The organism is Ruegeria sp. AF8, from assembly GCF_056541825.1.
This window is the reverse complement of record NZ_JBQFYW010000001.1, coordinates 115,344-172,667: the sequence shown is the minus strand read 5'-3', so window position 1 is coordinate 172,667 and position 57,324 is coordinate 115,344. Positions and strand designations below refer to the sequence as shown.

Here is a 57,324-nt window from a genome sequence, read left to right as displayed (position 1 = left end):
TGCGCCTGCTGGGCCTCGACGAGGCCAAATGCCGGGAACTCGGGATCGACATCTACAAGGTCGGCATGGTCTGGCCGCTGGCCCGCCGCAACGCGCTGCGCTTTGTAAAGGGCAAGGCCGAGGTGCTGGTGGTCGAGGAAAAGCGCGGCATCATCGAGAGCCAGTTCAAGGAGTATTTCTACGACTGGCCCGGCGACAAGCCTCACAAGATGGTCGGCAAATACGACAGCCACGGCGAACCACTGATCCCCTGGACCGGCGAACTCAGCCCGCTGATGCTCGCTCCCATCGTCGCCGCGCGGCTGCACACCTTCTTCCCCGAGGAAGGTTTGCCTGCCAAGGCCAAGGCCCTCACCGACAAGCCCCCGCAACTGATCAACGTGACCGGTGCCACCCGCACGCCCTACTTCTGCTCGGGCTGTCCGCATAACAGCTCGACCAAGGTTCCCGAAGGGTCGACGGCGGCCAGCGGCATCGGCTGCCACGTGATGGCGTCGTGGATGGACCGGCAAACGGTGGGCTATGCGCAGATGGGCGGCGAAGGGGTGCCGCATGTGATCGCGTCCAAGTTCAACGGCGGCAAGCACATCTTCCAGAACCTCGGCGAGGGCACATGGTATCATTCCGGCAGCCTCGCGATCCGGCAGGCGGTCGCCGCCGGCACCAACATCACCTACAAGATCCTCTACAACGACGCCGTCGCCATGACCGGCGGCCAGCCGGTGGATGGCCCTGTCAGCGTGCACGGCATCGCCCAGACCTGCCGCGCCGAAGGGGTCGAGCGGATCGCCGTGGTCTCGGACGACATCTCGAAATTCCACCACGCCGACTTCCCGTCGCAGACCACCTTCCACGACCGCGCCGAAATAGACCTGCTCCAGCGCGAGCTGCGCGACATTCCCGGCGTCACCGTCCTGATCTATGAACAGACCTGCGCCACCGAAAAGCGCCGCCGCCGCAAACGCGGCACGATGGAAGACCCCAAGCGGTTCGCGTATATCAACGATCTGGTCTGCGAGGGCTGCGGCGACTGCTCGGTCGAGTCGAACTGCCTGAGCGTCGAGCCCCGCGAAACCCCGTTCGGACGCAAGCGCAAGATCAACCTTAGCACCTGCAACAAGGATTTCTCGTGCCTGAACGGTTTCTGCCCCAGCTTCGTTACCGTCACCGGTGCGACACGGCGCAAACGCACGGTCAAACTGGACCTCGCGGCGCTGGAAACCGGCCTGCCATCGCCCGATGTGCCCTCGCTTGCCCGGCCCTTCGATCTGCTGGTCACCGGCGTCGGCGGAACCGGCGTCGTCACCGTCGGCGCCCTGATCACCATGGCCGCGCATCTCGAAGGCAGGGGGGCTTCGGTGCTCGACTTCACCGGTTTCGCACAGAAATTCGGCACGGTGCTGAGCTACATCCGCCTTGGCTCTGCGCCGGAGACGCTCAATCAAGTGCGCATCGACCAGAGCGCCGCGGATGCGGTGATCGGTTGCGATATCGTTGTCAGTTCCGCACCCAAGGCGTCCGCGCATTTCCGACCCGGCACGCAGGTGGTGCTGAACCGCGCCGAGATGCCGACAGGCGATCTGGTCCTGCGCCGCGATGCCCAATTGAAGGTGGACCAGCGAGAAGAGGCCATCCGCGCCGTGGTGGGTTCGGATCACGTCGCCGGATTTGACGCCAATGCCACCGCCGAAGCTCTGCTGGGGGATGCCGTCTTTGCGAATGTGATGATGCTGGGTTTTGCCTGGCAAAAAGGGCTGGTGCCGGTTTCGGAGGCAGCTTTGGGGCAGGCCATCCTGCTGAACGGTGTTGCGGTCGAGAAAAACCGGCTGGCCTTGGCCATCGGCCGCTGCATGGCCGCCGATCCGGCGCGGCTGGACGGCTACACCGACCCCCGACCCAAAACCGAATCTCTGGACCAGATGATCGCCCGACGCGCCGAATTCCTGACCGGCTACCAAAACGCAGCCTACGCCAAACGCTTCACCGACCGCATCGCCGCCCTGCGCGCCGCCCAGGCTGACGCGCCCGAGGCCCTGATCCGCGCCGCCGCGCGCAACCTGTTCCGGTTCATGGCCTACAAGGACGAATTCGAAGTGGCGCGTCTGATGGCCGGCAGGGCATTTGCCCGGGAACTTGCCGAACAGTTCGATGGGGATTTCAAACTCCACTATCACATGGCCCCACCGATCCTGAATCGGCGCACCGACGGGCGTGGACGGCCCCTGAAACGCAGTTTCGGGCCATGGCTGAAACCGGTTCTGGGCGTGCTAAGCCGCCTGAAGATCCTGCGCCCCACCCCCCTCAACCCCTTCCGCCGTCATACCGAGGCCCGAATGCACCGGGTCACGCTCGACTGGTATCTTGACCTGCTTGACCGTGTGCAGTCCGATTTCACGTCCGACCGGGCCGAGGACTGGATCGCCGTTCTGGCCTGCGCCGACGAGATCCGGGGCTATGGCCCGGTGCGCGAGGCGGCCACGCAAAGCACGCGCGCCGAAACTGACAGGCTGTTGGCCACCCTCTGAGCACAGGCGCGGTTTCCGGCCCCGGCGGACCCCGCCTGGTGCTCATTCAACTTTCCGGCGGCGCGCCACCTTCGGCGGTCCGGCGCGCGATGAATTCCTCAAGCGCTGCAATCCGGTCCGGGTCATGGCCGGGCGCCTGGAATTTATCGACGATATTTTGCCAGACCCCGGTCGCGCGATGATTGGCGTCCACGGCGCCCCGCTCGGTCCAGGTGCCGAAATTCGACCAGTCACCGACCAGAGGCTCATAGAACTGGGTCTGATAGCGCTCCATCGTGTGCGCCGCGCCAAAGAAATGACCCGAGGGCTGAACCTCGCGCAACGCATCCAGCGCAATGTCGGCATCGGTCGCGGGCGTTCCGGCGCACAGCTCGGCCACCATCTGCAGCACCTCAAGATCGGTGATGATCTTTTCGAACGAGACCGTCAGCCCCCCTTCGAGCCAGCCCGCCGAATGTATCACCACCGTCGCCCCGGCCATGAGGCAGCCCCACAACCCGAACTGACTTTCATTCGCCGCCTGTGCATCGTTTATATTGGCGGCGCTGCCGCCCGCACAACGCCACGGCAGGCCCAGTTTTCGCGCCAGTTGCCCGGCCACCAGTGAGGCGGTGAAATGTTCCGGTGTGCCAAATGCAGGCGCGCCCGATTTCATGTCCACATTGCTGGTGAACGTCCCATAGCAGACCGGCGCGCCGGGTTTGGCAAGCTGCGTCAGCGTGATCGCCGCCAGTGACTCGGCATGGCTCAGCGTCATCGCGCCTGCGACGGTGACAGGCGCCATCGCCCCCATCAACGTAAAGGGCGTGACGATCGACATCTGACCGGCCCGGGCAAAGTCGATAAGCCCCTGCGCCATCGGCATGTCGATTACACGCGGCGAGTTCGTGTTGATGATCGTATAACACCAGGGCTGCGCCGCGAACGCGTCCTCTGACAGCCCCCTGAACAAACGGATCATTTCGAACCCGTCCATGACCTGCGGCGTGCCACGCGAATAGATGAACGGCACCTTGTCGCTCAGCGTCAGCTCGGACTGCGTCATCGCGTAGTGGCGCAGATGCATCGGAACGTCCTGTGCCTCAACCAGCGGCGGCATCATGTGCAGCACATCGAAATGTTGCGTGATCTGCACCATTTCGCGAAAATCACTCAGCGTTCCGGGCCTGCGCCCGCGCACCAGATCGGTGGCATGTGGCGCACCCGCGCCCGGCTGAAAGATCAGTCGCCCCAGTTCCATCGTCAGATCGCGCTCGGGCACCGCGCCCTTAACGGTAAAGGACCGGGGCGCGGTGGCCAGCGCCGCCTCCACCATCTCGCGCCCGACAAAGACCATCTCGTCCTCGACGCGCGCGCCGCCCCGCCGGAACAACTCGCGCGCCTGCGCCAGCAGGACCTTGATCCCGATCTCTTCCAGCACTGTCAGCGCGGCCTGATGCAGCGCCTCGATCCGGTCCTCGGAAAAGGCGTTCATCGGCGGGAACGGGTTGCGCAGATTACGATAATCCACCTGCCGCAGCGGCGAACCCGCAGCGGCGTCGCGCGCACGCCTCCCGCGCCGTGTCATGCCCGCATCGCCTTGCCCTGTGGATCATAGGGCGAGGGCGCAATCACCCGCGCGGGGCGTTCGACACCAACCACATGCACCGACAGTTCGGTCCCCGGTTCCGCTTTGGCCGGATCGATCAACGCCATTGCCAGCGACTTGCCAAGATGGTGGCCGTACCCGCCCGAGGTGACAAAGCCCACTTTCTCACCGCCTGACCAGACCGGTTCATACCCGCTGGCATCCGCATCCAGCGCATCAATCTCCAGCGTCACCTGCACCTGCGCGGGGCCATTGCCGTTGCGCTCGGTCAGCGCTGCCGCGCAGCCGATGAAATCGCCTTTGTCCCAGTCGATCCAGCGATCCATCGCTGTCATCGCCGGGGTGCGGTCCTGCGTGAATTCCGCCGACCAGATACCAAAACTTTTCTCCAGCCGCGTCGACAGCATTGCGTTGAAGCCGCATTCGCGAATGCCCTCGTCAGCCCCGGCTTCCAGCAATATGCGGCGCAGTTTGATATGATCGCCATAGCGACAGTTGATCTCGTACCCCTTTTCGCCAGTTACCGACATGCGGGCGACATGGGCGCGGACAAGGCCGATATCGAATTGACCGCAACCCATGAATTTCAACGCGCCGATATCCTGTTCCGCCAGTTTTCCGACCACCGACTGCGATTTCGGGCCAACCACGGCAAAGCCACAGATTTCCTCGCCCAGATCGCGGAGGGCAACGCCCTCGATCATATGATCATCGAACCATCTCTTATGCCAGGCGCGCAGATAATAGCTGCCCATGATCCACCAGGAGCCGTCACCCCAGTTCAACAACGTCAAATCACCCTTCAACCTGCCGGTCTCGCTCAGCATCACCGCCAGCCGGGCGCGTCCCGGTCCGGGCAAAGTGGTCGCAAAAAGGTTGTCCAGCCAGGCCCTTGCATTCGGGCCCGACACTTCGAACCGCGAGAATCCGGAAATGTCCAGCAGCCCGGCACCCTCACGGATCGCCCGGCATTCCTGTGCAACGATCGGATGGGCGTTGGACCGGCGCAAGGTCGGCGTTTCCTCGAACCCCTGCGGCGCGAAATAGAGCGGCACCTCAAGGTCCCAGCTGACGCCCCACTTACACCCGGCCGCAGTCATCGCGTCATGGGCAGGGGCCATTTTCAGCGGGCGGCCCGCCGGAAGCTGTTCGTTCGGATAGGTCATCACGAAACGGCGGGAGTAGAACTGCCCGGTGGTCTCGCGGATATAGCGCTTGTTCTCGGCATATTTGCCGTACCGCGCCACGTCCATAGACCAGGCATCGGCCTCGGGCTCGCCATGGATCATCCATTCGGCCAGCGTCTTGCCAACGCCGCCGCCCTGCAAAAAGCCCGCCATCACCGCGCAGGCCGTCCAGTAGCCGCGCTTGCCCGGCACCGGTCCGACCAGAGGGTTGCCATCCGGCGAGAAGGTAAACGCGCCATTGACCCAAGTCTTGATCCCTACATCTTGGATCGAGGGATAGCGCTCAAAGCCCAGCGTCAGTTCATTCTCGATCCGGTCGAGCTGTTCCTGAAACAGCTCCTCGCCATAGTTCCACGGCGCGCCATCCATGGCCCAGTGCTCGTGATCGACCTCGTAGATACCGACCAGAACACCCTTTTGGTCCTGCCGCATATAAGTGAACCCTTCGAGATCCACGGTCATCGGCATCTCGAAATCCGCCGCCGCGACCTCGGGCACGCTATCGGTGATCAGGTAATGGTGCTTGAGCGGCGAGACCGGCAGCTCGACACCGGCCATGCGCCCCACCTGCTTGGCCCAGAGGCCAGCGGCGTTGACCACATGTTCGCAGGTGATCGTGCCCTTGTCGGTCACAACCTGCCAGCCATCATCGGTCTGGATCAGTTCTTCGACTTTGGTTTCCTCGTAATATTCCGCGCCGCGTTTCTTTGCCGCCGTCGCATAGGCCTGCACCGTGCCGGTGGTGTCGATATAGCCCTCCCGGTCGGCCCACATCGCGCCCAGTACGCCCTCGGTCGACATGATCGGGCAGCGTTTCTGCGCCTCTTGAGGGCTCAGCAACTCGCAATCGTCGATGCCGATGGACTGGAATATGCGGTAGTTGGACTGCAACCACTCCCAGCGCTCCGGCGTGCCCGCCAGCGTCAGACCGCCGGTCATGTGCAGGCCGATATTCTGACCCGATTCCTTTTCGATCTCCGCCAGCAGGTCGATGGTGTAAGCCTGCAGCGCCGCCATGTTCGGATCGGCGTTCAGGGCGTGAATGCCCCCGGCCGCGTGCCACGAAGAACCCGACGCCAGCCGCCGCCGTTCCAGCATGACCACATCAGACCAGCCGAACCTGGCCAGATGGTACAGAACCGAGGCGCCGACCACGCCGCCCCCGATGACAACGACACGATATTGGGATTTCATCGCCCTCTCCCTTGAACGACATCCCCGGCACGCTAGCGGCACCTGTTTCACCCGTCCAGATCAATATGCCCGGCTCCCGGACAAGCGCTGCCGTGGTCAAGCCCCAATGCGTCAAGTCAACAGTTGGCGCTGGGCCGGACCTTGATATTCTCGAACCACGTCAGGGTGGCAAGGTTTCCCTGTGGAATCCGAAGTTTAATGACCCGTGCGAAATCCACGAAAACAAAAGTGGAGATATCGGCCAGGGTGAAGTGGTTGCAGGCGATGAACGGGCTTTCCTGCAAACGCTCTTCGAGAATGTCGAAAAACCGGTTCGCGCGGTCCAGACCGCGTTCCGCCAGCTCTGGTATCTGCGGATAATTCCTGGGTCCGGGCACCGCACGATCCCTGAACGCCGGATGCGTGTTCCGCAGCGCTTCGGCGATCGGCAGCCCCCCCTGCTGCTCGACCAGCGCGTTCCACATCAGAACCAATCCCTTTTCCTCGGGCGTACGGCCCATCAGGGGCGGTTCGGGATACTGGGCCTCCAGATAGGCGGCGATCCCCAGGTTCTCGGTCAGAACCGTACCTTCGTCCGTCACCAGTACCGGTATAGTCGCCCGGGGGTTCACTGCCTTGAACGTGTCGCTCAGTTGCTCGCCATTCGCGATGGAAATGTCGCGCGTTTCGATCTCCAGCCCCTTTTCGGCAATGAACATCCGAGCCCGGCGCGGATTGGGAGCAGTTGAGCAATCGTAAAACAGCATGAATCCCCTCTTTCCTGTTTGCCCCCAGACTAGTCGCTGAACCCGGTCGACCGCCAGCAGCTATGCAATCGTTCAACCCATCGCCCCGACAACGGCGCGCGCGATGACACGTTCCTCGTCGGTCGGAATCACCAGAACAGTGGTTTCGCCGCACGAAATCACGGTGGAATTGCTGTCATTCGCCTCGGCATTTACCTTCAGGCCCAGATATTCCAGACCCTCCAGAACACGCTCGCGGATCGGCGCGGCGTTTTCGCCAATACCGCCGCAAAAGACGACGGTGTCGATGCCACCCATCACCGCTGTCATTGCCCCCAGTTCACGTTTGATGCGGAACACGTAGTAGTCGATCGCCTCACGCGCCCGAGGATCGTCATGCATCAAAAGCGTGCGCATGTCGTGGCTGATTTCGCTGAGCCCCAGCAGACCGCTTTTCTTGTAAAGGATATGGGTGATTGCCTCGACCCCGTGGCCCTGCGCCATCAGATACAAAAGCACGCCCGGATCAAGCTGTCCGCACCGGGTCCCCATCGGCAAACCATCGAGTGCGGAAAAGCCCATGGTCGAACCGATGCTCTTGCCGTCCCGGACTGCGCACATCGACGCGCCGTTGCCCAGATGGCAAATCACCACCCTGCCATCGGACAGATGCGGAAAATCCTGCCGCAGCTTGCCGGTGATATAGTCATAGGACAGCCCGTGGAACCCATAGCGGCGCACGCCCTTTTCATAGAACCGGCGCGGAATGGCGAAAGCATCGTTCACAAATGGATGGCCAAAATGGAACGACGTATCGAAACACCCAACCTGAATGGCCTTTGGATAGGCCGCTTTCGCCGCGTGAATGGCTGCCAAATTGTGTGGCTGGTGCAGCGGCGCGAGGGGTTCTAGCGCCTGCAACTGCGCGATGACCGTATCCGTCAGAATCGCGGGGCCGTCAAAAGTCCGCCCGCCGTGCACCACACGGTGCCCGATTCCGGTGATTGCGACATCCCCCAGCAGACGGTCAACCTCGGCCAGAATGATGCGCACCGCCGCGGCGTGATCGGCCGGCCCGATCTGTGTCACTTTAGGCTTTTCGTCCTCCAGCACGAATTGCGCCACAGGCCCCAGATTCTCGACCTGCCCCCGGTGTACGAGTGTCGGTTCTTCGGCAGTCAGATAGACCCCGAACTTGATCGACGAACTGCCCGCGTTCAGTGTCAGGATTGCACTCATTCCGCCCCTCCCCTTGTCCTTCGGGACTGTAGGTGGCGTCAAAGCGATACGGCAACCGATGAAATGCCGCAGGCCGCGCAGGTCCGCGGCAAGCGTCATGTTGGCAGGCCGCATGGCTAAATCGCCACGTCAAACACGGAAAATCCCGCCGTTTCAAGAATTCGTGAAGTCATTCGGAAAGAATTTCCCTCCCGTCAACCCGAATATCGCCAAGAACGTATTTGACTAGTCAGGGTTCAGCGGGTGAAACTGCAGAGAAAAATCAGGGAGCTCACGAAATTGATGTCGATCCTCGGCCAGACGGGTGGAAACCCCCGATGACCCCGCTGTTGTCCGTCAGGGATCTGAGCATTGGTTTTGGCACTGACGAACCTGTCGTGCGGGATGTCAGTTTCGACGTGCTGCCCGGCCAGACCGTGGCGCTGGTCGGTGAATCGGGTTCTGGCAAAACGATCACTTGCCGCGCCGTTTTGCGCATCCTGCCCAAGGTTGCGCAACTCAGAAGCGGCAAGATATCCCTTGAAAGCCCTCAAGGCACCCAAATCCTCTCGGACCTAACCGAGCGGCAGATGCGGGATATCCGGGGCGATCAGGTCTCGATGATTTTTCAGGAGCCGATGCGGTCCCTGTCGCCGCTGCACACGATCGGCAATCAGGTCAGCGAAGTTTTGTGGCTGCATCGCGGCGCCTCAGAACGCGAGGCCAAGCGCACCGTGCTGGAACAGTTCGACCGCGTCGGATTTCCCGATCCGGAACGGGCCTACAATTCCTATCCGTTCGAGTTGTCGGGCGGAATGCGCCAGCGGGCGATGATCGCCATGGCGATGGTGTCGAAACCGGAATTGCTGATCGCCGACGAACCGACGACCGCGCTTGACGTGACCACGCAGGCGCAGGTTCTGGGTCTGATCAAGGAGTTGCAACAGGAAACCGGGATGGCGCTGATCCTTGTCACCCATGATCTGGGTGTGGTGGCCAACATGGCCGAACAGGTGGTGGTCATGCACAAGGGTCGCGTCATGGAGTCGGGACCTGCCGAACTGATCCTGCGCGAGCCGGCCCATCCCTATACAAGACAGCTGTTCGACGCCGCTCCGGAAATCCCCGATCAGGAGGCCGTCGGCATTCCGATGCCGGGCGAAGATCTGGTCCTCGAAATGAAGGGGATCTCGAAAACCTACACCATGCGATCCGGCAAGGGATGGAAGGCCGAGGCGCGTATTCACGCCTGCCGCGGCGTCGACCTGAAACTGGCGCGCGGCAAGACCCTCGCGATCGTCGGCGAAAGCGGGTCCGGAAAAACCACCGCGGCGCGGATCGCGCTGGGGGCCGAACCGCCCGATCCGGGCGGCGAGGTTCTGTTCCGCGCGCAGCCGGGGGGCAAACCGATCACGGTTCACAAAATGACCCGCGCCCAGCGCACCGCGTTTCAGCGCCAGGCGCAAATGGTCTTTCAGGATCCCTACAGCTCGCTCAGCCCACGCATGCGGGTGCAGGACGCCATGACCGAACCGCTGGAGATCCACCGCATCGGAACCAAGGCGGAACAGCGCGACAAGGCTGCCTCGATGCTCAGGCGCGTGGGCCTGAACGAGGATATGCTGAAACGTTATCCGCACGCCTTTTCCGGCGGCCAGCGCCAGCGGCTGTCAGTGGCGCGCGCGCTGATGCTGGACCCTTCGTTCATCGTCTGCGACGAACCGACCTCGGCGCTGGACGTGTCGGTGCAGGAACAGATCCTGACCCTGCTCGAAGAGCTTCAGGACAGCCTCGATCTTTCGTATCTCTTCATTTCGCACGATCTCGCCGTCGTGGCCCGCATCGCCGATGAGGTTGCGGTCATGCGGCAAGGTCTGGTGATCGAACAGGCCCCGCCGGAAACCCTGTTCTACAACCCCCGACACCCTTACACGAAGGCGCTGATCGCCGCCCAGCCCGAACCCGATATCAATCGCCCCATCGACCTGAAACTGGTAGCATTGGGCGCAGGATCGCCGGACAGCTGGGAGGAAGCCTTTCGTTTCACGAACTCCGTGGTACCCTCGTTGATAGAGCTGGAGCCCGGTCATAAGGTACGTTGTCATGTTTGAAAGCACCCGCAGGTCAATATTCTTTGCCGCCGCACTGGCGCTTGCAGGCGCGGCTCCAGCCGGATCGGGCCCGCTCCCACCCCTGCAAGAAAGCGGGTTCTGGCAACAGGAAGTCGAGATGGGCAACCTGCCCCCGGTGGCCGAGCGTATTCCCGAAGACCCCATCGTGGTCGACCTGGAAGCCAAGGGGCGGCAATACGGCCATCAGGGTGGCACGCTTCGCACCATGATCACCCGTTCCAAGGACATCCGGCAGATGGTGGTCTATGGGTATGCCAGGCTTGTCGCCTATAACGAGAAATACGAACTGGTCCCGGACCTGCTGGCCGGTTTCGAAAACGAAGGGAACCGCAAATTCACCCTGCGTCTCCGCAAAGGGCATAAATGGTCGGACGGCGCGCCCTTCACTTCCGCCGATTTCGAATACTGGTGGAAGGACGTCGCCAACAACGAATTGCTCAGCCCGTCGGGGCCACCCGATTTCCTGAGGGTGAACGGCAAACCGCCAACAGTCACCTTCCCCGACGAAACGACAGTCGTGTTCGAATGGGAAGACCCCAATCCCAATTTCCTGCAAAACCTTGCACAGGCGCGCCCGCCGTTCATCTACCGACCGGCGCATTTCCTGAAAAAATACCACGAAATGTACGCCGATCCCCAAGCGCTTACCGCCGAGGTCAATGACGCGCGCGTCAAAAGCTGGGCTGCGCTGCACAACAAGCTCGACAACATGTACAAATACGACAACCACGAATTGCCCACGCTGCAACCGTGGCTGAATGCGAGCTCTGGCAAGAAGATCCGGCACAACTTCGTGCGCAACCCCTACTATCACCGCATCGACGCCAGGGGTGTGCAACTGCCCTATATCGACATCATCGAAATGGAAATCGTGGCGCCGGGGCTGGTGGCCGCCAAGACTAACGCGGGTGAAACCGACCTTCAGGGTCGGGGGCTGGATTTCCGCGATGCCTCGATCCTCAAGAAGGGAGAGGCCGGTGGCAACTACAAGACCTATCTGTGGGACACCGGCGTCGCCTCGCAGATCGCGATCTATCCCAACCTCAACTATGCCGACGACGGCTGGCGCAAGGTTCTGCGCGACGTGCGCGTGCGGCGTGCGCTGTCTCTGGGGATCGACCGGCAGACAATCAATCAGGCGCTCTATTTCAAGCTCGGCAAACCGGGCGCGATGACGGTTTTGCCCTATTCTCCGTTCTTCGACGAAAATAACGCGCAGGCCTGGGCGGCCTATGATCCCGATCAGGCCAACAGGCTGCTGGACGAGGCCGGGCTGGACAAACGCGACGGCAATGGCATTCGCCTGCTGCCTGACGGGCGCCCGATGGAGCTGATCATCGAGACAGCGGGTGAACGGCAGGAAGTTGAAAACGCGCTGCAGATCGTGACCGACAACTGGCGCGACATCGGCGTCAAGCTGATCATGCGCCCGCTCGACCGCGATATCCTGCGCAACCGGGTCTTTGCGGGAAACACGATGGCGTCGGTCTGGTTCGGCTGGGACAACGGCATCCCCCAGACCTATACATCGCCCGCCTATCTCGCGCCCACCGATCAGACGTTTCTGGCGTGGCCCAAATGGGGGCAGTTCTATCAGACCGGCGGGGACGCGGGCGAAACGCCGGACATGCCCGAAGCGCAGCGGCTGATGGAGCTGTCCAAGATCTGGGATACCGCGACCACAGATGAACAGCGGACAGCCGCCTGGAAGGAAATGCTCAAAATCCATGCCGATCAGGTCTATGGCATCGGCATTCTGGCCGGGACGCCGCAACCGGTCGTCGTTTCGAACCGCCTGCACAATGTGCCGGTCAAGGCCATGTGGGCCTGGGACCCGGGCGCGCATTTCGGCGTGCACCGGATGGACGAGTTTTTTCTGGACCAATAAACGGGAGCAGCTGAATGCTATTGCTGCGCTACGCAGTCTATCGCTTCTTCACCATGCTGCTCACGCTGCTGGTGGTTTCGGCGTTGGTCTTCATCATCATCAACCTGCCTCCGGGCGACTATCTGAGCAACCAGATCGCCGAATTGCAGGCGTCGGGCCAATCCGCCGGCGTGGCCAAGGCAGAATTCCTGCGCAAGGAATATGCGCTCGACCGTCCCTTGTGGGAACAATACATGATCTGGATGGGCTTCATGCCCGGCCCGCACGGGTTTTCCGGCCTGATCCAGGGCAACTATGGCTGGTCGTTCGAGTTTGACCGCCCCGTATCCGAAATCGTGGGCGACAGCCTTTGGCTGACGGTCGTCGTCAACCTCGCAGCCGTCCTGTTCGTCTATGCGGTCGCCTTGCCGCTGGGTGTCCTTGCCGCCGCCCGGTCGCGGACCTGGATCGACTATACCTCGGCATTTGTCGGCTATCTGGGCCTTGCCACCCCGAACTTTCTGCTGGCGCTGATCCTGTTCTACTACGGCCACCGCTATTTCAACCTGCCCATCGGCGGGTTGATGGACCCCGCGTATGAAGGCCTGCCGATGAGCTGGGACAAGATGAAATCGATCCTGCTTCACCTGATCGTTCCGACCTTCGTCATCGGCACGTCCGGTGCCTCGGCGATGATGCAGCGGTTGCGTGCCAACATGCTGGACGAACTGGGTAAACCCTATGTTGAAACCGCCATCGCCAAGGGCATGGCGCCGTCGCGGATGCTGACGAAATACCCCCTGCGCGTTGCCTTCAACCCGTTCGTCGCCGATATCGGCAACCTGCTGCCCTCGATGGTGTCCGGCTCGGTTCTGGTGTCGGTCGTGCTGGGGCTGCAAACCATCGGCCCGACCCTGCTGACCGCGCTGAAGACACAGGATCAGTTCCTGTCCGGCTTCGTTCTGATGTTCGTGGCTCTGCTGACGCTGTTCGGCACGATGATCTCGGATGTTCTGTTGGTCATGCTCGACCCGCGCATCCGCTACGAGGGGCGTGAATCATGACCCAGCTTCCCGACGGCCGCTATGTGGATGACGCGCCATACGACCCGCAGGCGTCGATCCAGCAACTCGAGCGCCGCGATCTGGATGCTCCCAACTGGGTGCTGGTCTGGCGCAAATTCAAGACCCACAAGCTTGGGCTGATCTCCGGCATATTCCTGCTGCTCAGCTACCTGATGCTGCCATTCGCAGGTTTCATCGCGCCCTACACACCGAACGAGCGCAACGGCGAGCACCTCTATGCCCCGCCGCAATCGATCAACTGGTTCCATGAGGGCGAGTTCATCGGGCCTTACGTTTATCCCATCGTGGCCGAGGCGGATCTGGAAACCTTCCAGTGGAAATTCGTTCCCGATACCGAGAATCCGGCGCCGATCCGGTTCTTCTGCAAAGGCGGCGAATACTGGTTGGCGGGGCTGGTCCGGTCAGACACGCACCTGTTCTGCGCGTCCGACGGGGCAACAGTTTTCCTTTGGGGATCGGACAGGCTGGGGCGCGACGTGTTCAGCCGCATCCTCTATGGCGCGCAACTGTCGCTGACCGTCGGCCTGATCGGCATTTCTGTATCGTTCTTCCTCGGCATCCTGTTCGGCTCCATGGCCGGATATTTCGGCGGCAAAACCGACTGGCTGATCAACCGCATGATCGAGATCCTGCGCTCGCTGCCGGAACTGCCGCTGTGGCTGGCCCTGTCCGCCGCCGTGCCCTCGAACTGGAGCCCGGTTGCGGTGTTCTTCGTTATCTCGGTGATCCTCGGCATTCTGGACTGGCCCGGTCTGGCGCGGTCAGTGCGCGCCAAGTTCCTGTCGCTGCGCGAAGAGGAATACGTGCGCGCGGCAGAGATGATGGGCGCCTCTTCGGGCCGCGTGATCCGCAAGCACCTGCTGCCGAATTTCGCCTCGCATCTGATCGCGTCCGCGACGCTGTCCATCCCGGCGATGATCCTTGGCGAAACCGCGCTCAGTTTTCTCGGCCTCGGATTGCGGGCCCCGGCGGTCAGTTGGGGTGTGATGCTGAACGACGCACAGAATCTCGCCTCGATCGAGATCTACCCGTGGACGGCCATTCCGATGCTGCCGATCATTATCGTGGTTCTGGCCTTCAACTTTCTGGGTGACGGGTTGCGCGACAGCCTGGACCCCTACCAGCAATGACCCTGCTCTCCGCCCTGCCCGCGCCCGATACCTATCAGGTCACCGGTGACGGCGCGCGGCCAAGCGCCTTTGCAGTGTCGGAACTGGCCACTGCCTCCTTTGCCGCAGTCGGGCAGGAGCTGGCGCGGCTCATGACCGCGCTGAACCTGACGCCAAGCCGGCCCGAAACAAAGGTCGATCACCGTCTCGCCTCGCTGTGGTTTGGCTGGTCCTTCCGCCCGGATGGCTGGGACATGCCGGGCGCCTGGGATCCGATCGCCGGAGACTATCGGACCGCCGATGGCTGGATAAGACTGCACACCAATCTTGCAACGCATCGCGCGGCGGCCCTGCGAGCGCTGGGAACACCACCCGACCGCGACACCGTCGCCACGGCGGTATCGAGCTGGACCTCCGACGAGTTGGAAGCCGCCGTCGTCGCCGAGGGCGGAGTCGCCGCCGCGATGCGCAGCCGACAGGACTGGCTGGGCCACCCGCAGGGCCGCGCGGTCTCCTCCGAGCCGCTGGTGGGATGGAGCGGCCCAAGACGCGTGAACCTGCGACATCGCCTCCGGGCAACGCCCGAGCGGCCTTTGGCCGGTCTTCGCGTGCTTGACCTCACCCGCGTGCTGGCCGGACCGGTCTCGACCCGCACCCTGGCCGGTTTCGGGGCCGAGGTTTTGCGGATTGACCCGCCCGGCTGGGACGAGCCGGGGGTCATCCCCGACATCTCGCTCGGCAAACGCTGCGCCTATCTGGACCTGAAAGCGCCCAATGGGTTGGCCCGGTTGCAGGATCTGCTGGAACAGGCCGACGTGTTGATACACGGCTACCGGCCGGGCGCGCTGGACCGGCTGGGGCTGGATCTGGCGGCGCGCAACCGCATCGCTCCGAACCGGATCGAAGTGACGCTCGATGCCTATGGCTGGCAGGGCCCCTGGGCGAGGCGGCGCGGCTTCGACAGCCTGGTGCAGATGAGCGCAGGCATCGCCCATGCGGGACAGCAATGGGCCAGGGCAGGTAAACCGACCCCTCTGCCTGTGCAGGCGCTGGATCACGCCACCGGATACCTGATGGCCGCCGCCGTATTGTCCGCGCTGACCGAGGCGGCGGAAGGCAAGGCAATTTCCGACGCGCGCCTGTCCCTGGCCCGAACGGCGGAATTGCTGGCCAGCCTCAAGAAAACCGCAACCGGCGCGGATATCACCGATGCGAAACGAACCGATTTTGCCCCCACCCCGGAACAGTCCGGCTGGGGCAGCGGTTTCCGCCTGTCCCCTGCCCTCCGGGTTGGCGCCGCGCAGATGACCTGGACGCGGCCGGCGGCGAAGCTCGGCTCCTGCGCTGCGGGCTGGGACTGACCTGACGATCACCACAGCCGCCGCGCGGCACGCGCGGCCCGGCCCAACGCCCTTGGCCGCTGTCCCGTCAGGGACAGGGACCAAAGGGGGCGGGAGCGCCCCGGTTCAGCGGTCGTCGCCGCTGTCGGGGCCGATATCGTCCAGATAATCCTCGTCGATGGCCGCCTGCACCGCACCGGTTACCGCCTCGCGCTGCTTCGGCGTCAGATCCTCGGAGTTCTTGTCATCAGCCAGCCGCACCGTCACCTCGCGATGCGCGAACCTGATTCCCTCGCGCGCGAACAGCTCGCGGATTTCCTGATAGACCTTCTTGCGCACCAGCCACTGATCGCCTGGCTTGGTCATGAACTTGACCCGGATGATCATCGCTGAATCCTGCATTTCGATCACGCCCTGCGACTTCAGCGGCTGGATGAAGTTCTCGCCGATCACCGGATCGTCCAGCAACTCAATCCCCAGCTTCTTGATCAGCTTGCGCACCTTTTCAACATCGGTGTCATAGGTCACCCGCAGCGGCAGTTTCATGATCACCCAGTCGCGCGAATAGTTGGTCAGCACCTTGATCTCGCCAAAAGGAATGGTGTTGAGCGCGCCCAAATGGTGACGCAACTGAAACGAGCGGACCGAGATCTTCTCGACCGTTCCCTTCACGTCGCCGATATCAATGTATTCGCCTTTGCGGAACGCATCGTCGATCAGGAAGAACGCACCCGAGAAAATGTCGCGAACCAGCGTCTGCGCGCCAAAGCCCACCGCCAGACCGACCACACCGGCACCGGCAAACAGCGGGCTGACATTGATGCCCATCTCCATCAGCGCAATAAGCGCGATGGTGACCACCACGACTGCCAGGATCGCGCCCCGAAACAGGGGCAGCAATGTGGCCAGACGGCTTTGCCCGCCTTCTCCGCCCTCGTCGCCCGGCTCGATCTCCTGCGCGCCGTCTTCGACTTCTTCAGCGATTTTGCTATCGATCCAGATCCGGAAGAAGTGAAACAGGACATAACCGATGAACAGGATCACCATCACATCCAGCGCCCGCCCGACCGGCAGGTCATCCGCCCATTGGCCCTCGGGATACCAGATCGACGCCAGCGCATAGATGCCGACGACGAATGCAAGGATACCGGAGACCCGGCGCGCCAGATCTTCATAGGTTGCGATGGTGTGCCTGTCCGGCTCCACGAAATCCTGCGGCTCGGCCTCTTCGCTCTCCTCTCTTTCCGCGGCATCGGCCTTCATCCCCTCAATCTGGCGTGACCGGTCGAAATATCGCTCCAGCAGAAAGTTCATGGCCCCGTACGCGATCACCACCGACATGACGACAGCGTAAGTTCCGGCCACCAGTGGGATCGACACCGGTTGCTCAAGCACAAGATCGACAGCCAGTTCGAACCAGCTGAAGATGATATAAATCACCAGCACCGGCGCCCAGCCAAAGGACACGAACCGCAATAGCCACGACACCTGATCCGGGCCGCGCCCGCCCCGGATCGCGTTCGAAATGGCGCGTGCGTTAAATAGAACCATCAGGATATTGCCCAGCGCGCCAACCGCCGTCAGGCTGCCGTTGACCATGGCATAGACGTTATAGTTGAGCCCGAAATCCGCCACCCAGGTGGAAAACAGGACCACCGTAATGTCATAGGTCGCAAGCGTCGACGCCCAGATATACAAACGCTTCGCGTCCCGGTCGGAAAACGGCGGCAGCCGGTACTGGCTGAGAAACGGCGACAGAACCATGCGCCACAGGTCCGAAACCGTCCGGGCCAGAAAAAATGCCGTAAAGATCGCGGTTACGGTGAATTGCACGGAAATGTCCTCGGCCCGTCCAAACACCAGATAGCCCACGATCAGGGCCATCAGCATGGCAAAAACAGTACCTCCGACCCCCATGACAAATCGGAACACCAGAAACGGCATCTTTTCCTTGTATCCCACCGGATTGTCCTTGACCCGGGCGACAACAAAGCGGCGCGCGATGCGCTTGCCGTAGATCTCGATCGACAACCAACGGCCGATCAGCAGGAACAGCAACATCCAGCCAAGAACCTCGACATAGGTCATGATGCGCCCATCCGGGCTGGTCTGCCGCAGGATGTATTGCACCTCGAACACCGAATACGGAAGCGCTTCGAGCCGGGACTCCAGCGACGAACGGAACTGCGAAAACCGCTCCTGCGCCTTCATCAGCTGCGATCCGCTTCCCGTCGGGTCGCTGGCTGCTGTTTCTGCCGTTTCCTTGCCCGCCGTCGAGACCACCTTGCCGGTACTGTCGATGACGATCACGCTCGCCCCGGCTTCCGACGCCTCCCGGATGGCCGCGGCGATATCACCTTCGGTTTCGGACTTACCGGTTTCCTCCTCTGCGCCGCCGTATCCCGGCAGCAGCGCCGTCTGCGCGGATGCGTTGCCGACAACGGCAGCCACAATGATCCAGAGTGTCAGGATCAGATTGAGAAGAAACGGTGGTCTCATTGGGATTTACGTCCAGGTTCTTATGTTCGCGACACGCTACAGGACACGGCACCGGTGTTCAAATGGCCTGTCTTCGTTTTCGGGCAATCGTGTCGCTGCGTGCTTTTGAAATCATGCTTTTGACAATCGTGTTTTCAACGCTGCGGATTTTGAATATGACCCCTGTACACGCATCGCCCGGTATTGGCGGCAAGGCAAACCCGCATGCGCAGAGGGATCGTGGGCCCGGGTCGACCAACAGGATATGAACGTTTGAACAGAATGCTCGAAATCGCAGGTATCAGGGCGAGTGATCGGATTCGCCCGGAAAGGGTGCATTTGATGGACGCATCGCCCCTGCGAGGTCCGATTTCTGTTGCCTTTTCGCAATGGTCGCTCAAAACGGGCGTTTCTCTGCAAGCCTGCCACGGGAACTTCGAAAAAATCTGCGCTATGACAAACAGGCGCGCAGACCCCGCAACGGAACCCGAAATTCGTTAAATGGTATGAACGGAAAAAGTATCACATACCCAACCGGCCGCGCCCCGCGCATCATGTTCTACAGCCACGACACGTTCGGTCTGGGACACTTGCGCCGCTCGCGCGCGCTTGCATCCGCCATCACCGCGTCCGACAGTCAGGCTTCGGCCCTGATCCTGACCGGCTCACCGGTGGCCGGACGGTTCACCTTTCCGCGCCGAGTCGATCATGTCCGCCTGCCCGGTGTCACAAAACGCCCCGACGGGTCCTATGCGTCCCAGACCATCGGCATGGGAATCGACCACGTTACCGAGTTGCGATCCAGCCTGATCCGTACAACCGTCGAGCAATACACCCCCGACGTTCTGATCGTCGACAAGGAGCCCTGCGGATTTCGCGGCGAACTGCTGCCCACTCTGGACATGCTTCGGCATCAGGGCCGTACGAAAATGGTCCTGGGCCTGCGCGACGTTCTGGACGAACCCGCCACCCTTGCCGCCGAATGGGAGCGCAAGGAGGCCGTCGAGGCCACTGAGAAATTCTATGACGAAATCTGGGTCTACGGGCTTCGGTCGATCTATGATCCCACCGCAGGCCTGCCGCTGAGTTCGCGCGTGCAATCGCGCATGCACTGGACGGGCTATCTGCGCCGCGATCTCGGGCCGGTCGGGTCACCCCCGCCGCAACCCTATATCCTGATCACGCCGGGCGGCGGCGGCGACGGCCGGGCGATGGTCGATCTTGTCCTGTCCGCCTATGAACGGGAACCAACGCTCGAACCCCGTGCGGTGCTGGTCTATGGGCCGTTCCTGTCGGGCGATCTGCGGGCCGAATTCGAAGCCCGCGTCGAGCGGCTGAACGGTCGCGTCACCGCCGTCGGCTTCGAATCCCAGATCGAAACGCTGTTCGCCGGGGCGGCCGGGGTCGTTTGCATGGGCGGCTACAACACCTTTTGCGAAGTTCTGTCCTTTGACAAACGCGCTGTCATCGTGCCGCGCACCGTTCCCAGGCTGGAACAATGGATTCGCGCCTCGCGGGCCGAGGAACTCGGTCTCGTTCGGATGCTGGATGAAGACCGCGACGGCCTGACCGCCGACTCCATGGTCCGGGCCATCCGGAATTTGCCGACCCTGCCGTTGCCCTCCGAAGCTATCATCGACGGCCTGCTCGACGGACTCGACTATGTGACCCACCGCGTCAACGTGATGCTGGGTAAAACCAGGGAACGAGCCACGGGATGACCCGACCACAGCCCAAACTGGCGGTGCTGGTCAAAGGCTGGCCGCGCCTGTCGGAAACCTTCATCGCTCAGGAACTGGTGGCGTTGGAAGAGGCCGGGCATGCGTTCGCCATCTGGTCGCTGCGCCATCCCACCGACATCAAACGCCATCCCCTGCACGACAGGTTGAAGGCGGAGGTCCGTTATCTGCCCGAATACCTTTACGAGGAACCGGGCCGCGTTTGGAACGCCCGCGCTATCGCCCAGCGCCTGCCCGACTACGCGAAAGCCTATGAGATCTGGCGCAACGATCTGCGCCGGGACCCAACCCACAACCGTATCCGCCGCTTCGGACAGGCCTGCGTTCTGGCCGCCGAATTGCCGCCCGAAACCGAAGCGCTTTATGCGCATTTCCTGCACACGCCATCCTCCGTGGCGCGCTATGCCGCGATCATGCGCAATATCCCGTGGAGCTTTTCCGCGCATGCCAAGGATATCTGGACGTCGCCGGATTGGGAAAAACGCGAAAAGCTTTGCGCCGACAGCTTCGGGGCGACGTTTGGCGCCACCTGCACGGAATTCGGCGCACAGCACCTGCGCGAGCTGGCCGACGATCCGGCGCGGGTGGATCTGATCTATCACGGGCTGGATCTGTCGCGCTTTCCCGCCCCCCCGGCGCGCGCGCCCCGCGCGCCTGATGATCCGTTCACGATGCTTTCGGTTGGCCGTCTGGTCGAAAAGAAGGGTTTTGACCGGCTGATTTCCGCCCTCGCCCTGCTTCCCGACACGCTCGACTGGCGCTGGGTTCACATCGGCGGCGGCGGATCGGGCGAGAAATTCCGATGCCGCGCCGAAGCTCTGGGCGTGGCGCAGCGCATCGAATGGCGCGGTGCCTGCAACCAGCCCGAGGTCATCGACGCCATGCGAAAGGCGGACCTGTTCGTGCTGCCCAGCCGGATCGCCTCGGATGGCGACCGGGACGGGTTGCCCAATGTGCTGATGGAGGCGGCGTCGCAACTGTTACCCATTCTCGCCACCCGCGTTTCCGCAATTCCCGAATTCATCGAAACCGGCACCCACGGCACCCTGTCAGACTGCGCGCCCGAGGCGCTGGCCGCAGCGATTGCAGCACTTGCGGCAAACCCGGAAGGGGCTGCCCGAATGGCGCAGGCCGCGCGCGCGCGGCTTGTGGCCGAATTCGGAATGGAACCTGGCATCGCGCGGCTGTCGCAACGTCTTCACGCTCTCTGCGGGACCGCATCGGCATGACCCGCGTCGTCTTCTATGCACCAATGAAGTCGCCCAATAGCCCGGTGCCCTCAGGTGACCGCGCAATGGCCCGCAACCTGATGGCGGCCATCGGCGCAAACGGCGCGCCGGTCGAACTGGCGTCCGAGTTGAAGATCTATGACAAGCACGGCGACGAAGCCGTCCAGCGCGAGCTGCACGGCGCCGCAAATCTCGAAGCCCTGCGCCTGGTGCAAACCCTGCCCGCCGATACCGCCCTCTGGGTGAGCTATCACAATTATTACAAATCCCCCGACCTCATCGGACCCAAGGTCTGCCGGGCGCGCAACATTCCCTATGTCCAGCTGGAAAGCACCCGCGCCCAAAAGCGGCTGACCGGACCCTGGTCGGATTTCGCGCGGGCGGCGCATGACGCCTGCGACGCGGCCCGGATCATATTCTATCATACCGAATACGACCATTTCGCGCTGAGCCGGGACCGCTTCGGAAGTCAGGATCTGGTGTCGCTGCCGCCCTTTCTGCCATATGCCGGATTGCCCGGGAAATCGGACTGCTCCGGGCCGATGCTTGCCGCCGGAATGATGCGGCACGGCGACAAGCAGCGCTCCTACAGGCTCATTGCCGACACTCTGGCCCTTTTGCCCGGCGACTGGCGGCTGAACATCGCCGGCGATGGCCCGGCCCGCACCGAGGTCGAGGCGATGATGGCACCCTTCGGGGAACGGGTGCGGTTTCTGGGACAGCTGGACCGGACCGCCATGCAGGCCGCCTATGCCGACGCCGCGCTGATGTTTTGGCCTGGCGTGAACGAAGCCTATGGCATGGTCTATCTCGAAGCACAGGCCGCGGGGCTGCCCGTGGTCGCGCAGGACCGACCCGGCGTGCGCGACGTGCTGCTTCCCGGTTCCTACCCATCGGTCGAGGGCGGCGCGATTGCGCTCGCACGCATGCTTGACACCCTGCTAGCCGACACAGAACAGCGGCGCGGCACCGGTATCAGGGCCCGCGCCCATGTCGCCGACCGCCATCTGATGCCCGCCGCCACGCAAACCTTCTGGACTGCCGTCCTACCCTTGCTGGAGCGGCGGGAATGACGCGCCTCGCCCTCCTTCGCCATGGTCACACCGACTGGAACCGCGCGGGCCGCATTCAGGGCCGCAGCGATATCCCGCTGGACGCGCAGGCACGGCGCGAACTTGCCGGCTACCGCCTGCCCGGCGACTGGGACCGGGCCGACCTGTGGTCCAGCCCCCTGGCGCGCGCCCGCGAAACGGCCCAACTCGTTTCCGGGCGGGAACCCCGGCTTGCCCCCGAACTCATCGAAATGAACTGGGGCGCGTTCGAAGGCAAACGCGGAACCGACCTGATCGCCGACCCGCAAAGCGGCTATCGCCATATCGAGGACTGGAGCTGGGATTTCCGCCCGCCTTCCGGTGAAAGCCCGGCAGAGGTCAGCGAACGCCTGCACCCCTGGCTCGGGCGACTGACCGGCGACGCGATCGCAGTCTGTCACATCGGCATCATGCGGGTAATCCTGGCCCGCGCCTGGGGCTGGAACTTTCATGGCCCGGCCCCGTTCAAAATCAAGCGCAACCGGCTCTACATCGTGCATCTGGACGACCTGCGCCCGGAGCCGGAACCGGTTCGCCTGCTCCGTGCCGGGGACGCGGCATGAGGGTGATGATCGTTGTCACCCACCTGCTGGGCACCGGGCATCTGAGCCGGGCGCTCACGCTGGGCCGTGCCTTTCGCGCGGCGGGGCACCGCGTTTTTGTCGTCTCCGGCGGGATGCCCGCCCCGCAACTGGACAGCACCGGGCTGGACCTGTTCGGCCTGCCGCCCGTGCGCTCGGATGGGACGGATTTCAGCCGGCTGCTGACCGAAAGCGGCACCCCGGCGGACGGGCGTTATCTCGCGGCCCGCATCCAGGCGCTTGAAGCCGCAGTCAAACGCTTTGCCCCCGAAGTGCTGTTGACCGAGCTCTATCCATTTGGACGCCGGTCACTGGCGCCGGAGTTCGAAGCCCTGCTTTGGGCCGCAATCCAGCTTGACCCCCGCCCCATCATCCTCGCCTCGATCCGGGACATTCTGGCGCCACCCTCGAAACCGTCAAAGGCCGAACGCGCAGAGGCGGTGATCGAACAGTTCTACGACGGCGTTCTGGTTCATTCCGATCCGCGATCCATCCGGCTGGAAACCAGCTGGCCGGTATCAGAGGCATTGTCCGGTAAATTGCATTATACCGGATATGTGGCCCCGGCTCCGGCGGAACCTCACCCCGAGGCAACAGGGGCCGGTGAAATCCTTGTCAGTGCGGGCGGCGGCCCGGTCGGGCAGCCGATCTTTCAGGCGGCCATCGAGGCCGCCCGAAAGATGACCAACAGGCGCTGGCGCCTGTTGGTTGGCGGTCGCGATGCGGCTTCCCGAATCGCGGAGCTGAACGCGTTGGCGGGAGACACCCCGATCCGGATCGAACCGGCCCGCCCCGATTTCCGCCGGATTCTACGCCACGCCGCGGCATCGGTCAGCATGTGCGGATACAACACCGCCCTCGACGTGCTGCAATGCGGGGTTCCGGCGGTCTTTGTCCCCTTCGGCGACGGCAAGGAGGTGGAACAACGCCTGCGCGCCGAAAGCCTCGCTCACTTGCCCGCGATCAAGGTGATCGAAAGCGCCGCCCTGTCCGGCGACCGGCTTTGCGACGCGATCGACAAGGTCATCGCCTCCGGTCCCCGCGCCGATATCGGCTTGTCCTTCGACGGCGCTGCACGCAGCGTCGCCATCGCCGAAGACATGGCGAAGGTGAAGCAATGACCCCGGACTGGACCCCGCTGGAACGCGAACTCGCCCGCTGGGAAGGCGACGGTCTGACCCTGCCGCTTTGGTGGCGGGACGACGACGCCATCCAACCCACCCTGCAACTGGACCGGCTGACAGACCTGTCCGACGAATGCCGCCTGCCTGTGCATCTGGCTGTCATCCCGCAAGCGGCACAGGACGATCTGGCCGGGTATCTTGCCGACAACCCGAACCTGATCCCCGTCGTGCATGGCTGGGCCCATCGCAACCACGCCCCCGAGGGCGAAAAGAAAGCCGAATTTCGCCTGCACCGCCCGACCTCCGAAATGGCTGCGGATGCCGGGCGCGGGTTGAAACATCTGCGCGCACTCATCGGTCCGGACCTGCGGCCCATGTTCGTTCCCCCCTGGAACCGCATCGCGCCCGGGGTCGTCGAACTGCTGCCCGCTTTGGGATATCGAACCCTGTCCACCTCCACCCCGCGCAAAACCAGAAACCCGATACCGGGACTGGAGCAGGTCAATACCCATCTCGACCCGATCGACTGGCGCGGCTCACGGGGGCTGGCCGACCCGGACACCCTGATCGCGCAATTGGTGGCCCTGCTCACCGCGCGCAGGTCCGGCGCTGCGGACAATACCGAACCTTTCGGCCTGTTGACCCACCATCTGGTTCATGATCAGGACATCTGGACCTTTACCCGAGACCTGATCGGCCGCCTCATGCGGGGGCCGGTCCGTGTCTGGACCGCGCCACGCGGCTGAAACGCCAAGGAGATTTTCATGAGCCGACTGGATTCCATGCTGCGACGCCTGACCGCCCAACGGGACGGTCTGAACTGGGCCGCCGGACAGATCAGCGACCTGAGCGGCGATGTTCTGGACATGGGGCTGGGCAACGGGCGCACCTATGATCACCTGCGTGAAATTCTGCCCGACCGCCGGATCTGGGTGATGGACCGGGTGCTGCAATGCCATCCCTCCTGCGTTCCGCCGGAACGCGATTTCCTGCAGGGCGAGGCCGAACCGATGCTGAAGCGGCTGGTCTCGGAGGGGCACCGGATCGCCATGGCGCATTACGATTTCGGCATGGGCATCAAAGATGACGACGTGGCCGAGGCCGCCCGCCTCAGCCCGCTGATCGCCCGTGTCATGGTTCCCGGCGGCTTGCTGATCTCCGGCCAGCCATTGACCGGGTTCGAGCAGATCGAAGGCCCCGGGACCATCGCGCCCGACAGGTACATGTTCTATCGCACCTGAAAAGCGGGCAGGACGGCATGACCTTCAATCGCTACGCACTCTATTACCTGCCACCCGTGAACGAAGATTGGGCCGGCTTCGCCACCGCCTGGCTGGGACGGGACATCACCACCGGAAAACGGGTCGCGCAGCCGGTGGTGGAAGGCATTGGCGTCGCGGCCATTACCGAAACGCCGCGCCGGTACGGGCTTCATGCGACGCTGAAACCGCCGTTCCGATTGGCGGCGCATCACGGCATCGCTGATTTGACAACGGCTTGCGCGCGGCTGGCCGCGTCTCACCGTCCGGTCACCGTTGAGGGGCTTGAGATCACCCGGCTGGGCCGCTTTCTGGCGCTGTGCCCGGTTGGCGACGCGTCCGGGCTGAGAACTCTGGCGGCGGCATGCGTGCGTGAACTGGACGATTTTCGCGCGCCCCTGACCGCAGCGGAACGCGCGCAAAAGCGTGGTGCAGGTCTGAAACCCGCATTGGCCTCCAACCTTGAAACCTGGGGCTATCCGTATGTGTTGGACGCGTTCCGGTTTCACATAACCCTCACGGCAAAACTGCCCAAGGCAATGTTTGCTCCGGTGCAGGGCGAGTTGCAAAACCGGCTCGGCCCGTTGCTGCCATCGCCTTTCCGGGTCCGGGATATCGCCCTTGTGGGCGAAGGCGAGGACGGAGAATTCCGGCTGATCGAACGCTTTTCCTTGTCTGGCTGACCGCACAAGGCCCAGCCTCCTGCGTTCCGCTTTCCACCTGCCTCATGTCCGGCTGATGCGCAAAAGGATCGCACCGGCCAGAGTCAGCGCGGTCGAAAGCACTTTCTTCAGATCAAGCTTTTCGTTCAGGAATGTCACACCGAGAACCAGCGCAAAAACAATCGAGGTCTCGCGCAGCGCCGTCACCAGCGCAATCGGCGCCTGCGTGAAGGCCCAGACCACCAGCACATAGGCAGTGAATGACGCCGCGCCTCCGAACGCCGCCAGCCGCCACGCCTTGCAGGCCCGCCACAGCAAGCCCGGCCGGACCAGGCGCGCAACTGCAGCAAATCCGACCGCGTTCGCCACCGTCAGAGTCCCGAAAAAGCCCAGCGCGGTTCCTGCAATCCGCGCCCCCTGCCCGTCAACAATGGAATAGGAGGCGATGAAAAGCCCTGTCACCAGCGCCAGCCCGGCGGCCTGCATGTTGAAATTGCCGTCCTGCCGCCGCACCAGCGCGATCGAGGCGATCCCGACTGAAATCATCGCCATCGCGGCAAGTTCTGCCCGGCTGAAAACCGCTCCGAAAAACAGCGCCGTTCCAAGCGCCACCAGCAGGGGAGAGACCCCGCGCGCAATCGGATAGACCTGTGTCAGATCCCCGATCCTGTAGGCCAGGATCAGAAACAGCTGATAGCCCAGGTGCAAAGCCACACCGGCCAGCAGATACGGCCAGCAACTCCAGTCTACAGGCGCAGAAAAGGGCAGCAGGCTCAAGCCGAATGCACCCTGCCCCATGACCACCGCCGCCATGTTGGCGGACTTGTCCGCCCCGCCCTTGACCAATGCGTTCCAGGTGGCGTGCAACAGAGCAGCCAGCAAAACGACCATGAAAACGAACCCGGTCATGCTCCGGCCTCTCTCCCCTTGGCATACCGTTGCAGCCGCTCCTGCAACGTGCCGGCGTGCAACTCGAACAGATGATTGTCCGGCCCGTGAAAATACAGCGACCGCCCCTCGCCCTCGACCCGGGGGCGCGGCGGGCGCAGGTCCAGCCCCAGCGCCTCGATCCGGTGGCGGCGCTCCTCGAACTGGTCTTCGGCAATGGCAAAGGCCACGTGGTTATAGCTGCGCTCGGGCAGCGGGTCGCCCTTCATGATCGCCACCCAGACGTCCCCGATCAGAAAGAACCGCTCTTCTGCCAGCGAAAACTGCGCCTCGCCGCTGTCATAGACACAGCGCGCCTCGAACACCGTTTCCAGAATTTCCTGCATCCGGTCGAGGTCGGACACGATGAAGGTCACATGCGACAGCTCGCTGCTCATTCAGGGTATTCCATCTGACCCACTCCTCCTGCCGGCCTCGCAAAACCATGGGGATGATCCATCCTTACTCTTGCTGCAGGCTCCACGCAATCGCGGCCCGGACGGTGATTTCGGACAAGGCCTATCCCTCGCGACGGATCGCTTGTATATGCGCAGCGACTCTTACCACTCACGAGGTCTCCGATGAGCTTTGACCGTACGATCAAGATCGCCCCGTCGATCCTGTCCGCCGATTTTGCCAATTTCGGTCAGGAAATTCAGGCTATCGAAGCACAGGGGGCCGATTGGGTCCATGTGGACGTGATGGACGGTCATTTCGTGCCGAACCTGACCTTCGGCCCACCTGCGGTCAAGGCGTTCCGCCCGCATGTGAAAACGGTGATGGACGTGCACCTGATGATCTCGCCGGTCGATCCCTATATCGAGGCTTATGCCGACGCCGGCGCGGACGTGCTGACCGCTCATATCGAGGCCGGGCCGCATACCCACCGTACATTGCAGGCGATCCGCGGGGCGGGCATGAAGGCCGGTGTGGCGCTCAATCCCGGCACCCCGGCCGAGTCAGTCGAGCATTTGCTGGACCTGACCGACCTGATCTGCGTGATGACCGTGAACCCGGGCTTCGGCGGGCAGAAATTCATCGACATGACATCCAAGATCCGCCGCCTGCGCGAGATGATCGGCGACCGCCCGGTGCATATCGAGATCGACGGCGGCGTCGATCCGACAACCGCGCCTCTGGTGGCTCGGGCGGGTGCCGACGTGCTGGTCGCCGGATCGGCGGTGTTCAAGGGCGGTTCGGTGTCGAACCCGGAAGTCTACGGAGACAACATCGGCGCAATCCGCTCCGCCGCCCAAGGCGCATAGGTCCGCGACTGCCATACGGAAGCGCTCCCGCCGGTCGTCGATGTCTCTGTCGAGACGCGGAATCACTTGCGGCGCTGCGGCGCAGCTTCCCCGAATCGGTCGATGAAGCAGGACAATCGGGTTGGAAGCCACAACTATTCCTATCCGTGCGATTTCACTGTCCGCGTGCTCGTGCAGGAGTTGGCGGTTAAGTTCAAATTTCGGATGTCAGAATTCGGGCCAATTCTTCAGGCCTATCAATCATCACGTAGTGCCCGCATGGCACCGATATCGCCGTCCACCCCGGCTGATGACGATACCGCTCGAAAAACGGTTGGCCCAGCCCCGGGCTCCAGCCAGTGGCATAGAAGTAGGTCCGCTTTAACTGCTCTGCGCGGCCGCTCACCAGTTGCATCGGTTGCGTAAATGTCTTGAGCGGTTGAGCGACATTTCGGCGGTCCACCCATGCACAGTCTGCTCCGTTCACCGAAAAAGCCTCCGCCGGGCCTGGCGCGACTTTGCCATTGACGGCACTGGCACGAAGCCCTGCCGCGATCTCCGCAGGCAAAACGTCCAAGGCGGCCTGCCCATCGCCCGGCACGAGCGCATCGAGGTACACAAGTGAGCGAATGAGGTCGGGCGCTCTGCCCGCGACACCGGTGACGACCATGCCGCCATAGCTATGACCGCACAAAACAATGTCGGAGAGTTCTTCGCACGCGATTACCGCCAGGACATCCTCGATATGCATGGCCAGATCGGTTTCGTCACTCACGAGGTGAGCACGTTCACCCAAACCTGTCAGTGTCGGGGTGAAAACGTCATGGCCCGCCCTGCGTAAAAGCGCGGCTACGCGCGCCCAGCACCATCCCCCTTGCCACGCTCCATGGACCAATACAAATGTCGCCATAGCCCGCCCCCACTCCGTCGATACTGAAACGACAGTAAATTCAACAGGGCCACCCCGTCCACAGCATCGTTTGGGTGTTCGGCGTCGATCCCCTGCCACATAGTCGCTACCACTCTGGACACGCCGCACTATGCCTCTGACGGCTCCGGTCCATTACTTTGCCGCATGCGCGAGCATCTGCAAAAGAACACTTCCGAAATGGGCTCAGTCCAATCGATCCGCAAAGACGTCCAGTAGTTTGTACTTGAGGATCTTGCCGGTCGGGGCTGCCGGCAGGGCATCGGCCACGACGATCTGTGACGGCCGCTTGTATCCGGCAAGACGGCTTGCCGCGAAGGCCAACAGCTCCTCCGGCGTCGGCGCATCCTCCGGCGCGGCCTGCACAAAGGCCACCACCTTTTCGTCGCCCTCCACAACTCGTCCCACCACGGCGGACTGGATGACCTGCGGGTGATCGTTCAACACCGCCTCGACCTCGGGCGGATAGATGTTGAAACCGCCATGGATGATCAGTTCCTTGCACCGACCGACAATATGCAGATGCCCCCGATCATCGAACAGCCCCAGATCACCCGTTTGCAACCATCCGTCCCGCAACGCCGCCTTTGTCGCCCCGGGGTTGCGATAGTACCCCTTCATCACGTTCGGCCCACGCACCAGTACCTCGCCCACCCCGTCTCCGCCGCCCGCGACCGTTTCGTCCAGCCGCACCTCGATCCCCGCCAGCGGCGGGCCGACCGAAATATCCGGATCGCCGATTTCGTTGCCCGAGGCGCACACCGCCGCCGTGCTTTCGGTCAACCCGTACCCATTCTGGATCGCGACCCGGTAAAACGCCTCGGCCTTGCGCTTCCATGCCGGGTCCAGCGGCGCCGCACCGGACGAGACATATCGCAGCGTGTTGCGGGGCAGATGGTCGAAACCCTGTTCCCTGGCATATTGCATCAACAGCGCGTGCATCTGCGGCACGGCGGAAAACTGCGTGATCCCCGAATTCAGGACTTCATAGGTCAGGGCCGCCGTGAACCGTGCCTCCAGCCGGACCAATGCCCCGACCAGCGCCGCCGCCGTGACCACCGAAGCCAGGCCGAAGACATGGGTAAGGGGCAATACGCCGTAAACGACATCCCCCTCAGTCATGCCCCGAAACCGGGCTGCGGTTCGGCCCGCAAACAGCAGGTTGTCATGGGTCAGCATCACCCCCTTTGGAACCCCTGTGGTACCGGTGGTGAACAGCATGGCGGCCACATCTTCGAGTTCCGGGTCGGGCTGGCTCGGAAACCGGCTCACCGCGTGCATGGTTCCGAACACCCCGGCCACGGCGTGCGCCCCCAGCTGCTCCGCATGCGTCAGCGCGTCGTCCGAGGCCGCCGAGGTCAGGAGTGTGAGGGCGGGCCGCGCGTGATCCGCAACCCGCCGCAATTCCGACCCTGTCTGCCGCGCATTGACCGGCACGGCGCAGGCTCCGACCCGCGAACAGGCAAACAGCGCCGCCACCGCCGCACAGCAATTCTCGGCCACGATCATGACCCGATCATTGGGCCTGACCCCTGCGTCCCTCAGCACCTCCGCCACGCCGGCGATGGCGTCATCCAATTGCCGATAGGTCCAGAACGTGCCGCCATTGTCCTGGAATGCGGGGGCGTCCGGCCGCTGGGCCGCCTGTGCGCCGGGAAAGTCGTGCCATTTTTCTATCGCCACCTGCCGCCCTCCTGCGCATGCCGTCACCTTGTCAGTGAATGACGTTTGAACGCACCCTGCGCGGTGGCGATCAAACGCCCGTCCTCATGGCGCAGCTCGCCGTTCACATGAACCAGCTTCCGACCGCCCCCGGCAGGCCGCCCGGTTGCCGTCACCCGCCCCGTGTTCACGGCAGTTACGTAACTGGTGTTCAGCGAAACCGTCAGCACCATCGGATGCTCGGACCGGTCGAACCAGGCAGAGGCCGCATTGCCGCAAGCCACGTCCAGCAGCATGGCGATGATCCCGCCATGCAGAACCTCCTGACTGTTCAGGTGATCGGGCCGGACATCCAGATGACAGCGCGCGTGGCCCTGCGCATCGCTCAGGTCGATCTCGAACCCGATGGCGTTCTGACACCCCGAACGTCTTACGTTCGGGCGTCCCCCGTCATGCTGCGCTGAGTGCAATGAACCGCTCCAGATGATAATCCTCGTCACCGAACCGATGGTCCGCCATGACGATGCGCTTGGCAATATGCGCCAGCTCGTATTCCTGTGTCATGGCGATGCCGCCGTGCATCTGGATGGTTTCCTCGGCCACCAGCCGCCCGACGCGCGAGATCAGGTTGCGCGCTGCGGCGATCTGCAGATCGCGATCTTCGGCCTCCAGATGCCCCGCCGCATTGATCACCGCCGAACGCGCCTGCTCCAGTTCGATCAGCAAATCCGCGAACCGGTGCTGCAACGCCTGGAACGTACCGATGGGCCGTCCGAATTGCTGGCGCGTCAGCAGGTATTGCCGGGTCAGGTCCGCAGCCGTTTCCATCGCCCCCAGCGTTTCCGCCGCCAGCGCCACATTGGCCGCCGCCATCGCATCCATCAGCGGCGCCAACCCCTGCCCGGGCTCACCCAGACGCGCGGTTTTCGGCAGGCGGACATCCTCCAGCGTCACCTCGGCGGCACGACCGCCCGCAAACATCGGAAATCCGTGCATCACCAACCCCGGAGTTCCCGCCGGAACCAGAAACAGCGAAATCCCCTCCAGATCGAAGGCACCGCCACTTTCCCGGGCCGAAACGACCAGATGCCCCGCCGCCTCGGCATTGATCACCACCGCCTTGCGACCGCTCAACACGATATCGTCCTTGTCGGCACGCGCGGATGTTTCCACCCGGCTCACATCGTACCGGCTGGCAGGCTCTCCATGCGCCAGCGCCAGATGCAGCCGCCCGTCGATCACCTCATCCAGCAGCAACCGCTGCTCCGGCGAACCCAGCGCCGCGATCAGACCGCCACCCAGCAAAGCCGTATCCAGCACCGGCTCGACCACACCGGCGCGGCCCAGTTCCTCGAACACCGTCGCGATATCGAACCCGGCACCGCCAAAGCCGCCATCCGCTTCGGAAAACAGCGCGCCGATGACCCCCAGATCGGCCAGACCGGCCCATATCTCCGCGCTCATCCCCGGACTGCTCCCGATGATGCGATTGCGCGTGGTGGTCGTATACCTGTCCGCCAGAAACCGCCGCAATGTGTCCTGCAGCATCCGGCGTTCTTCGGTCGGATTGAAATCCATGATGCTCAGCCCCCCAGTTTGACCTTGGCGATGATCCCGCGCTGGATCTCGTTCGAGCCGCCGAAAATCGACAATTTTCGGTTGTTGAAATACTGCGCCGCCACCGGGCCCGCATAGTCCGGCCCGACCGGCGCGTTGCCGCCCCCGACCGCTTCGGACGGGAACGGCATCGCGTAGGGCCCGCAGGCGCGGCGCGCCAGATCGTTGATCTCCTGCCGGATGATGGTTCCCTTGACCTTGAGCATCGAGCTTTCAACCCCCGGCGCCTGCCCCGCCGCGTCACGGCTGATGATGCGCATGTTGGTGGTGGCCATGGCCATCAGGTCGATCTCGACCCGGGCCAGCCTTGCCGCGAAATGCGGATTTTCGATCAACGGGCGGCCCCCCGCGCATTCGGCCCGCGCAATGCGTCTGACCGCATCCAGCCCCGCCCGGCTAAAGCCCACGCCCGCGATATTGGTGCGCTCATGCGTCAGCAGATACTTGGCATAGGTCCAGCCCTTGTTTTCCTCACCCACAAGATTGTCGACCGGCACCCGCACATCGTCAAAAAACACCTCGTTCACTTCCGGTGTGCCGTCCAAAAGCACGATCGGCCGCACCTCGATCCCCGGCGTGTCCATGTCGATCAGCAGGAACGAAATTCCCTCCTGCTGTTTGGCCTCCGGATCGGTGCGCACCAGGCAGAAGATCCAGTTGGCGTATTGCCCCAGCGTGGTCCACGTCTTTTGCCCGTTGACGACATAGTGGTCGCCATCCCGCACCGCGCGGGTTTTGAGCGAGGCCAGATCCGAACCTGCCCCCGGCTCGGAATAGCCCTGACACCACCAATGTTCGCCGTTCAGGATGCGCGGCAGGAAATACTCCTGCTGCGCCTTCGATCCGAACTTCTGCAGCACCGGCCCCAGCATCGTCAGGCCAAAGGGCACGATGCGCGGTGCATGAGCCATGGCGCATTCTTCTTCGAATATGTGGCGCTGCACCGCGTCCCACCCGGCCCCGCCGAATTCGTCGGGCCAGTTGAAATTCAGCCACCCTTTCCGGTTCAGCGTCGCGTGCCACCACTCGTGGTCTTCCTTGCCCAGGCTGATCCCGGCCCGCACCTTGTCCGAGACCTCCCCGGGCAGCTTCTCGGCCAGAAAGGCGCGCACCTCGGCGCGAAAGGCCCGTTCTTCGTCGGTATAGTTCAGCTCCATCCCTGCTCTCCTCCCGCGGCTCCCAGTCCGGTCCTGCCTGCGCGGCGCCCCGCGCCGGGCCGCATCGGCGCGGCCCTCGACGGGTCGCGCCGATGCCGTTCCGCTTCAGAATATCTCGAACAGGCCGGCAGCCCCCATGCCGCCACCTATGCACATGCTCACGACACCCAGCTTCGCGCCTCGCCGCCGGCCTTCCAGCAGGATATGCCCGGTCATCCGCGCGCCCGTCATGCCAAAAGGGTGTCCTATGGCGATAGAGCCGCCATTGACGTTGTATTTCTCCGGATCGATGCCCAGCCGGTCACGGCTGTACAGGCACTGGCTGGCAAAAGCCTCGTTCAATTCCCACAGATCAATATCGTCGACCGTCAGCCCATGGCGCTCCAGCAGGCGCGGCACCGCAAAGACCGGACCGATGCCCATCTCGTCCGGCTCGCAGCCCGCCACGGCAAATCCACGGAACGCACCCAGCGGCTCCAGCCCGCGCTTCTCGGCCTCCTTTGCCTCCATCAGCACGACCGCCGCCGCCCCGTCCGAGAGTTGCGAGGCATTGCCGGCGGTGATGTAATTCCCAGGCCCCCGCACCGGCTCCAGTCCGGCCAGACCCTCCAGCTTCGTGTTCGGACGGTTGCATTCGTCGCGGTCCACCGTGACCTCGCGCATCGACACCTCGCCGCTGTCCTTGTCCTTGACCGCCATCTCCGTGGCCATCGGCACGATCTCGTCGGCGAACTTGCCCGCCTGCTGCGCGGCGGCAATACGCTGCTGGCTCTGCAGCGCGTATTCGTCCTGATATTCGCGGCTGACACCATACCGTTCGGCCACGATATCCGCCGTCTCGATCATCGCCATATAGATCGCGGGCTTGTGTTCCTCAATCCAGGCCTCGGGCGCAGGGCGCAACTTGGGCTGCACCATCGAGATGCTCTCGACCCCGCCCGCCACAATCGGCCCCGATCCGCCTTCGGTGATCGCCTGCGCCGCCAGCGCCACGGTCTGCAGCCCGGACGAGCAGAACCGGTTCACGGTCATGCCCGAGACCGTCACCGGCAGGCCCGCCCGGATGGCGATCTGCCGGGCGATATTGCCGCCCGTCTCACTTTCGGGAAAACCGCAACCGATGATGCAATCCTCGACCTCGGCCCCGTCCAGCCCGGCGCGGTCGAAGGCTGCCTGCACCGCATGGCCGCCCATGGTCGCGCCGTGGGTGACGTTGAAGGACCCCCGAAAGGACTTGGCCAGCCCGGTGCGGGCGGTTGATACGATCACGGCTTGTTTCATCCCTGCGCCTCCTTGTTCAGATCATCGAATGTACGCCCCTCGGCCACGAGCTGTTCCAAAAGCGGCGCGGGCTGCCAGAAAAAGGCGTCCTCTTCACCATAGCGCCGGATATCGGCCAGAAGATCGGGCAGGCCCTGCAAATCGGCCCATTTCAGCGGCCCGCCGCGATAGCGCGGAAAGCCATAGCCATAGAGCAGCGTTACATCCACATCCAGCGGGCGACGCGCGATGCCCTCGCCCACGACCTTCGCAGCCTCGTTGACCATCGCGGCCATATAGCGGCGAACGATCTCCTCGTCGCTGAATTCACGCGGGCTGATCCCCTGCTGGGCGCGTTCCGCCTCGATCAGCGGCAGCACGTCGGGATTGGGCACACCGCCCCGCTTGCCCGCGTCATAGACGTAATACCCCTTGCCGGTCTTCTGCCCGAAATGCCCTGCCTCGCACAGCTTGTCGGCATAGCTCGCATCGCGCGCACGCGGGTCCATCCCCTCGGCCCGTTTGCGCTTGCGTACCGCCCAGCCGATATCCAGCCCCGCCAGATCCGCCACCGCGAACGGCCCCATGGCAAAGCCGAATGCGGTCAGCGCCTCGTCGATCTGATAGGGGCTGGCGCCATTCAGGATCATGTGATCGGCGCAGGTGCGATAGGTGCTCAGGATGCGGTTGCCGATGAACCCGTCGCAGACACCCGCCCGCACCGTCACCTTGCGCATCCGCTTGCCCAGCGACAGCCCGGTCGCCACCACGTCGGCCGCGGTGCCATCCGGCACCACCACCTCCAGCAACCGCATCACATGGGCCGGAGAGAAAAAGTGCAGCCCGATCACATCCGACGGACGGCTGGTGGCCGAGGCAATCTCGTCGATATCCAGATATGAAGTGTTCGAGGCCAGCACCGCTCCCGGCTTGCAGGCCGCGTCGAGCCGGGCAAAGACCTGTTTCTTGACCTCCATATCCTCGAACACTGCCTCGATCACCATATCGACGCCGGAAAGTTCGTAATACTCGGTCGCAAGCGTCAGCGCGCTTCCGATCATCTCGTCATATTGCGCCTGATCAATCTTGCCGCGTTTCAAAGCGCCACCAAGGTTGTTTTCGATCCGGGTCTTCGCGGCTGCGGCCGCATCGGGCGACATCTCCAGCAGCACCACCGGCAGCCCGGCCAACAGCGCGGCGGTGGCGATACCCGCCCCCATCGTGCCGCCTCCGATCACCCCGATCGTGTGCAGCACACGCGGCTCTACTCCTTTGAGTTCCGGCAGCTTGCCCACCGCACGCTCGGCAAAAAAGGCGTGGATCAGCCCCTCGCGCTGGTCCGAGTTCATCAATTCCATGAACAACTCGCGTTCCCGCCTCATGCCCGCCTCGAAACTGTCCGCCTCACAGGCCGCCTGAACCGCCCGAACGGCGGTGGCCGGGGACAATTGCCCGCGCCCCTTCTTCAGAACCTGTTCATAGACCGCATCGAAATCGACCGGCGACGGCGCGGGCATGCCGCTGACCGGGCGGCGGGGCGCACCCGCACCCAGCAACCCCTGTGCATAGGCCAGCCCCACCTCACGCGGATCGCCCTCTTCGACCTTGTCGATGATCCCCAGCTTCAGCGCCTCATCCGCCCGTATGTGATGCCCGGTGGTGATCAGACGCAACGCCGCCTCGACCCCGGTCAGACGCGGCAGACGCTGCGTGCCGCCCGCCCCGGGCAGAATGCCCAGATGCACCTCGGGAAGGCCGACCTGCGCCGACGGCAGCGCGACCCGGTAATGGGTCGACAGCGCCACCTCCAGCCCGCCGCCCAGCGCGGTGCCGTGAATCGCGGATACCACCAGCAGCGGCGATGCCTCGATCCGGGCGCAAAGCTCGGGCAGCCACGGGTCCTGCGGCGGCTTGCCGAACTCGCGAATGTCGGCGCCTGCGAAATAGGTCCGGCCCTGACCATAGATCAACACTGCCTTCGCCCCCTCGGCCTCGGCCCGCTCGATCCCGGACAGCAGGCCCCGGCGCACCTCCACGCCCAGCGCATTCACCGGCGGGTTGTTGGCGGCCAGAACCGCAATTTCTCCAACACGTTCGTATTCAACGGCCTCGGACATCCGGCCTTTCCTCCCTTTGCCTGCCGGACAACCCCGGCCCGCCATTCCCTCCAAAATCTGACGCCGATATTCGGCACATCCAAGAAAACCAGACGTCAACGGCTACGAGAGGGTCGGCACATGCGGAAAGACTGCGTCTTTGATGCGCGCGGTTCAACCCGCATTCCGGCAACCGACGCAGCGTCCCACACCAACCACGCCGGAAACACGCGCACCCATGGCGGAAGACCGGATTTTCCACTGGCCCCGGCGTGATGCAGCCTGCATAGAGGGCGGGCGGACAGGCACGGGGCGACAAGTCATGCATCTGGCGATCTTGATGACCAACACGGATGAAAGCGACTTTGCGCAGGCACATCCGAAAGATGGCGAGGTTTTCGAAAAGCTGGTCCACCTCGTGCGCCCGGAATGGACGGTCGAGGTCTTTTCGGTCAAGGACGGCCTCTTTCCCGACGACATCAGCCGCTTTGACGGAGCCATGATCACCGGCAGTCCTGCCTCGGCCCGGGACAGCGACGAGTGGATCGGTCGGCTGTTCGCGCTGATCCGCGACATGCACGCCCGGCGCCAGCCCGTTTTCGGAGCCTGTTTCGGGCATCAGGCCATCGCGGTGGCTCTGGGTGGCCAGCTCGGGTTCAACCCGGACGGCTGGGTCCATGGGGTTACCCGGAACAGCCTGCTCCTCCGCCCGGAATGGGCGCAGGATCTGCCCGACGTCGTCAACCTTTATGGCTGCCATCAGGAACAGGTCACGCAACTTCCTCCCGGGGCCTGCAGCATGACAAAATCCGACGCCTGCGAAAGCTCGGGCTTCTTCATCGGCTCGCATGTCTATGCCACCCAGCAACATCCGGAAATGCAGCGGGACTTCGTTGTCGCGCTGACGGATGAGCTGCGCCCTGTCATCGGTCAAACCCTGTGCGATCAGGCGCTGGCGTCATTGAGCGAACCGGTGCACCAGCGTGAATTCGCGGAAAGCGTCGCGCGATTTTTCGAACAGGCGCACAGTTCAGAAAACCGCACAAAACCGTGACGCGTCCCGCGACGGCGTTGACACTCCCGATATTGCGCTAAGTGCGTGCCGGGGTAGGCGAAACCGGCTTGTCGCAGCAGCAAACGAAACAGGGAGCAGCGAAATGTGCGATATTTGTGTGATGGACGCCGTCAAGGACCGGATGCTGTCTCGGCGATCCTTTTTCAAGGCCGGTGCCGTGGCAACCGCCGGCGCGGCGCTGGGAACCGCCACCGCCAGCCCGGCCCGTTCGATGAGCCACAGTGACGTCGTCGACATGACGCATATCTACGATGCCGATTTCCCCACCTATTTCGGCGCACCCGGTATCGAGGCGACGCAAGCCTTCAACCTCAAGGAACACGGGTTCAACCTGTTCAACCTTGCAGTCAACGAACATACCGGAACCCATATCGACGCGCCGTTGCATTTCTCGGCGGACGGCCAGTCGGTGGATGAAATTCCCGTGTCCAATCTGGTTTGCCCGCTTTGCGTCGTGCATATCCACGAAAAGGCGGCTCAGGACGCCGACGCACAGGTGACACCGGACGACATCAAGGCCTGGATCAGCACCAACGGCCCGATCCCCGATGGCGCCTGCGTGGCGATGCATTCCGGTTGGGGGGGCAAAACCGGCGGCCCGGAATACCGCAACGCCGATGATCAGGGCAAGATGCACTTCCCCGGCTTTCACATCGAAGCGGCGCTGATGCTGATCGAGGAAACCGGCGCGGTGGCGATGGGCGTCGACACACTGTCACTGGATCACGGGCCATCGGCCGATTTCGCCACCCACTACGCATGGCTGCCCACCAACCGCTATGGCATCGAGAATATGGCGAATCTCGCAAAGGTGCCCGCCAGCGGCGCCACCTTGATCGTGGGCGCTCCGGCCCATCGCGGCGGCTCGGGCGGCCCGGCGCGCATTCTGGCGCTTGTCTGATTCACGGCAACCGGTCGCCTGATGCCGGACGAAGAGGCCAGCGCCGAAGCGCTGGCCGTTTTTGGCGATATCCGCCAGACCCGCAACACCCGATATGTCAACTACTTCTGGCGCGCGCCGGTGCATGATCCGGCGCTGCTGCCAGCCACGTGGGACCGGCTGAAACAGGTCATGGGTCCGGTAGCGGCGGCATGACCCGCAGATAGGCCACCAGCGCGGCCAGATCCGTATCGGTCATCCTGGCGAAATAGGGATAGGGCATGGGCGGCACCATGGCGCTGCCGTCAGGGCGAAGGCCCTGAGACACCATTGTCTTGATCTCGTCATCCGAATAGCCAGCCAGACCATCGGCGTGGCTGGTGATGTTCGGCGCTGTGACGCTTCCCCAGGGACCTATGAACTCGTAGGTCCCGGTTCCCAGGTGCCCGGCATCCATGACCGGGCCTTCGGGGCCGATCGGCGAGTGGCACTCGACGCAATGAGCAATGGCCCATGCCAGATATTTCCCATATTCCGCCGTGGCCGCCCGCTCCGGTGCCGTTACGCGATCGACTGGCGGGCCATAGGCTGGCGGCAGCGGAATGTGATAGGTGGACTTGCCCGCGTCGTGATCGACCGGGTTCACCGTGCGCAGATACATCACGACCGACTTCAGATCCTCGTCGTCGATGCCCCGATAGACCGCGCAGGGCATCGGCGGGCCGATAAGCGAGCCATCGGGCCTCAGGCACTCCCGAATGGCGCGTCCCAGTTCTTCGTCGCTCCATTCCGAGACCCGCCCGGCTGGCGTGATATTGGCTGATATCGCGGTGAAATGCTGGGTCTCTTCGACCACGCGCCCGGCCAGATCGCGACTGAAATCCAGCCCCTGCTCTCCGAACGGCGTGTGGCAGTTCCCACAGCCCATCGGCCCCTGAACCAGATATTCGCCTCGCTCGACGCTCGGCTCTGCCACGGCCACACCCGCGCAAATACCCAGCGCCGCAACCACAAGCGGCAGCTTCGTCATTTTCAATTTCCCCCTGCACTCGCCACCCGGTTTAACGCGGCGAAATGTGCTCAATCTCAACACATTGCAGTTTTAATATGTATATAACATTCACGTTTTTGTCAACGAATCCATGCGGCCCAGACGGTTCCGAAACAGGCATCAAAAACACAGATTTGCACCAAACGCACATCTGCTATTCCATTCCGTCCCTATCGAAACCGACCGTTTCGGACTAGATCACCAGACCAAGCTTCAATCGAAAGGACGGATCCGTCATGGCGCATTCATCGGCCACCGCCATCAGCCTGCCCGCGCTTGCCTCGGTCGTTGGTGACATCTTTGCCGGCATCTGGGATGCGCTGCTGCGCATCGGCGAGGCGCAAGCCAAAGTCCGCAGGATCGACGCATATCACGCCATGTCCGACGCCGAACTTCAGGCGCGCGGCATCGGGCGCGAGGATATCATCCGCCTGGTTCTGGCCGACGTGATCTGACACCGGCCTCTGTTCGCAGGCTTTACCCGTCGGCAACCGCCCTGGCGGCTTTTGCATAGGCTTCGGCGCACAGTTCGAAATCCGCTTCTGTCAGGGCAAGAGACGGATAGGTCTTGCCCGCCGATTTGAACATCCCGTTCTGCATCAGCACCGCGTTGAACTTTGCCCCTTTGGCCGTATCCGAGCCAAACACATCGCGGTAATCGCGAACGTCGCCGCTGGTGAACACGATCTCGAACAGGGTCCTGTCACCGACGATCCGGTGGGCAATGCCATGTGCATCCAGCGCCGTGCTGGCCAGATCCATCAGCCGCTGACCATTTGCGCGCAACAGATCGAACTGCCCCTCGCGCCGCAAAATCTCCATCGTCTTCAGCCCGGCAACGGCGGCCACCGGATTGCCCGACAATGTCCCCAGCTGCATCAGCCACTTGTCCGCCCCGACAGCGGCCTTGTCGAAATGCGCCATGATATCCGCGCGCCCGGCAATCGCCGCCAGAGGAAACCCGCCGCCGATGATCTTGCCCAGCGTGGCGATATCCGGGGTCACCCCGTAAAGCTCCTGCGCGCCGCCGTACGAGAACCGGAACCCGGTCACCACCTCGTCAAAGATCAGCACGATGCCATACTTGTCGGCCTCTTCGCGCAACAGCTGCAGGAAACCGGGTTCCGGCGGGATGATGCGCTGCAGCGGCTCGACGATGATCGCGGCCACCTGAGGCCCGTGCTCGGCCAGCAGCGAGCGGATATACTCCGGGTCGTTGAACGGCGCGATCAGCATCTCGGCGCGCACGCTTTCGGGGATGCCGGCGCTGTCCGGCACCGCCTGCGGGAAATTCACCATCTTGGCCGGCGCAAGGCTCATCTGCGCCTCGGCGCTCATGCCGTGATAACCGCCCTCGAATTTCACGATCCTGTCGCGCCCGGTAAAGGCGCGGGCCAGCCGGATCGCATACATGTCCGCCTCGCCACCGGACGAGACATAACGCACCTGTTCGGCACACGGGACGGCCGAGCAGATCTCCTCGGCCAGTTCGATGGCGCGGGCGTTGTTGGCAAAAAAGGTCATGCCCTTCGGCAACTGTTCGGCCATCGCCTCCAACACCTCCGGGTGGCCATGCCCCAGCAGCATCGGGCCCGATCCGATCAGCAGGTCGACATATTCCCGGCCGTCCTCATCCCAGACGCGGCTGCCCCTGCCCTCGCGAATGAAGACCGACGGGTCGAAATTGCCGAAACCGCCCCCCGGCAAAACCGCTTTTGCGCGTTCGATCCAGTCGGCCTGGCTGAGTTTCGTAAGCATGATGGCCTCCTTAGCCCAAGATCACATCCGGTTCACCTAGCGCCGCACGGTCGGGTGTCACGCCCAAACCGGCACCTTCGGGCGGTGCGATTCTTCCAGCCTCACGCACCGGCCCTTTGCGAGCAAGCCTCGGAGCGACATAGCCCGAAAGATCGCACACGTTCATCAGCCTCGCCGGATCGGTCGCCGCGCCCAGATGCAGCAGCGCGGCCGTGGTGATGTCCGACCCCCAGGTATCTTCGATACACATCTTCGCCCCCAGATGCAGGCACAGGTCGCGCGCCCGGCGCGACGCCGACAGGCCGCCGAATTTCGACAGTTTGATCGCCACCGCATCCATGCAACCCTGCGCGTGCCCCGCCAGCAGGCTGGCGGTATCACGGGCGCTTTCGTCCAGTTTCATCGGCAACCCGGTCGCGGCGCGCACCCGCGCACAATCCTCGATCGTGGCGCAGGGCTGCTCCAGCATCACGTCCAGATCCGCCACTGCCCGGCCCACCCGTGTGGCATCCAGCGAGGCCGCGCCGCAATTCCAGTCGCCATAGACCAGCGGCGCATCGCCCACCGCCTCGCGCACCAGACGCAGACGCGCGACATCGGCCTGCCAGTCACCATCGGCACCGAGCTTGACCTGAAACTGCGTCATCCCCTGCGCCCGCGCCTCGCGCGCGATGCGCGCCATTTCTTCCGGTGCGATGCAGGTGATCGAGTGATACAGCGGCAGCGTCGCCGCCCGCCGCCCGCCCAGCAAGGCACAGACGGGCAGCCCGGCCACCTGCCCGGTCAGGTCCCACAGCGCGATGTCGACGGCCGACTTGGCATAGACATGCCCCTGCAGGTGCCTGTCCAGTCGCGCCATCAGCGCCTCGGGCCCCACCGGATCGGCACCCAGCAGCACCGGCGCCATCTCGGTCACCGCCGGGGCCACGCCGCGCGCATAGGCCGGCAGGTAGTGCGGAATCGGACAGACTTCGCCCCAGCCGGTCAGGCCGGTATCGGTGTCCAGCGCCAATACCACGGTTTCCACCGTTTCACAGGTCTTGCCATCGGCCATGTAATAAGCGGCGTGGCTGGTCAGCGGCACATGCCACAGCGATATGCGGGTGAGTTTCATGACCATTCCTTACAGATGTTCCGCCGCACCACGCGCGGCGCCGGGGGAAAGGAGGGCGTTGCCCCGCTCTTGGCCACAGGCCAATTCACCCCCCGGGGTAATTCAGGCCAGATGAGGGGGTGGGTCATCCGTTGATCTCATAAGTTGCGACAGGAGATCCGAGCGCCTCTTCGTCGGGATGCACGCCCAGCCCGGGGGTTTCGGGCAAGCGCAGATAGCCGGCCTCGTTTCGCGGGCCGCGACCGCCGGCGATGTCGACCGTGATCATGTCCTGACAAGCCCAGACGGCATGGCAATTGTCGTCAGGAATGGTCGCCGCCAGATGCAGCGCCTCGGTATCGGCAAGAACCGAACCGCCCGTTGCCATCACGAACATGTCGATTCCATGCGCCAGCGCGATATCCCGCATCCGCGCCGCCTTGGTCAGACCGCCGACGCGGTTCAGCTTGATCCCGAAAACCTCGGCCAGCCCATCTCGGGCAATCCGGGCGGCGTCCTGCAGGGTAACAAGGCTCTCGTCCACGGACACGGGCGAAGCGTGACAGCCCGAGATCGCCGCGATATCGTCCAGTGTTTCGCCGGGCTGCTCGAACATGACGTTCAGGTCTTCGCAGGCGCTCATCACCCGCAGGGCCTGCTGCCGGGTCCAACCCCGGTTGACATCGTAAAGTACGATTTCGCCGGGCATCCGAATACTCTCGACATCCCGGACACGGGCAATATCCCGCTCCACATCACCTCCGATTTTCACCGAATGCGCGACATAGCCGCGGCTCCGATACCGCTCCATCACCTCGCGGGTTTCTTCCACGGTCTTGGCTCCGACCGAAGAGGCAATCGGGCGCGGGGTCCTTGACCCACCGCCCATCAGATCGGCAATCGGCAACCCCGCCGCCTGCCCGGCAATGTCCCAGCATGCCATGTCGATAGGAGACTTGGCATAAAGATGCCCCGGCAGCGCCAGATCCATTGCGCGCTCGACGTCCAGTATTTTGCGCGGGTCCAACCCCATCACAAAGCGGGCCATCGTCTCGATCCCTGCGCGGATGCCCGGGCCGTGGGCCGGCACATACGTGTGCCCCCACGGAGTACCCTCGCCCCAACCCGTCAATCCGGCATCGGTTTCGATCTTGACCAGGGTCGCGTCCAGAACCTCGAATTTCAACCGCCCTCCGGACAGCCAATAGGGATGCTCCAGTGGCAGATCGACGCGATAGACCGTGATACGGGTGATCTTCATTCAACGAACTCCAGTACAGGGGCACCAAGGCTTTCGAAATCGGGCGCAACCCCCAATCCGGGCGCGTCCGCAGTATAAAGTTTACCATCCCGTGCCACCGCCCCGCCAACACCCGTCGACCGGGTGTTGTAGTTCATCAGGTCGGTGGTGTTGTGCATATATTCGAGCGGTGTCGTCGCCGCGAAATGAGACAGCGCGGCGGTGGTGATCTCTCCACCCCAGGTATCTTCAGCCACCACGGGGATGCGGTTCTCGACCAGATAGTCCCGCACCCGCCTGGCCTTGCTGAGCCCGCCGAGGTTCGAAATTTTCAGGCACACAAGCTCTGCGCCATGATCCGCCACGATGCGCTGCGCCATGTGCATGCCGGTGACGCATTCATCCAGTTTCATCGGCAGGTCGATACGGGCGCGGACCTGCATGCATTCCTCATAGGTTCGGCAGGGCTGTTCAAGGATGTAGTCCAGATCCCGCGTCGCCCGCGCCACCCGCAGCGCATCATCGACGCGCCAGCCCTGGTTGGCATCGGCCATCGCTTTCTCGCCGGGTTTCAACAGCGGCACGGTGGCCCGGATGCGTTCGATATCCGCGGCCCAGTCGCCGCCCACCTTGATCTGGAACTGGCGGTAGCCCTGCGCGCGGTAGCGCTCCATCTCGGCGATGGTGTCCTCGGTTCCCTTTTGCGGTGCAACCCGGTACATCGGCGCCCCGTCGGTCAGCTTGCCGCCCCACACCGCGCAAAGCGGCGCGCCGAGCGACTGCGCCAGAATATCCCAGCACGCCGCATCGAAGGGCGATTTGGCATAGCCGTGCCCCTGCACCAGATGATCCATGATCCGCTCGATCCGAGCTACGTTGCGCGCATCCTCGCCCAACAGCTGCGGCGCGATCAGCCGTGCCAGTGCCGGAACGCCTTCGGAATGCGCCACCATGTAATTCTCGCCGCAGGGCGTGAACTCTCCACAGCCCTGCAACCCCGCATCCGTGTCGATCACCACCACCGAGGCGATGGCGGTCTCGATGGCGTTGCCCGCGCCCCATACATAGGCCCCGCCGACGTAAGGCAACCCTGTCTGGTAGATGCGGATACGGGTGATCTTCATGCCGCGTCCATCTTCAGCGGCCCCGTCAACCCCTCGCCGCGCCACAGCACGAAGGTCAGGATCGGGCGGTCGGTGGTAACCATCGCATGGCTTTGCCAGCTTTGGTGAAACCGTGTCTGCCCCGGCCCGGTCACGGCCTCATCGCCCTGGACCTTGAACAGCGCCTCGCCGCCCAGAACGAGGTACAGTTCCTCGGCCTCGTGGCTGTGCCAGTCATAGTTCAGCCCCTCGCCCCAGAACGCGATATAGCCGCACAGCCTCTGGCTGTGGAAATGCCCGGTCGGACCGAACAGTTCGTAAAAACCGTACCGGTTGCGAAAGTCGGCACCGACCTCCGCCTCGGTATAGACCCGCTTCCAATGCGCCAGGTGCGCAGCGGCTTTCACCGCATCGACCAGCGCCTGCGTCTGTGGCGCACCGGACCGGGGAAATTCCGAAACCAGCGGCACCGCCGGGACATGGCGCGGCTGCAATCCGCTGGGGATCAGGTCATCCGGCCACGGCGCATAGGTCGCCAGATTTGGGTGACTCTGATGCAGCTGGCGCGCCGCGTCTAGAACGTCGTCGAGTGTCACGGGATCACCACGATGTTGCCGGTATGGGTCTTGTCGATGAAGGCCTGCTGGGCCTCGCGCAGTTCGGATAGCGGATAGGTGGCGGCCAATGCCGGCCTGATCCTGCCATCCTCTATGTATTTCACGACATCGGTGAAGTTTTCGGGCCTGTTCACGGTCGAGCCGGTAAAGGTGAGATCGCGCAGGTAGAACGTGCGCAGATCAAGCTCGACCAGTGGGCCCGCGATCGCACCGGAACAGGTATAGCGGCCGCCGCGCTCCAGACTGTCGATCAGGTCGGGCCATATCGGCCCGCCCACGACATCGGCCACGACGGTGATCTTCTCGCCCTTCAACACGGCTTTCAGGTTGTCCGGGCTGCGCGGCAGAATGCGGTCCGGCCCCAGCTTCGCAACCTCATCGTGCTTGGATTCTGACGCCATTGCGATCACCCGCGCCCCGCGCAGTTTCGACAGCTGGATCAGTGCGCCGCCGACGCCGCCCGATGCGCCGGGGATCAACACCGTGTCGCCCCGATCCACCCCGGCCCGGTCGAGCATCCCTTCGGCGGTGACATAGGAACAGATGAAGGTTGCAAGCTCAGCGTCGCTCAGATTGGACTCGACCGCAGCAATGCCCCTTACATCCGCCCTGGTGTATTCCGCGAACCCGCCATCGCATTCCGAGCCGAAATACCCAGCCTTGTCGCGATTCATCGGATCGTCCCAGTCGCGCAGCCAGCCAGCGACCATGACTCTCTTGCCGATCAGCCCCTTGTCGGCGCCTTCGCCAACCGCAACGACCGTGCCGACCGCGTCCGCGCCCTGAATGCGCGGAAAAATCAGTGGCGCGCCACCCCAGGTGCTGTCGTCATCGTCCACTTCCGAATACGCACCGCCGGTCGTGGCCTCATCCACCGCCTTGGAATACCAGCCCGTGCGCGTGTTCACGTCAGTGTTGTTCAATCCGCAGGCACCGACCCGGATCAGCACTTCCAACGGCCCCGGTTGCGGCGTGGGCCAGTCCTCGTGCCACTCGTATTTGTCCAGATCGCCATGGCCGGTCAGGACCATGGCCTTCATCGTCGCCGGGATGTTCATTCCGCGACCTCCATGGCGACATCCGTACGCGGCAGCAGGCTTGGCGGATCATAGGCCGGTTCACCCAGAATGCGGCCCCGGCGTGGTTGCCCGGCGATCACGACCTCGATCTCGGTGCCGGGTACGTTGACATGCGGTTTGACATAGGCAAAGGCAAGGATCTTGCCGACAGTGTGGCCAAAGGCAACCGAAGCGGTCGAGCCGACCACCTTGCCCTCCAGCAAAACCGCCTCACCGCCATGGCCATCCTCAACCCCGTCGGGTTCGATTTCCAGATAGGCGCAAATCCACGGCAGGTCGGTATTCAGGGTCTTGTCCTTGCCCAGATAATCCTTGTCCGTTCGCGCAAAGCGCAGAACATCCGCTTCGGCCAGCGTCACTTCATTGGTCAGTTCGCCCGCGCCTTTGAAACCCTTCTCCATCCGCAGAGCATTCATCGCGAATGAGCCGTAATCGGCGATCCCAAACGACTCACCCGCCGCCCAAAGCGCGTCATAGACCGCCAGCGCACTGTCGCGCGGGATATGCAACTCCCAGCCGAGTTCTCCGGCATAGGACATGCGGAAGGCCCAGAGCTTGTGCCCGGCCACCTCGATCTGTTGCGCGGTCAGCCATCTGAACCCGGCATTGCCGAGGTCCGCATTCGTGCAGGCCGCCAGAACATCGCGCGCCCTGGGGCCGTTCAGGCTGAGCGCGGCCCAGTCATTCGAACGCAGGATGATCTCGACGTTTTCATCCGCGCGCTGGTGATTCAGATGATCCAGCAGGCGCTGCTCAAAAAAGGCCGCGCAAACAAGATAATACCGCCCCTCGTCCAGCTTCACGACCGTGGTTTCCAGCTCGATCCGGCCCCGGCGGTTCAGCATATGAGTCAGTGCGATGCCGCCCGTCTTTTGCGGCAGGCGGTTGGCCACCAGCCGGTCCAGCAGCGCCTCGGCATCGGGGCCCGTCACCTCGACCTTGGTGAAGGCCGAGATGTCCATGATCCCCACCGCCTGACGCACGGCCTTGCATTCGGCTGCGACCATGTCGTGGACCACGGTGCGGCGGAAGGAATAATGATCGCGCTGTTCCACCCCGTCACGCGCAAACCAGCGCGGGCGTTCGTGGCCATAAACCTCTTCGTAAACCGCGCCTTTTTCCTTCAGCCGCTCATAGAGGGGCGAGGGTTTGATCGGACGCCCCGCCAACCGGTTGAAATGCGGAAACGGAATTTCATGCCGCAGCTTGTAATCCTCATGCGCCTTGGAGACCTGCCAATCCTTGGTGGCATAAGCCCCGAAGCGGCGCGGATCATAGTCGCGCATCGAGATATCGGCCGCGCCATGCACCATCCACCGCGCCAGTTCGCGGGTCAGGCCCGGCCCCCAACCAATGCCGATCTGGGTGCCGCAGCAACACCAGTAGTTCCGGACCCCCGGTGCCGGCCCGATCAGCGGGTTGCCATCGGGCGGGTGCGAAATCGCGCCATGCACCTCACGCTGGATGCCCAGCTCGGCAAAGATCGGCATCCGGTTCAGGCTTTCCTCAAGCCACGGCATAACCCGGTCGTAATCGGCATCGAACAGCCAGTTCTCATAATCCCACGGGCAATGGTCATGCCAGACGGAATTCGAGTTCTCCTTCTCGTAGATCCCGATCAGCCCGCGTTTTTGCTCCATCCGGATGTAGCCGGAAACTTTCTTGTCATCGCGGATGACTGGCAGTTCCCTGTCAAGGTTCTCGAATTCCGGCACCGGCTCGGTCACGAAATAATGGTGGGTCATCGAGGTCATCGGCAGTTGCAGCCCCGACCATTCGCCCATCTGCCGCGCATAGGTGCCGCCGGCGTTGACCACATGCTCGCAGCGGATGATGCCTTTCTCGGTCTCCACCACCCACTCGCCATTTTCGGCCTGCGTGATGTTCGTGGCGCGGCAATGGCGGATGATCCTGGCCCCCAGCTGGCGCGCCCCGGCGGCCATCGCCATGGTCACATTGGTCGGATCCACATGGCCGTCATCGGGCGTGTGCAGCGCGCCCAGAACACCGTCGAGATTGTAGAACGGATGCAACTCCGCCACGCGATCCGGCCCCACCAGCTCGATATTGAACCCCAGCGACCGACCGACAGACAGAGTATGCCGCAGCCAGTCCATTTCATCCTGCGTGTAGGCCAGCCGGAAAGACCCGCAACCATGCCAGGTCACCGCCTGCCCTGTCTCGGCCTCCAGCGCCCCGGAATACAGGCCGATGTTGTAATCCACGCATTTGCCCAGCCCGAAGGAACTGGTCGAATGGGTGATCTGGCCCGCCGCATGCCAGGTGCTGCCACTGGTCAGTTCGGCCTTTTCCAGCAGCACCACATCGCTCCAGCCCTCATGCGCCAGATGATAGGCCAGCCCCACCCCCATAACGCCGCCTCCGACGATAACCACGCGAGCCTGTGACGGCAGTTCGTTCCCGGACATGAATTTTCCTCTTCCCGAGTCGCATTTCTGCTCGACAGGCTAATTCCACAAATGTACCATCGTCAATCATGAATGACACAAATGTATCATCTTCTGTCCTGGACCGCCTCACCGAAGAGTGGGACACCCTGACACCCGAGGCGCAGAAAGCAGCGCGTTACGTGCTGGAAAACCCAACGGATGTCGGGGTTTCGACGGTGCGCGAAATCGCCGAGGCCGCCAATGTCAAACCCAACACCTTCGTGCGTATGGCCCGCCAGGTGGGCTTTGACGGCTACGAAGATTTCCGCGCCCCCTTCCGCGAGGCGATTCGCCGGGGCACCGCGACATTCCCCGACCGCGCCCGCTGGCTGCAGGACATCGGCAAGTCCGGAGAATTGGGTGGCCTTTATGCCGACATGGTGGGCGCCGCGATCCGAAATATCGAGGAAACCTTTGCCGGTATCGACGCCGCGCGCCTGAAAGCCGCCGCCGAGGATGTCTGGAATTCGCGGCAAGTCTACACACTGGGTGTCGGCGTCAACAACTCGAACGCACGCAACTTCACCTACCTCGCCTCGACGGGCATGAAACAATTCCACGCCATCCCCCGCCCCGGTTCGACTCCGATCGACGATCTGGCCTGGGCTGACCAGCAGGACGTGCTGATTGCAATGACCTGCAAACCCTATCGAACCGAGGTGATCGAGGCCGTCAAACTGGCCCGCGAACAGGGGCTGACGGTCATCGGCATATCGGACAGCCCGGCCAGCCCGATCGTCCTGAACGCCCATCACGGCTTTGTCGTGGCCGCCGACACGCCGCAATTCTTTCCGTCCTCCGTCTCGACGATTGCCTTGCTGGAAACCCTGCTGTCCTTCGTGATCGCAGTGTCCAGCGATGAGATCGTCGAGCGGGTGGAACGTTTCCACCGCCGCCGCCACCAGCTTGGCCTCTATGCCGAGGAGCCCGAATGAACGCCCCCCTTACCCATGCCCTCGACGCGCGCTATTACACCGACCCTGCGGTTTTCGAACAGGAGATGCGAGGTCTTCTGGCGCGAACGTGGCAATTCGCCGGACATGTGGCGCAAGTCCGAGAAACTGGCGATTATTTCGCCTTCGAGATCGCGGGTCAGAACCTGTTCTGCATCCGCGGCCGCGACGGCGAGGTTCGTACCTTTTACAATGTCTGTCAGCATCGCGCGCATGAGATGGTGACAGGCGCAGGCAACACCCGCGTCGTCGTCTGCCCCTACCACGCCTGGACCTATGAACTGTCGGGCGAACTCCGCGCCGGACCCAACATCAAATCCGTCCCCGGTTTCGACCGCAGCGCGATCTGCCTGACATCCGTGCGCACCGAAATCTTCAACGGCTTCATCTTCGTCAATCTCGACGATGGCGCCGCCCCGATGGACGACTGGTATCCCGGCGTGCGCTCGGAAATCCGCGCCTATGTGCCCCATATCGACGATCTGGAACCGCTGGAATGGGTCGAGGTGCCCGAGAACTGCAACTGGAAGGTCAGCGTCGAGAACTATTCCGAATGCTACCACTGCCCCACCAACCACCCGACCTTTGCCGAAGGTGTGGTCAAGCCCGAAACCTATGACATCCAGCCCGACGCCGGGGGCGGTTACGTCCTGCGCCACACGACCGAATGCCAGAGCCTCGACAAGATGACCTATCCCATCGACCTGTCGGTGCCCCATGCGGGCGATTATCAGTCGTGGTTCCTATGGCCGATGTTCTCGTTCCAGTGCTACCCGGGCAATGTGCTGAACACCTATCACTGGCGCGCCGGCGACGCCGACCACTGCACCGTCTGGCGCGGCTGGTACACCGAGGGCGGCTCGGAAAGCGCGGTGATCCGGCAACTGGCGGTGCAGGACCGCGAAACCACGGTCGAGGAAGACATCCGCCTTGTGGAATCCGTCCATCGCGGCCTGAAATCCCGCGGCTACCGCCCCGGCCCGCTTGTCCTCGACCCCGGCTGCGGCGTGATGTCGGAACATTCGATCGCCACGCTACAGAAATGGATGCGCGAGGCGGTGGATGGCTGACTTCCGCCCCACATACAGCAAACCCGTAGGGCGGGCTTCAGCCCGCCACCCGCTTGCAGACGCACGGGATCGGCTACGCAAAACCCTACTCTTGCTTGCAGGTCTGTGTCTGACATCGCTCCCAGCATCGGCCTGTTATACGCCAGAAATGGGGTCCTACTTCTTTTGGACCAAACTCTCCGGAGAATTGCTGGAAAAGGAGTTTACCGCAAAAATCAAGGTGAAATCCTTTGTGCCGACGGTGTGGGAACCCGTCGATTATAGGCACTCCGATGGCACAACACGCCAAGGCCGTCAGCTGGTCAGTTGGCCAAAGATCGAATTTGAGGTGGTTGAAATATTCCGAGGCAAACTGGACGTGACGACATCCATGCAGCAACTAATGGTGGACAGCTGCAATTCAGGCGTGAAGCTCGCGCCCGGAGATGAACGCTTCGTTGCCGGATGGATTATCGACGGGCGACCCGTTTTGCAGAAAATTCACTACCACACCGGAGGGTGGGAATGACGGAAACGCTTGTCGGTCAATGCATGTGCGGCGCGGTCAACTGGTCCTCATCCGGCCGGATCACCCGCCGTCTGTCCTGTCACTGCACCGACTGTCAAAAGGCCACCTCATCTCCGTTCACCACATTTGTCGGCCTACCTCCGGAAACCGTCAAATGGACAGGCGAGATCAATCACTACCAAAGCTCTCCCGGCACCCATCGCGGGTTCTGCCCGAAATGCGGCACGCGCCTCTATTTCCGGTCGGACAAATGGCCCGGAGAAATCCACATCCACGCGGCAACGCTGGATGACCCCGCTGAATACACCCCCGATGCACATGTGTTTATGAACGACGCGGTCCCATGGCTGCGACTGGCAGACGACCTCCCTAAACACCCAGGCCCCCAGGTCGCCCCTGCCAGATCGAACAAGGAATAGCCCCCATGCTCATGCCCAGTGAATGGCAACCCGAACATAAACTCTTCCCGCATCAGGTCGGCTTCACCTGCCCCCCTTTCGACTATGACGCCGCGCCATCCGATTTCCTGCGCATGTGCCCCGAAACCGTCGGCGTGCATGGCTGGATGCTGCACGTTCCCGACTATGTGCACGGGTTGGACCAGCGCAAACAGAATTTTGGAATGCTCGACGATTTCGTGCACTGCATGTCCCGTAATGGCGTCGATGTCTGCGGGCAAGTGGGCTCCAACTGGGTGCACGCCTGCGGGCTGGGGGTCGAGGGCGTGCGGCAGCATTGCGAAGATCTGTCCGACAAACACGGTATCCGCTTCCACATGGCCGGATATGCCATGGTCGAGGCGCTGCGCGAGATGAACGTGGAAAAGGTGGCGCTCAACGCCGCCTATCACTGGCCCGAATGGTGGCAGGGCACGGTCGGGTTTCTCCGCGAGGCCGGGTTCGATGTGCTGTATGCGGGCAACTTTCACGATCAGGGCTGGTTCGACAGCCAGGAAGAGGTCAACTCCTGCCGCTGGGTCTTCGATGGTGATCTGGTGCGCAAGAGTTTCGAATATGTCGCCGAGCAGGCTCCGCAGGCCGATGCGATCCTGATAAACGGAATGTGCAACTTCCGCACGGGTCCGGGCGGCATTCCGCAACGCCCCCTGCATCTGGCGGACGAGTTGGAATCGGCCTTGGGCAAGCCGGTCATCGGCCATGACATCGCGCTCTACTGGCGCGTCTTCAAATCACTCGGCATCGCCCCCGAGACACCGCGCGGGCAGCTTTTGAAACGGCTTTAGGCGCGGCGGCGAGTTGTACAATTCGCACAAGGCCCATTCTGAAACAGGTACAAAATGCACAAAATCATCGCTCTGTGGGCCGTGCCCCGCTCCACCTCCACCGCCTTTGAATGGATGATGCGCCAGCGCGGCGATCTGGATTGCCTGCACGAACCTTTCGGCGAGGCCTGGTATCAGGGCGAGGACCCGCTGTGGCACCGCTTTCAGCCGGGCGAGAAAACGACACCGGGCCTGACCCTGGAAAGCGTCTGGGACGACATTCAGGAACGTGCCCGCGCGGGACCTGTCTTCATCAAGGATTTTCCCCATTATATCAATCATATGTGGGATGCCGAGTTCCTGTCGAACTTCACCCACGCCTTCCTGATCCGCGACCCGGCCAAGACCATCACCTCGATGTTCAAGCAATGGCCCGACTTTGCCGAAGGCGAGGTCGGCTTTCCCGAACAGCGCGCGCTGTTTGACCTGCTGACGGCGCTGAACGGCACACCGCCGCCGGTGATCGACAGCGACGACCTTCTGGAGGACCCGCATGAAATAACGAAAAAGTTCTGCGATTCCATTGGGATACCCTTTCTGGAGGAGGCGCTTGCATGGGAAGCGGGCGGCGATCCTTCGGCACATAGCTGGTGGGATGGTGGCTCATTTCATGGCAATCTCGCAAAATCCACCGGCCTCAAACCGCAACCACGCAAGCACATCTCAATCGAGGAATCCCCGGATCGGGTCAAGCAGGTGCACCGCAGGATGAAACCGCACTACGACCACCTCTACAAACACCGGCTGACCACCTGATGCGGCATCCCGAGACCATCCGCGAAGTGGTCGAAACCGGACTCTGCATCGGCTGCGGTTTGTGTCAGGCCGTCGCGCCCGAGAGGTGGGTGATGACGATGACTGCACAAGGCAGGTTGCGCCCTGCACCAAATTCAGAAGATGCTGAAAAGGATAAGGAAATCCTCGCCGCCTGCCCCGGTGCAACAGTGTCGGCAAACGGTTCCACTGCGCCTTCTCAGGATGAGATCTGGGGCGGCTACACCACGATGACCCGCGCTTGGGCCGGTGATCCGGACATTCGGTTTCGCGCGGCCACGGGGGGCGTTCTGACAGCGCTTGGGGCCTGGCTATTGCACTCGGGTCGCGCCCGGTTCATTCTGCATTGCGCCGCAGACCCGAATGCCCCGATGCGCAGCAAATGGGTAATCAGCGAAACGCCCGAAGCGGCAACCTCATGCGCCGGATCCCGCTATGGCCCCAGGGATACGCTGGCCGGACTGAACGTCGCGCTGAAACGGGGTGAACCATTTGCAATCATTGCGAAACCCTGCGATGCAGGCGCGATCCAAGAGCGCGCGAAATCGGACCCTCGTATCAATAGTTTGGTGGTCGCAGTTCTGGTCATGGTGTGCGGCGGCGCCTCGGATCTGGGCAAGAGCCTGTCGGTGCTGAACGAGTTTGGGCTGACAGAAGAAGACGTCACGCTTTTCCGTTATCGTGGCCATGGAAATCCCGGAGCCACCCGGATCGAGACCGAAGACGGGCGCGCTTTCGAAAAAACCTATCTCGATATGTGGGCGGACGAGGCCGGGTGGCGCATCCAGACCCGCTGCAAACTATGCCCCGATGCCATTGGCGAAGCCGCCGACCTTGTCGCCGCCGATATCTGGCCGGGTGGCTCTCCGAAGGGCGAGGATGCCGGTTTCAACGGCGTGATCTGCCGGACCGGGCGCGGGCAAGACCTGCTGGACGCAGCCATCGCAGATAGAGCGATCGATACGGATCATGCGATTACGCCGCGCGACTTCGACGACTTCCAACCCCATCAGGTTGCAAAGAAACGCGCAATTGCGGCCCGTCTGCGTGGCATGGCCGCCTCGGGAGCGCCTGTCTTTCGGCATTCCGGACTGCGCATCGAGTTGCTGGACGCGGGCGACCATGCCGAGGAAGATGGCGCAAAAATGCGCGTCCGGTCCGGGCGCTTTGCCGAAATAATGCCAATTACCACGGAGAACCACCATGGCTGACCTGTTTGACGAAGACCTGTTTCTGAAAGGGCTGACTCAGCGCAAATCGACGCTGGGCGCGGAATACGTGGAAAAGAACCTTGCCGCCGCCGATGACTTCACCCGACCCTTTCAGGAAGCGATGACAGCGTGGTGCTGGGGCTTTGGCTGGGGCGATGACGTGATCGACGCCAAGACCCGTTCAATGATGAATTTGTCGATGATCGGCGCCTTGGGCAAGATGCATGAATGGGAGATCCATTGCCGGGGCGCGATCAACAACGGTGTCACCAAAGAGGAAATCCGCGCCATCATTCACGTCGTAGGGATTTATTGCGGCGTTCCGCAGGCGTTGGAGTGTTTCCGCGTGGCGCGCACGGTACTGGCCGAAGCCGGAATGGTTTGAAATCAAAGAAGTACCCGAAACGAGCATAGCCCGCCATTTGGCGGGTTTTCTGTTTGGCCGCATCGATATGTTACCAAAATCTGGAAAAATTTGTGAACACGTTACATTTCTCTTGCCGCGAATCGCTTCAGAGCGTATTACCCGACCAAGCGGTCACTTAATGACGCCCTACCAAAGACCGGAGTTTTCGACGCATGGACGCATACATTTGCGACGCCCAACGCACCCCGATCGGACGCTATGGCGGCGCCCTGTCCCAGGTTCGTACGGACGATCTGGCGGCCATCCCGCTGGCCGCCCTGAAAGAGCGCAATCCACAAGTTGATTGGGCCAGTCTGGATGACGTGATCTATGGCGACGCCAATCAGGCCGGTGAAAGCAATCGCAATGTGGCGCGCATGGCGGTGCTGCTGGCAGGGCTTCCGGTGGATGTGCCCGGCACCACGATCAACCGCCTGTGCGCATCCGGCATGGATGCGGTCGGGATGGCGGCACGTGCGATCAAGGCGGGCGATTATGACATGGCCATCGCCGGTGGTGTCGAAAGCATGTCGCGCGCGCCGTTCGTTATGCCCAAAGCGACCAGCGCCTTCACACGCGCCAACGCGGTCTATGACACGACCATCGGCTGGCGGTTCGTAAACAAGAAGATGCACGGGATGTATGGCACCGACTCGATGCCGCAAACCGCCGACAATGTCGCCGAGGATTATCAGATCAGCCGCGCCGATCAGGATGCCTTTGCCGCCCGAAGCCAGGCCCGCTGGGCCGCGGCGCACGAAGCCGGCGTGTTTCAGGAAGAGATTACCCCGGTCACCATCCCGCAACGCAAGGGTGAGCCGGTCATTGTGGACACGGATGAACATCCCCGCCCCGGCACAAGTGCCGAAAAACTATCTGGACTCAAGGGTGTCAACGGCCCCGACAAGACAGTGACGGCAGGCAACGCCTCGGGCGTGAACGACGGAGCGGCGGCGATCCTGCTGGCGAATGAGGCCACGGCCGCCAAGAACGGACTGACGCCAATCGCACGGGTGGTCGGCATGTCGGTCGCGGGCGTCGAGCCGCGCGTGATGGGCATCGGTCCGGTTCCGGCCAGCCGCAAGGTTCTGGACCGCGCAGGACTCACCATCGGCCAGATGGATGTGATAGAATTGAACGAAGCCTTTGCCGCGCAAGGCCTTGCCTCGCTGCGCGAGCTGGGCGTGGCCGACGACGCCCCGCACGTCAACCCCAACGGAGGTGCCATTGCCATCGGCCACCCCTTGGGCATGTCCGGCGCGCGGCTGGTGATGACCGCGGCCTATCAATTGCGCCGCACCGGCGGACATTACGCGCTTTGTACCATGTGCGTTGGCGTCGGTCAGGGTGCGGCACTTATTCTCGAACGCGTATAAGGGAGGAGAGCCCAGATGTATGCTCAGATGATCAAGACGGCCTCGTCCGGGGTAAAATCCCGCGAGGACATGACCGAACAGGAACGCGTCTTTCAGGACAAGATCGACAACGACATCAAGATCGAGCCGCGCGACTGGATGCCGGACGATTACCGCGCGACACTGATCCGCCAGATCGGGCAGCACGCACATTCCGAGGTCGTGGGCCAATTGCCCGAAGGCAACTGGATCACCCGTGCGCCCACGCTGGAGCGCAAAGCGATCCTGTTGGCCAAGGTGCAGGACGAGGCCGGGCATGGCCTGTACCTCTATTCCGCCGCCGAGACTTTGGGGGAAAGCCGCGACGAACTGATCCGTCTACTGCATGAGGGGCG

Annotated in this window: 51 protein-coding genes (2 of these 51 running past the window's edge); 29 read left to right on the top strand and 22 right to left on the bottom strand. The window is 63.0% G+C overall.

The annotated features are described in order from the left end of the window. Positions 1 to 2,525: the 3' portion of an indolepyruvate ferredoxin oxidoreductase family protein gene (locus tag ACR0AO_RS00790; protein ID WP_480598749.1), read on the top strand. 889 nt of this gene lie to the left of the window's left edge; 2,525 of the gene's 3,414 nt are visible here — the last part of the coding sequence; its start codon lies beyond the left edge, outside the window; the stop codon is at positions 2,523 to 2,525. A gap of 46 nt (positions 2,526 to 2,571) precedes the next feature. Here ACR0AO_RS00790 and ACR0AO_RS00785 read toward each other — a convergent pair whose 3' ends face one another. From ACR0AO_RS00785 to ACR0AO_RS00770, 4 genes are all read right to left on the bottom strand, one after another. Beyond that, complete coding sequence (locus ACR0AO_RS00785; protein WP_480598747.1) at positions 2,572 to 4,092, bottom strand: trimethylamine methyltransferase family protein; 1,521 nt, start codon at positions 4,090 to 4,092, stop codon at positions 2,572 to 2,574. Next, positions 4,089 to 6,494, bottom strand: coding sequence for a GcvT family protein (locus ACR0AO_RS00780; protein WP_480598744.1), 2,406 nt, complete (start codon positions 6,492 to 6,494; stop codon positions 4,089 to 4,091). Before ACR0AO_RS00780 ends, ACR0AO_RS00785 begins: the two co-directional genes overlap by 4 nt. 116 nt (positions 6,495 to 6,610) lie before the next feature. Further along, positions 6,611 to 7,240 carry a glutathione S-transferase family protein gene (locus ACR0AO_RS00775; RefSeq protein ID WP_480598742.1) on the bottom strand — a complete coding sequence of 210 codons (630 nt, stop codon included), beginning with the start codon at positions 7,238 to 7,240 and terminating at the stop codon, positions 6,611 to 6,613. Positions 7,241 to 7,312: 72 nt separating this feature from the next. Further along, positions 7,313 to 8,458, bottom strand: coding sequence for an acetate/propionate family kinase (locus tag ACR0AO_RS00770; protein WP_480598740.1), 1,146 nt, complete (start codon positions 8,456 to 8,458; stop codon positions 7,313 to 7,315). Positions 8,459 to 8,775: 317 nt separating this feature from the next. On the opposite strand from ACR0AO_RS00770, the gene ACR0AO_RS00765 reads away from it, so the two are divergent. From ACR0AO_RS00765 to ACR0AO_RS00745, 5 genes are read left to right on the top strand one after another with little or no spacing between them, the layout of a single operon-like run. After that, positions 8,776 to 10,548, top strand: a complete 1,773-nt coding sequence (locus ACR0AO_RS00765; RefSeq protein WP_480598737.1) for an ABC transporter ATP-binding protein — start codon at positions 8,776 to 8,778, stop codon at positions 10,546 to 10,548. Next, positions 10,541 to 12,457 (top strand): ABC transporter substrate-binding protein, encoded by a 1,917-nt coding sequence (locus ACR0AO_RS00760; RefSeq protein ID WP_480598735.1) that lies wholly within the window; start codon positions 10,541 to 10,543, stop codon positions 12,455 to 12,457. Before ACR0AO_RS00765 ends, ACR0AO_RS00760 begins: the two co-directional genes overlap by 8 nt. A 14-nt stretch (positions 12,458 to 12,471) precedes the next feature. Further along, the gene (locus ACR0AO_RS00755) at positions 12,472 to 13,500 is read left to right on the top strand and encodes an ABC transporter permease (protein ID WP_480598732.1); all 1,029 of its coding nucleotides are present in this window, start codon (positions 12,472 to 12,474) and stop codon (positions 13,498 to 13,500) included. Continuing rightward, on the top strand, positions 13,497 to 14,651 hold the full coding sequence (locus ACR0AO_RS00750; protein ID WP_480598729.1) for an ABC transporter permease: 1,155 nt from the start codon (positions 13,497 to 13,499) through the stop codon (positions 14,649 to 14,651). Before ACR0AO_RS00755 ends, ACR0AO_RS00750 begins: the two co-directional genes overlap by 4 nt. Next, positions 14,648 to 15,991, top strand: coding sequence for a CoA transferase (locus ACR0AO_RS00745; RefSeq protein ID WP_480598727.1), 1,344 nt, complete (start codon positions 14,648 to 14,650; stop codon positions 15,989 to 15,991). The genes ACR0AO_RS00750 and ACR0AO_RS00745 overlap by 4 nt, the downstream gene beginning before the upstream one ends. 105 nt (positions 15,992 to 16,096) lie before the next feature. On the opposite strand, the gene ACR0AO_RS00740 is transcribed toward ACR0AO_RS00745, so the two are convergent. After that, positions 16,097 to 18,469 carry a mechanosensitive ion channel family protein gene (locus tag ACR0AO_RS00740; RefSeq protein ID WP_480598725.1) on the bottom strand — a complete coding sequence of 791 codons (2,373 nt, stop codon included), beginning with the start codon at positions 18,467 to 18,469 and terminating at the stop codon, positions 16,097 to 16,099. A gap of 485 nt (positions 18,470 to 18,954) precedes the next feature. Here ACR0AO_RS00740 and ACR0AO_RS00735 point away from each other — a divergent pair, with 485 nt between their 5' ends. The 8 genes from ACR0AO_RS00735 to ACR0AO_RS00700 are packed head-to-tail and all read left to right on the top strand — an operon-like array spanning position 18,955 to position 26,154. Beyond that, on the top strand, positions 18,955 to 20,169 hold the full coding sequence (locus tag ACR0AO_RS00735; protein WP_480598723.1) for a glycosyltransferase family protein: 1,215 nt from the start codon (positions 18,955 to 18,957) through the stop codon (positions 20,167 to 20,169). After that, complete coding sequence (locus ACR0AO_RS00730) at positions 20,166 to 21,416, top strand: glycosyltransferase family 4 protein (RefSeq protein WP_480598721.1); 1,251 nt, start codon at positions 20,166 to 20,168, stop codon at positions 21,414 to 21,416. Before ACR0AO_RS00735 ends, ACR0AO_RS00730 begins: the two co-directional genes overlap by 4 nt. Beyond that, positions 21,413 to 22,489, top strand: a complete 1,077-nt coding sequence (locus tag ACR0AO_RS00725) for a glycosyltransferase family 4 protein (protein WP_480598718.1) — start codon at positions 21,413 to 21,415, stop codon at positions 22,487 to 22,489. The genes ACR0AO_RS00730 and ACR0AO_RS00725 overlap by 4 nt, the downstream gene beginning before the upstream one ends. After that, on the top strand, positions 22,486 to 23,070 hold the full coding sequence (locus tag ACR0AO_RS00720) for a histidine phosphatase family protein (protein WP_480598715.1): 585 nt from the start codon (positions 22,486 to 22,488) through the stop codon (positions 23,068 to 23,070). Before ACR0AO_RS00725 ends, ACR0AO_RS00720 begins: the two co-directional genes overlap by 4 nt. Further along, on the top strand, positions 23,067 to 24,209 hold the full coding sequence (locus ACR0AO_RS00715; protein WP_480598713.1) for a glycosyltransferase family protein: 1,143 nt from the start codon (positions 23,067 to 23,069) through the stop codon (positions 24,207 to 24,209). Before ACR0AO_RS00720 ends, ACR0AO_RS00715 begins: the two co-directional genes overlap by 4 nt. Then, positions 24,206 to 24,958, top strand: a complete 753-nt coding sequence (locus tag ACR0AO_RS00710) for a polysaccharide deacetylase family protein (protein ID WP_480598710.1) — start codon at positions 24,206 to 24,208, stop codon at positions 24,956 to 24,958. Before ACR0AO_RS00715 ends, ACR0AO_RS00710 begins: the two co-directional genes overlap by 4 nt. A gap of 18 nt (positions 24,959 to 24,976) precedes the next feature. Beyond that, positions 24,977 to 25,453 carry a class I SAM-dependent methyltransferase gene (locus tag ACR0AO_RS00705; protein WP_480598708.1) on the top strand — a complete coding sequence of 159 codons (477 nt, stop codon included), beginning with the start codon at positions 24,977 to 24,979 and terminating at the stop codon, positions 25,451 to 25,453. A 17-nt stretch (positions 25,454 to 25,470) separates the two neighbouring features. Beyond that, a complete protein-coding gene (locus tag ACR0AO_RS00700; RefSeq protein ID WP_480598706.1) occupies positions 25,471 to 26,154 on the top strand; it encodes a DUF1045 domain-containing protein in 684 nt (227 codons plus the stop codon). A 42-nt stretch (positions 26,155 to 26,196) separates the two neighbouring features. On the opposite strand, the gene ACR0AO_RS00695 is transcribed toward ACR0AO_RS00700, so the two are convergent. Continuing rightward, positions 26,197 to 27,042, bottom strand: a complete 846-nt coding sequence (locus ACR0AO_RS00695; RefSeq protein ID WP_480598704.1) for an EamA family transporter — start codon at positions 27,040 to 27,042, stop codon at positions 26,197 to 26,199. After that, positions 27,039 to 27,458 carry a FosX/FosE/FosI family fosfomycin resistance hydrolase gene (fosX, locus tag ACR0AO_RS00690; RefSeq protein WP_480598702.1) on the bottom strand — a complete coding sequence of 140 codons (420 nt, stop codon included), beginning with the start codon at positions 27,456 to 27,458 and terminating at the stop codon, positions 27,039 to 27,041. The genes ACR0AO_RS00695 and fosX overlap by 4 nt, the downstream gene beginning before the upstream one ends. Before the next feature lie 183 nt (positions 27,459 to 27,641). Here fosX and rpe point away from each other — a divergent pair, with 183 nt between their 5' ends. Beyond that, entirely contained in the window at positions 27,642 to 28,325 is a 684-nt protein-coding gene (rpe, locus tag ACR0AO_RS00685) for a ribulose-phosphate 3-epimerase (protein ID WP_480598700.1), read from the top strand. Positions 28,326 to 28,518: 193 nt separating this feature from the next. On the opposite strand, the gene ACR0AO_RS00680 is transcribed toward rpe, so the two are convergent. The 7 genes from ACR0AO_RS00680 to ACR0AO_RS00650 form a co-directional block, all read right to left on the bottom strand. After that, positions 28,519 to 29,214: an alpha/beta fold hydrolase gene (locus ACR0AO_RS00680; protein ID WP_480598698.1), complete on the bottom strand. Its 696-nt coding sequence runs from the start codon at positions 29,212 to 29,214 to the stop codon at positions 28,519 to 28,521. Between the two features lie 204 nt (positions 29,215 to 29,418). Continuing rightward, positions 29,419 to 30,909: a class I adenylate-forming enzyme family protein gene (locus ACR0AO_RS00675; RefSeq protein ID WP_480600799.1), complete on the bottom strand. Its 1,491-nt coding sequence runs from the start codon at positions 30,907 to 30,909 to the stop codon at positions 29,419 to 29,421. A 29-nt stretch (positions 30,910 to 30,938) separates the two neighbouring features. Then, a complete protein-coding gene (locus ACR0AO_RS00670) occupies positions 30,939 to 31,364 on the bottom strand; it encodes a PaaI family thioesterase (protein WP_480598696.1) in 426 nt (141 codons plus the stop codon). After that, positions 31,345 to 32,472, bottom strand: coding sequence for an acyl-CoA dehydrogenase family protein (locus tag ACR0AO_RS00665; RefSeq protein ID WP_480598693.1), 1,128 nt, complete (start codon positions 32,470 to 32,472; stop codon positions 31,345 to 31,347). The genes ACR0AO_RS00670 and ACR0AO_RS00665 overlap by 20 nt, the downstream gene beginning before the upstream one ends. A gap of 5 nt (positions 32,473 to 32,477) precedes the next feature. Continuing rightward, a complete protein-coding gene (locus tag ACR0AO_RS00660; RefSeq protein ID WP_480598691.1) occupies positions 32,478 to 33,668 on the bottom strand; it encodes an acyl-CoA dehydrogenase family protein in 1,191 nt (396 codons plus the stop codon). 105 nt (positions 33,669 to 33,773) lie between these two features. Next, on the bottom strand, positions 33,774 to 34,949 hold the full coding sequence (locus ACR0AO_RS00655) for an acetyl-CoA C-acyltransferase (RefSeq protein WP_480598688.1): 1,176 nt from the start codon (positions 34,947 to 34,949) through the stop codon (positions 33,774 to 33,776). Continuing rightward, positions 34,946 to 37,045, bottom strand: a complete 2,100-nt coding sequence (locus ACR0AO_RS00650; protein WP_480598686.1) for a 3-hydroxyacyl-CoA dehydrogenase NAD-binding domain-containing protein — start codon at positions 37,043 to 37,045, stop codon at positions 34,946 to 34,948. The genes ACR0AO_RS00655 and ACR0AO_RS00650 overlap by 4 nt, the downstream gene beginning before the upstream one ends. 301 nt (positions 37,046 to 37,346) lie before the next feature. Here ACR0AO_RS00650 and ACR0AO_RS00645 point away from each other — a divergent pair, with 301 nt between their 5' ends. The 3 genes from ACR0AO_RS00645 (at position 37,347) to ACR0AO_RS00635 (ending at position 39,195) form a co-directional block, all read left to right on the top strand. Next, complete coding sequence (locus tag ACR0AO_RS00645; protein ID WP_480598683.1) at positions 37,347 to 38,078, top strand: type 1 glutamine amidotransferase; 732 nt, start codon at positions 37,347 to 37,349, stop codon at positions 38,076 to 38,078. Positions 38,079 to 38,181: 103 nt separating this feature from the next. Next, positions 38,182 to 39,000 (top strand): cyclase family protein, encoded by an 819-nt coding sequence (locus ACR0AO_RS00640; protein WP_480598681.1) that lies wholly within the window; start codon positions 38,182 to 38,184, stop codon positions 38,998 to 39,000. A gap of 21 nt (positions 39,001 to 39,021) precedes the next feature. Beyond that, a complete protein-coding gene (locus ACR0AO_RS00635) occupies positions 39,022 to 39,195 on the top strand; it encodes a hypothetical protein (protein ID WP_480598679.1) in 174 nt (57 codons plus the stop codon). Here ACR0AO_RS00635 and ACR0AO_RS00630 read toward each other — a convergent pair. Further along, the gene (locus ACR0AO_RS00630) at positions 39,170 to 40,009 is read right to left on the bottom strand and encodes a c-type cytochrome (RefSeq protein WP_480598677.1); all 840 of its coding nucleotides are present in this window, start codon (positions 40,007 to 40,009) and stop codon (positions 39,170 to 39,172) included. The two genes, ACR0AO_RS00635 and ACR0AO_RS00630, sit on opposite strands and share 26 nt — an antisense overlap. 257 nt (positions 40,010 to 40,266) lie before the next feature. On the opposite strand from ACR0AO_RS00630, the gene ACR0AO_RS00625 reads away from it, so the two are divergent. Next, the gene (locus ACR0AO_RS00625) at positions 40,267 to 40,485 is read left to right on the top strand and encodes a DUF1127 domain-containing protein (protein ID WP_480598675.1); all 219 of its coding nucleotides are present in this window, start codon (positions 40,267 to 40,269) and stop codon (positions 40,483 to 40,485) included. A gap of 22 nt (positions 40,486 to 40,507) precedes the next feature. On the opposite strand, the gene ACR0AO_RS00620 is transcribed toward ACR0AO_RS00625, so the two are convergent. From ACR0AO_RS00620 to ACR0AO_RS00590, 7 genes are all read right to left on the bottom strand, one after another. Beyond that, a complete protein-coding gene (locus tag ACR0AO_RS00620) occupies positions 40,508 to 41,788 on the bottom strand; it encodes an aspartate aminotransferase family protein (RefSeq protein ID WP_480598672.1) in 1,281 nt (426 codons plus the stop codon). Between the two features lie 10 nt (positions 41,789 to 41,798). After that, positions 41,799 to 42,902, bottom strand: a complete 1,104-nt coding sequence (locus tag ACR0AO_RS00615) for a mandelate racemase/muconate lactonizing enzyme family protein (RefSeq protein WP_480598669.1) — start codon at positions 42,900 to 42,902, stop codon at positions 41,799 to 41,801. A 124-nt stretch (positions 42,903 to 43,026) separates the two neighbouring features. Beyond that, positions 43,027 to 44,142, bottom strand: coding sequence for a mandelate racemase/muconate lactonizing enzyme family protein (locus tag ACR0AO_RS00610; RefSeq protein WP_480598666.1), 1,116 nt, complete (start codon positions 44,140 to 44,142; stop codon positions 43,027 to 43,029). Beyond that, positions 44,139 to 45,245: a mandelate racemase/muconate lactonizing enzyme family protein gene (locus ACR0AO_RS00605; RefSeq protein WP_480598664.1), complete on the bottom strand. Its 1,107-nt coding sequence runs from the start codon at positions 45,243 to 45,245 to the stop codon at positions 44,139 to 44,141. Before ACR0AO_RS00605 ends, ACR0AO_RS00610 begins: the two co-directional genes overlap by 4 nt. Then, positions 45,242 to 45,820, bottom strand: a complete 579-nt coding sequence (locus ACR0AO_RS00600) for a dimethylsulfonioproprionate lyase family protein (RefSeq protein ID WP_480598662.1) — start codon at positions 45,818 to 45,820, stop codon at positions 45,242 to 45,244. Before ACR0AO_RS00600 ends, ACR0AO_RS00605 begins: the two co-directional genes overlap by 4 nt. Continuing rightward, the gene (locus ACR0AO_RS00595; RefSeq protein WP_480598659.1) at positions 45,817 to 46,899 is read right to left on the bottom strand and encodes an alcohol dehydrogenase family protein; all 1,083 of its coding nucleotides are present in this window, start codon (positions 46,897 to 46,899) and stop codon (positions 45,817 to 45,819) included. Before ACR0AO_RS00595 ends, ACR0AO_RS00600 begins: the two co-directional genes overlap by 4 nt. Further along, positions 46,896 to 49,349, bottom strand: coding sequence for an FAD-dependent oxidoreductase (locus ACR0AO_RS00590; RefSeq protein ID WP_480598656.1), 2,454 nt, complete (start codon positions 49,347 to 49,349; stop codon positions 46,896 to 46,898). Before ACR0AO_RS00590 ends, ACR0AO_RS00595 begins: the two co-directional genes overlap by 4 nt. Before the next feature lie 68 nt (positions 49,350 to 49,417). On the opposite strand from ACR0AO_RS00590, the gene ACR0AO_RS00585 reads away from it, so the two are divergent. From ACR0AO_RS00585 to paaA, 10 genes are all read left to right on the top strand, one after another. Beyond that, positions 49,418 to 50,305 carry a MurR/RpiR family transcriptional regulator gene (locus tag ACR0AO_RS00585; RefSeq protein ID WP_480598653.1) on the top strand — a complete coding sequence of 296 codons (888 nt, stop codon included), beginning with the start codon at positions 49,418 to 49,420 and terminating at the stop codon, positions 50,303 to 50,305. Then, complete coding sequence (locus ACR0AO_RS00580) at positions 50,302 to 51,393, top strand: aromatic ring-hydroxylating oxygenase subunit alpha (RefSeq protein WP_480598650.1); 1,092 nt, start codon at positions 50,302 to 50,304, stop codon at positions 51,391 to 51,393. Before ACR0AO_RS00585 ends, ACR0AO_RS00580 begins: the two co-directional genes overlap by 4 nt. Next, positions 51,386 to 51,901, top strand: coding sequence for a hypothetical protein (locus ACR0AO_RS00575; protein ID WP_480598647.1), 516 nt, complete (start codon positions 51,386 to 51,388; stop codon positions 51,899 to 51,901). The genes ACR0AO_RS00580 and ACR0AO_RS00575 overlap by 8 nt, the downstream gene beginning before the upstream one ends. Further along, on the top strand, positions 51,898 to 52,320 hold the full coding sequence (locus ACR0AO_RS00570; RefSeq protein WP_480598644.1) for a GFA family protein: 423 nt from the start codon (positions 51,898 to 51,900) through the stop codon (positions 52,318 to 52,320). The genes ACR0AO_RS00575 and ACR0AO_RS00570 overlap by 4 nt, the downstream gene beginning before the upstream one ends. Positions 52,321 to 52,325: 5 nt before the next feature. Continuing rightward, the gene (locus tag ACR0AO_RS00565) at positions 52,326 to 53,144 is read left to right on the top strand and encodes an aspartate racemase/maleate isomerase family protein (protein WP_480598642.1); all 819 of its coding nucleotides are present in this window, start codon (positions 52,326 to 52,328) and stop codon (positions 53,142 to 53,144) included. Between the two features lie 54 nt (positions 53,145 to 53,198). After that, positions 53,199 to 53,939, top strand: a complete 741-nt coding sequence (locus tag ACR0AO_RS00560) for a sulfotransferase-like domain-containing protein (protein WP_480598639.1) — start codon at positions 53,199 to 53,201, stop codon at positions 53,937 to 53,939. After that, a complete protein-coding gene (locus ACR0AO_RS00555; protein ID WP_480598636.1) occupies positions 53,939 to 55,168 on the top strand; it encodes a Coenzyme F420 hydrogenase/dehydrogenase, beta subunit C-terminal domain in 1,230 nt (409 codons plus the stop codon). Before ACR0AO_RS00560 ends, ACR0AO_RS00555 begins: the two co-directional genes overlap by 1 nt. Beyond that, entirely contained in the window at positions 55,161 to 55,553 is a 393-nt protein-coding gene (locus tag ACR0AO_RS00550; RefSeq protein WP_480598632.1) for a carboxymuconolactone decarboxylase family protein, read from the top strand. The genes ACR0AO_RS00555 and ACR0AO_RS00550 overlap by 8 nt, the downstream gene beginning before the upstream one ends. Positions 55,554 to 55,747: 194 nt before the next feature. Beyond that, positions 55,748 to 56,950, top strand: coding sequence for a 3-oxoadipyl-CoA thiolase (gene pcaF / locus ACR0AO_RS00545; RefSeq protein WP_480598630.1), 1,203 nt, complete (start codon positions 55,748 to 55,750; stop codon positions 56,948 to 56,950). Positions 56,951 to 56,965: 15 nt separating this feature from the next. After that, a protein-coding gene (paaA, locus tag ACR0AO_RS00540; RefSeq protein ID WP_480598627.1) for a 1,2-phenylacetyl-CoA epoxidase subunit PaaA crosses the window boundary here: on the top strand, positions 56,966 to 57,324 show its 5' end (the start). It continues 634 nt past the right edge of the window; only the first 359 of its 993 coding nucleotides appear in the window; its start codon is at positions 56,966 to 56,968; its stop codon lies off the right edge, out of view.

Coding starts and splice junctions, on each gene's coding strand:
- ACR0AO_RS00650 (WP_480598686.1), bottom strand. CDS start 37,045: ATGTCCGAGGCCGTTGAATACGAACGTGTTGGAGAAATTGCGGTTCTG.
- ACR0AO_RS00710 (WP_480598710.1), top strand. CDS start 24,206: ATGACCCCGGACTGGACCCCGCTGGAACGCGAACTCGCCCGCTGGGAA.
- ACR0AO_RS00560 (WP_480598639.1), top strand. CDS start 53,199: ATGCACAAAATCATCGCTCTGTGGGCCGTGCCCCGCTCCACCTCCACC.
- ACR0AO_RS00655 (WP_480598688.1), bottom strand. CDS start 34,949: ATGAAACAAGCCGTGATCGTATCAACCGCCCGCACCGGGCTGGCCAAG.
- ACR0AO_RS00665 (WP_480598693.1), bottom strand. CDS start 32,472: ATGGATTTCAATCCGACCGAAGAACGCCGGATGCTGCAGGACACATTG.
- ACR0AO_RS00580 (WP_480598650.1), top strand. CDS start 50,302: ATGAACGCCCCCCTTACCCATGCCCTCGACGCGCGCTATTACACCGAC.
- ACR0AO_RS00555 (WP_480598636.1), top strand. CDS start 53,939: ATGCGGCATCCCGAGACCATCCGCGAAGTGGTCGAAACCGGACTCTGC.
- ACR0AO_RS00740 (WP_480598725.1), bottom strand. CDS start 18,469: ATGAGACCACCGTTTCTTCTCAATCTGATCCTGACACTCTGGATCATT.
- ACR0AO_RS00770 (WP_480598740.1), bottom strand. CDS start 8,458: ATGAGTGCAATCCTGACACTGAACGCGGGCAGTTCGTCGATCAAGTTC.
- ACR0AO_RS00570 (WP_480598644.1), top strand. CDS start 51,898: ATGACGGAAACGCTTGTCGGTCAATGCATGTGCGGCGCGGTCAACTGG.
- ACR0AO_RS00775 (WP_480598742.1), bottom strand. CDS start 7,240: ATGCTGTTTTACGATTGCTCAACTGCTCCCAATCCGCGCCGGGCTCGG.
- ACR0AO_RS00755 (WP_480598732.1), top strand. CDS start 12,472: ATGCTATTGCTGCGCTACGCAGTCTATCGCTTCTTCACCATGCTGCTC.
- ACR0AO_RS00715 (WP_480598713.1), top strand. CDS start 23,067: ATGAGGGTGATGATCGTTGTCACCCACCTGCTGGGCACCGGGCATCTG.
- ACR0AO_RS00680 (WP_480598698.1), bottom strand. CDS start 29,214: ATGGCGACATTTGTATTGGTCCATGGAGCGTGGCAAGGGGGATGGTGC.
- rpe (WP_480598700.1), top strand. CDS start 27,642: ATGAGCTTTGACCGTACGATCAAGATCGCCCCGTCGATCCTGTCCGCC.
- fosX (WP_480598702.1), bottom strand. CDS start 27,458: ATGAGCAGCGAGCTGTCGCATGTGACCTTCATCGTGTCCGACCTCGAC.
- ACR0AO_RS00645 (WP_480598683.1), top strand. CDS start 37,347: ATGCATCTGGCGATCTTGATGACCAACACGGATGAAAGCGACTTTGCG.
- ACR0AO_RS00610 (WP_480598666.1), bottom strand. CDS start 44,142: ATGAAGATCACCCGTATCACGGTCTATCGCGTCGATCTGCCACTGGAG.
- ACR0AO_RS00595 (WP_480598659.1), bottom strand. CDS start 46,899: ATGAACATCCCGGCGACGATGAAGGCCATGGTCCTGACCGGCCATGGC.
- ACR0AO_RS00720 (WP_480598715.1), top strand. CDS start 22,486: ATGACGCGCCTCGCCCTCCTTCGCCATGGTCACACCGACTGGAACCGC.
- pcaF (WP_480598630.1), top strand. CDS start 55,748: ATGGACGCATACATTTGCGACGCCCAACGCACCCCGATCGGACGCTAT.
- ACR0AO_RS00780 (WP_480598744.1), bottom strand. CDS start 6,494: ATGAAATCCCAATATCGTGTCGTTGTCATCGGGGGCGGCGTGGTCGGC.
- ACR0AO_RS00695 (WP_480598704.1), bottom strand. CDS start 27,042: ATGACCGGGTTCGTTTTCATGGTCGTTTTGCTGGCTGCTCTGTTGCAC.
- ACR0AO_RS00605 (WP_480598664.1), bottom strand. CDS start 45,245: ATGAAGATCACCCGTATCCGCATCTACCAGACAGGGTTGCCTTACGTC.
- ACR0AO_RS00735 (WP_480598723.1), top strand. CDS start 18,955: ATGAACGGAAAAAGTATCACATACCCAACCGGCCGCGCCCCGCGCATC.
- ACR0AO_RS00765 (WP_480598737.1), top strand. CDS start 8,776: ATGACCCCGCTGTTGTCCGTCAGGGATCTGAGCATTGGTTTTGGCACT.
- ACR0AO_RS00630 (WP_480598677.1), bottom strand. CDS start 40,009: ATGACGAAGCTGCCGCTTGTGGTTGCGGCGCTGGGTATTTGCGCGGGT.
- ACR0AO_RS00615 (WP_480598669.1), bottom strand. CDS start 42,902: ATGAAACTCACCCGCATATCGCTGTGGCATGTGCCGCTGACCAGCCAC.
- ACR0AO_RS00730 (WP_480598721.1), top strand. CDS start 20,166: ATGACCCGACCACAGCCCAAACTGGCGGTGCTGGTCAAAGGCTGGCCG.
- ACR0AO_RS00750 (WP_480598729.1), top strand. CDS start 13,497: ATGACCCAGCTTCCCGACGGCCGCTATGTGGATGACGCGCCATACGAC.
- ACR0AO_RS00550 (WP_480598632.1), top strand. CDS start 55,161: ATGGCTGACCTGTTTGACGAAGACCTGTTTCTGAAAGGGCTGACTCAG.
- ACR0AO_RS00785 (WP_480598747.1), bottom strand. CDS start 4,092: ATGACACGGCGCGGGAGGCGTGCGCGCGACGCCGCTGCGGGTTCGCCG.
- ACR0AO_RS00760 (WP_480598735.1), top strand. CDS start 10,541: ATGTTTGAAAGCACCCGCAGGTCAATATTCTTTGCCGCCGCACTGGCG.
- ACR0AO_RS00700 (WP_480598706.1), top strand. CDS start 25,471: ATGACCTTCAATCGCTACGCACTCTATTACCTGCCACCCGTGAACGAA.
- ACR0AO_RS00725 (WP_480598718.1), top strand. CDS start 21,413: ATGACCCGCGTCGTCTTCTATGCACCAATGAAGTCGCCCAATAGCCCG.
- ACR0AO_RS00640 (WP_480598681.1), top strand. CDS start 38,182: ATGTGCGATATTTGTGTGATGGACGCCGTCAAGGACCGGATGCTGTCT.
- ACR0AO_RS00635 (WP_480598679.1), top strand. CDS start 39,022: ATGCCGGACGAAGAGGCCAGCGCCGAAGCGCTGGCCGTTTTTGGCGAT.
- ACR0AO_RS00625 (WP_480598675.1), top strand. CDS start 40,267: ATGGCGCATTCATCGGCCACCGCCATCAGCCTGCCCGCGCTTGCCTCG.
- ACR0AO_RS00585 (WP_480598653.1), top strand. CDS start 49,418: ATGAATGACACAAATGTATCATCTTCTGTCCTGGACCGCCTCACCGAA.
- ACR0AO_RS00705 (WP_480598708.1), top strand. CDS start 24,977: ATGAGCCGACTGGATTCCATGCTGCGACGCCTGACCGCCCAACGGGAC.
- ACR0AO_RS00590 (WP_480598656.1), bottom strand. CDS start 49,349: ATGTCCGGGAACGAACTGCCGTCACAGGCTCGCGTGGTTATCGTCGGA.
- ACR0AO_RS00575 (WP_480598647.1), top strand. CDS start 51,386: ATGGCTGACTTCCGCCCCACATACAGCAAACCCGTAGGGCGGGCTTCA.
- ACR0AO_RS00620 (WP_480598672.1), bottom strand. CDS start 41,788: ATGCTTACGAAACTCAGCCAGGCCGACTGGATCGAACGCGCAAAAGCG.
- ACR0AO_RS00565 (WP_480598642.1), top strand. CDS start 52,326: ATGCTCATGCCCAGTGAATGGCAACCCGAACATAAACTCTTCCCGCAT.
- ACR0AO_RS00660 (WP_480598691.1), bottom strand. CDS start 33,668: ATGGAGCTGAACTATACCGACGAAGAACGGGCCTTTCGCGCCGAGGTG.
- ACR0AO_RS00745 (WP_480598727.1), top strand. CDS start 14,648: ATGACCCTGCTCTCCGCCCTGCCCGCGCCCGATACCTATCAGGTCACC.